50 protein-coding genes (2 of these 50 cut by a window edge) are annotated in these 57,671 nt (G+C 62.0%); 13 read left to right on the plus strand and 37 right to left on the minus strand.

Annotated features, from left to right (window positions below; translation table 11 throughout):
- The 10 genes from sthA to R3F72_RS06525 form a co-directional block, all read right to left on the minus strand.
- A protein-coding gene (sthA, locus tag R3F72_RS06480; RefSeq protein ID WP_087719831.1) for a Si-specific NAD(P)(+) transhydrogenase crosses the window boundary here: on the minus strand, positions 1-673 show its 5' portion. The gene continues 719 nt to the left of window position 1, outside the view; the window shows 673 of its 1,392 coding nt (coding positions 1-673); the start codon lies at positions 671-673; its stop codon lies beyond the left edge, outside the window.
- An 84-nt stretch (positions 674-757) separates the two neighbouring features.
- A complete protein-coding gene (gene nqrM / locus R3F72_RS06485) occupies positions 758-1,015 on the minus strand; it encodes a (Na+)-NQR maturation NqrM (RefSeq protein ID WP_087719832.1) in 258 nt (85 codons plus the stop codon).
- On the minus strand, positions 1,012-2,067 hold the full coding sequence (locus R3F72_RS06490; protein ID WP_303855437.1) for an FAD:protein FMN transferase: 1,056 nt from the start codon (positions 2,065-2,067) through the stop codon (positions 1,012-1,014). The genes nqrM and R3F72_RS06490 overlap by 4 nt, the downstream gene beginning before the upstream one ends.
- A complete protein-coding gene (gene nqrF / locus R3F72_RS06495; RefSeq protein WP_087719834.1) occupies positions 2,064-3,296 on the minus strand; it encodes an NADH:ubiquinone reductase (Na(+)-transporting) subunit F in 1,233 nt (410 codons plus the stop codon). Before nqrF ends, R3F72_RS06490 begins: the two co-directional genes overlap by 4 nt.
- A gap of 63 nt (positions 3,297-3,359) precedes the next feature.
- Positions 3,360-3,980 carry an NADH:ubiquinone reductase (Na(+)-transporting) subunit E gene (nqrE, locus tag R3F72_RS06500; RefSeq protein ID WP_071233099.1) on the minus strand — a complete coding sequence of 207 codons (621 nt, stop codon included), beginning with the start codon at positions 3,978-3,980 and terminating at the stop codon, positions 3,360-3,362.
- Positions 3,973-4,653 (minus strand): NADH:ubiquinone reductase (Na(+)-transporting) subunit D, encoded by a 681-nt coding sequence (locus R3F72_RS06505; RefSeq protein ID WP_332779227.1) that lies wholly within the window; start codon positions 4,651-4,653, stop codon positions 3,973-3,975. Before R3F72_RS06505 ends, nqrE begins: the two co-directional genes overlap by 8 nt.
- A gap of 2 nt (positions 4,654-4,655) precedes the next feature.
- On the minus strand, positions 4,656-5,435 hold the full coding sequence (locus R3F72_RS06510) for a Na(+)-translocating NADH-quinone reductase subunit C (protein ID WP_332779274.1): 780 nt from the start codon (positions 5,433-5,435) through the stop codon (positions 4,656-4,658).
- A complete protein-coding gene (locus R3F72_RS06515) occupies positions 5,432-6,667 on the minus strand; it encodes an NADH:ubiquinone reductase (Na(+)-transporting) subunit B (protein ID WP_332779228.1) in 1,236 nt (411 codons plus the stop codon). The genes R3F72_RS06510 and R3F72_RS06515 overlap by 4 nt, the downstream gene beginning before the upstream one ends.
- Positions 6,667-8,016: a Na(+)-translocating NADH-quinone reductase subunit A gene (locus R3F72_RS06520; RefSeq protein ID WP_332779229.1), complete on the minus strand. Its 1,350-nt coding sequence runs from the start codon at positions 8,014-8,016 to the stop codon at positions 6,667-6,669. Before R3F72_RS06520 ends, R3F72_RS06515 begins: the two co-directional genes overlap by 1 nt.
- Positions 8,017-8,320: 304 nt before the next feature.
- A complete protein-coding gene (locus R3F72_RS06525; protein WP_332779230.1) occupies positions 8,321-9,772 on the minus strand; it encodes a glyceraldehyde-3-phosphate dehydrogenase in 1,452 nt (483 codons plus the stop codon).
- A gap of 323 nt (positions 9,773-10,095) precedes the next feature.
- Between R3F72_RS06525 and mfd the strand changes: the two genes are divergently transcribed.
- Positions 10,096-13,545: a transcription-repair coupling factor gene (gene mfd / locus R3F72_RS06530; RefSeq protein ID WP_332779231.1), complete on the plus strand. Its 3,450-nt coding sequence runs from the start codon at positions 10,096-10,098 to the stop codon at positions 13,543-13,545.
- A gap of 116 nt (positions 13,546-13,661) precedes the next feature.
- Here the strand turns inward: mfd and R3F72_RS06535 are convergent, their stop codons facing one another.
- On the minus strand, positions 13,662-14,786 hold the full coding sequence (locus R3F72_RS06535) for a metallophosphoesterase (protein WP_332779232.1): 1,125 nt from the start codon (positions 14,784-14,786) through the stop codon (positions 13,662-13,664).
- 234 nt (positions 14,787-15,020) lie between these two features.
- Between R3F72_RS06535 and R3F72_RS06540 the strand changes: the two genes are divergently transcribed.
- Complete coding sequence (locus R3F72_RS06540) at positions 15,021-16,676, plus strand: FMN-binding glutamate synthase family protein (RefSeq protein WP_332779233.1); 1,656 nt, start codon at positions 15,021-15,023, stop codon at positions 16,674-16,676.
- A 9-nt stretch (positions 16,677-16,685) separates the two neighbouring features.
- Here R3F72_RS06540 and R3F72_RS06545 read toward each other — a convergent pair whose 3' ends face one another.
- A complete protein-coding gene (locus tag R3F72_RS06545) occupies positions 16,686-17,630 on the minus strand; it encodes a cation diffusion facilitator family transporter (RefSeq protein WP_332779234.1) in 945 nt (314 codons plus the stop codon).
- A gap of 144 nt (positions 17,631-17,774) precedes the next feature.
- On the opposite strand from R3F72_RS06545, the gene R3F72_RS06550 reads away from it, so the two are divergent.
- On the plus strand, positions 17,775-17,936 hold the full coding sequence (locus tag R3F72_RS06550; protein WP_179208918.1) for a hypothetical protein: 162 nt from the start codon (positions 17,775-17,777) through the stop codon (positions 17,934-17,936).
- Between the two features lie 85 nt (positions 17,937-18,021).
- Here the strand turns inward: R3F72_RS06550 and R3F72_RS06555 are convergent, their stop codons facing one another.
- From R3F72_RS06555 to topA, 3 genes are all read right to left on the minus strand, one after another.
- The gene (locus tag R3F72_RS06555; protein ID WP_071233109.1) at positions 18,022-18,264 is read right to left on the minus strand and encodes a hypothetical protein; all 243 of its coding nucleotides are present in this window, start codon (positions 18,262-18,264) and stop codon (positions 18,022-18,024) included.
- Between the two features lie 134 nt (positions 18,265-18,398).
- Positions 18,399-18,857: a DUF6586 family protein gene (locus R3F72_RS06560; RefSeq protein ID WP_303854544.1), complete on the minus strand. Its 459-nt coding sequence runs from the start codon at positions 18,855-18,857 to the stop codon at positions 18,399-18,401.
- Positions 18,854-21,475, minus strand: coding sequence for a type I DNA topoisomerase (gene topA / locus R3F72_RS06565; protein ID WP_087719844.1), 2,622 nt, complete (start codon positions 21,473-21,475; stop codon positions 18,854-18,856). Before topA ends, R3F72_RS06560 begins: the two co-directional genes overlap by 4 nt.
- A 555-nt stretch (positions 21,476-22,030) precedes the next feature.
- Between topA and pyk the strand changes: the two genes are divergently transcribed.
- Positions 22,031-23,494: a pyruvate kinase gene (pyk, locus tag R3F72_RS06570; RefSeq protein WP_087719845.1), complete on the plus strand. Its 1,464-nt coding sequence runs from the start codon at positions 22,031-22,033 to the stop codon at positions 23,492-23,494.
- An 89-nt stretch (positions 23,495-23,583) separates the two neighbouring features.
- Here pyk and oadA read toward each other — a convergent pair whose 3' ends face one another.
- Complete coding sequence (gene oadA / locus R3F72_RS06575; protein WP_303854545.1) at positions 23,584-25,404, minus strand: sodium-extruding oxaloacetate decarboxylase subunit alpha; 1,821 nt, start codon at positions 25,402-25,404, stop codon at positions 23,584-23,586.
- Positions 25,405-25,443: 39 nt separating this feature from the next.
- Positions 25,444-26,859 carry an acetyl-CoA carboxylase biotin carboxylase subunit gene (locus tag R3F72_RS06580; protein ID WP_087719846.1) on the minus strand — a complete coding sequence of 472 codons (1,416 nt, stop codon included), beginning with the start codon at positions 26,857-26,859 and terminating at the stop codon, positions 25,444-25,446.
- Positions 26,860-26,998: 139 nt separating this feature from the next.
- Between R3F72_RS06580 and R3F72_RS06585 the strand changes: the two genes are divergently transcribed.
- Positions 26,999-27,985 (plus strand): LysR family transcriptional regulator, encoded by a 987-nt coding sequence (locus tag R3F72_RS06585; RefSeq protein ID WP_087719847.1) that lies wholly within the window; start codon positions 26,999-27,001, stop codon positions 27,983-27,985.
- A gap of 15 nt (positions 27,986-28,000) precedes the next feature.
- On the opposite strand, the gene R3F72_RS06590 is transcribed toward R3F72_RS06585, so the two are convergent.
- From R3F72_RS06590 to R3F72_RS06650, 13 genes are all read right to left on the minus strand, one after another.
- Positions 28,001-28,522 carry a GAF domain-containing protein gene (locus tag R3F72_RS06590; protein WP_087719848.1) on the minus strand — a complete coding sequence of 174 codons (522 nt, stop codon included), beginning with the start codon at positions 28,520-28,522 and terminating at the stop codon, positions 28,001-28,003.
- A 377-nt stretch (positions 28,523-28,899) separates the two neighbouring features.
- Positions 28,900-29,889 (minus strand): lipoyl synthase, encoded by a 990-nt coding sequence (lipA, locus tag R3F72_RS06595; RefSeq protein WP_218777032.1) that lies wholly within the window; start codon positions 29,887-29,889, stop codon positions 28,900-28,902.
- A gap of 35 nt (positions 29,890-29,924) precedes the next feature.
- A complete protein-coding gene (gene lipB, locus R3F72_RS06600; protein WP_332779235.1) occupies positions 29,925-30,593 on the minus strand; it encodes a lipoyl(octanoyl) transferase LipB in 669 nt (222 codons plus the stop codon).
- 5 nt (positions 30,594-30,598) lie between these two features.
- Complete coding sequence (locus R3F72_RS06605; protein ID WP_087719850.1) at positions 30,599-30,886, minus strand: HP0495 family protein; 288 nt, start codon at positions 30,884-30,886, stop codon at positions 30,599-30,601.
- Between the two features lie 214 nt (positions 30,887-31,100).
- The gene (locus tag R3F72_RS06610; protein ID WP_087719851.1) at positions 31,101-32,321 is read right to left on the minus strand and encodes a D-alanyl-D-alanine carboxypeptidase family protein; all 1,221 of its coding nucleotides are present in this window, start codon (positions 32,319-32,321) and stop codon (positions 31,101-31,103) included.
- 26 nt (positions 32,322-32,347) lie between these two features.
- Entirely contained in the window at positions 32,348-33,409 is a 1,062-nt protein-coding gene (locus R3F72_RS06615) for a septal ring lytic transglycosylase RlpA family protein (RefSeq protein WP_332779236.1), read from the minus strand.
- The gene (gene mltB, locus R3F72_RS06620; protein ID WP_332779237.1) at positions 33,406-34,452 is read right to left on the minus strand and encodes a lytic murein transglycosylase B; all 1,047 of its coding nucleotides are present in this window, start codon (positions 34,450-34,452) and stop codon (positions 33,406-33,408) included. Before mltB ends, R3F72_RS06615 begins: the two co-directional genes overlap by 4 nt.
- Before the next feature lie 35 nt (positions 34,453-34,487).
- A complete protein-coding gene (rodA, locus tag R3F72_RS06625) occupies positions 34,488-35,630 on the minus strand; it encodes a rod shape-determining protein RodA (protein ID WP_087719854.1) in 1,143 nt (380 codons plus the stop codon).
- On the minus strand, positions 35,620-37,515 hold the full coding sequence (gene mrdA / locus R3F72_RS06630) for a penicillin-binding protein 2 (protein ID WP_332779238.1): 1,896 nt from the start codon (positions 37,513-37,515) through the stop codon (positions 35,620-35,622). Before mrdA ends, rodA begins: the two co-directional genes overlap by 11 nt.
- A gap of 105 nt (positions 37,516-37,620) precedes the next feature.
- A complete protein-coding gene (gene rlmH, locus R3F72_RS06635; RefSeq protein WP_087719856.1) occupies positions 37,621-38,088 on the minus strand; it encodes a 23S rRNA (pseudouridine(1915)-N(3))-methyltransferase RlmH in 468 nt (155 codons plus the stop codon).
- Complete coding sequence (gene rsfS, locus R3F72_RS06640; RefSeq protein WP_087719857.1) at positions 38,085-38,453, minus strand: ribosome silencing factor; 369 nt, start codon at positions 38,451-38,453, stop codon at positions 38,085-38,087. Before rsfS ends, rlmH begins: the two co-directional genes overlap by 4 nt.
- Positions 38,454-38,520: 67 nt before the next feature.
- Positions 38,521-39,177, minus strand: coding sequence for a nicotinate-nucleotide adenylyltransferase (gene nadD / locus R3F72_RS06645; RefSeq protein WP_332779275.1), 657 nt, complete (start codon positions 39,175-39,177; stop codon positions 38,521-38,523).
- A gap of 46 nt (positions 39,178-39,223) precedes the next feature.
- Positions 39,224-40,507 carry a glutamate-5-semialdehyde dehydrogenase gene (locus tag R3F72_RS06650; protein ID WP_332779239.1) on the minus strand — a complete coding sequence of 428 codons (1,284 nt, stop codon included), beginning with the start codon at positions 40,505-40,507 and terminating at the stop codon, positions 39,224-39,226.
- A gap of 261 nt (positions 40,508-40,768) precedes the next feature.
- Between R3F72_RS06650 and R3F72_RS06655 the strand changes: the two genes are divergently transcribed.
- The 3 genes from R3F72_RS06655 to R3F72_RS06665 all read left to right on the plus strand — a co-directional run bounded on the left by R3F72_RS06655 (position 40,769) and on the right by R3F72_RS06665 (position 43,853).
- On the plus strand, positions 40,769-41,536 hold the full coding sequence (locus R3F72_RS06655) for a hypothetical protein (RefSeq protein ID WP_332779240.1): 768 nt from the start codon (positions 40,769-40,771) through the stop codon (positions 41,534-41,536).
- A 71-nt stretch (positions 41,537-41,607) separates the two neighbouring features.
- A complete protein-coding gene (locus R3F72_RS06660) occupies positions 41,608-42,450 on the plus strand; it encodes a diguanylate cyclase domain-containing protein (protein ID WP_332779241.1) in 843 nt (280 codons plus the stop codon).
- Positions 42,447-43,853 carry a bifunctional DedA family/phosphatase PAP2 family protein gene (locus R3F72_RS06665; protein WP_332779242.1) on the plus strand — a complete coding sequence of 469 codons (1,407 nt, stop codon included), beginning with the start codon at positions 42,447-42,449 and terminating at the stop codon, positions 43,851-43,853. The genes R3F72_RS06660 and R3F72_RS06665 overlap by 4 nt, the downstream gene beginning before the upstream one ends.
- Before the next feature lie 97 nt (positions 43,854-43,950).
- On the opposite strand, the gene R3F72_RS06670 is transcribed toward R3F72_RS06665, so the two are convergent.
- Both R3F72_RS06670 and mpl read right to left on the minus strand, forming a co-directional pair.
- Positions 43,951-44,589 (minus strand): flavin prenyltransferase UbiX, encoded by a 639-nt coding sequence (locus tag R3F72_RS06670; RefSeq protein ID WP_332779243.1) that lies wholly within the window; start codon positions 44,587-44,589, stop codon positions 43,951-43,953.
- Positions 44,573-45,946, minus strand: a complete 1,374-nt coding sequence (gene mpl, locus R3F72_RS06675; protein WP_332779244.1) for a UDP-N-acetylmuramate:L-alanyl-gamma-D-glutamyl-meso-diaminopimelate ligase — start codon at positions 45,944-45,946, stop codon at positions 44,573-44,575. The genes R3F72_RS06670 and mpl overlap by 17 nt, the downstream gene beginning before the upstream one ends.
- A gap of 502 nt (positions 45,947-46,448) precedes the next feature.
- On the opposite strand from mpl, the gene R3F72_RS06680 reads away from it, so the two are divergent.
- The 3 genes from R3F72_RS06680 to R3F72_RS06690 all read left to right on the plus strand — a co-directional run bounded on the left by R3F72_RS06680 (position 46,449) and on the right by R3F72_RS06690 (position 50,713).
- Positions 46,449-47,708 carry a 6-phosphofructokinase gene (locus R3F72_RS06680; RefSeq protein WP_332779245.1) on the plus strand — a complete coding sequence of 420 codons (1,260 nt, stop codon included), beginning with the start codon at positions 46,449-46,451 and terminating at the stop codon, positions 47,706-47,708.
- Positions 47,709-48,104: 396 nt separating this feature from the next.
- On the plus strand, positions 48,105-48,653 hold the full coding sequence (locus tag R3F72_RS06685) for a glycine zipper 2TM domain-containing protein (RefSeq protein ID WP_332779246.1): 549 nt from the start codon (positions 48,105-48,107) through the stop codon (positions 48,651-48,653).
- A 1,298-nt stretch (positions 48,654-49,951) separates the two neighbouring features.
- Entirely contained in the window at positions 49,952-50,713 is a 762-nt protein-coding gene (locus R3F72_RS06690; protein WP_332779247.1) for a lipopolysaccharide kinase InaA family protein, read from the plus strand.
- 80 nt (positions 50,714-50,793) lie between these two features.
- On the opposite strand, the gene R3F72_RS06695 is transcribed toward R3F72_RS06690, so the two are convergent.
- The 5 genes from R3F72_RS06695 to hemA form a co-directional block, all read right to left on the minus strand.
- A complete protein-coding gene (locus R3F72_RS06695; protein WP_332779248.1) occupies positions 50,794-51,540 on the minus strand; it encodes a HesA/MoeB/ThiF family protein in 747 nt (248 codons plus the stop codon).
- A gap of 72 nt (positions 51,541-51,612) precedes the next feature.
- Positions 51,613-52,110, minus strand: coding sequence for an Lrp/AsnC ligand binding domain-containing protein (locus R3F72_RS06700; protein WP_332779249.1), 498 nt, complete (start codon positions 52,108-52,110; stop codon positions 51,613-51,615).
- Between the two features lie 235 nt (positions 52,111-52,345).
- Positions 52,346-53,176: a peptide chain release factor N(5)-glutamine methyltransferase gene (gene prmC, locus R3F72_RS06705; protein ID WP_332779250.1), complete on the minus strand. Its 831-nt coding sequence runs from the start codon at positions 53,174-53,176 to the stop codon at positions 52,346-52,348.
- Positions 53,176-54,261, minus strand: a complete 1,086-nt coding sequence (gene prfA, locus R3F72_RS06710; RefSeq protein WP_332779251.1) for a peptide chain release factor 1 — start codon at positions 54,259-54,261, stop codon at positions 53,176-53,178. The genes prmC and prfA overlap by 1 nt, the downstream gene beginning before the upstream one ends.
- 16 nt (positions 54,262-54,277) lie before the next feature.
- The gene (gene hemA / locus R3F72_RS06715) at positions 54,278-55,552 is read right to left on the minus strand and encodes a glutamyl-tRNA reductase (RefSeq protein ID WP_332779252.1); all 1,275 of its coding nucleotides are present in this window, start codon (positions 55,550-55,552) and stop codon (positions 54,278-54,280) included.
- Positions 55,553-55,846: 294 nt separating this feature from the next.
- On the opposite strand from hemA, the gene R3F72_RS06720 reads away from it, so the two are divergent.
- Together R3F72_RS06720 and lolB are read left to right on the plus strand one after the other, a co-directional pair.
- On the plus strand, positions 55,847-57,592 hold the full coding sequence (locus tag R3F72_RS06720) for a tetratricopeptide repeat protein (RefSeq protein ID WP_332779253.1): 1,746 nt from the start codon (positions 55,847-55,849) through the stop codon (positions 57,590-57,592).
- A 47-nt stretch (positions 57,593-57,639) separates the two neighbouring features.
- A protein-coding gene (gene lolB, locus R3F72_RS06725) for a lipoprotein insertase outer membrane protein LolB (RefSeq protein WP_332779254.1) crosses the window boundary here: on the plus strand, positions 57,640-57,671 show its 5' portion. It continues 709 nt past the right edge of the window; the window shows 32 of its 741 coding nt (coding positions 1-32); its start codon is at positions 57,640-57,642; its stop codon lies beyond the right edge, outside the window.

The following is a 57,671-nucleotide window of genomic DNA, read 5'->3' on the forward strand; positions in this document are numbered from 1 at the left end:
CATAGGAGAGCGCATCGCTGATCTCGTCATCGAGGAAGGAGAGCAGGCGCTCGCGGGTGTCGATCAGATCGACCTTGACGCCCAGGCCGGAGAAGATGGAAGCGTACTCCGAGCCGATCACGCCGGCACCATAGATGATCAGTGTCCGCGGGGTATGCGACAGCCCGAGAATGGTGTCCGAGCAGTAAATCCGCGGATGGCGGAAATTGACGTCGGCCGGACGATAAGGCCGTGACCCGGTGGCGATCACGAATTGAGGAGCAGTGAGCTCTTCCGCGCCTTCGTGATTGTCCCGCACGACGACCGTATGTTCGTCGCGAAAGCGTGCCACGCCGAAAAACAGATCGATGCGATTGCGAGAGTAGAACTTGGTACGCAGTTCGACCTGCTGGTCGATCGTCACGCGAGAACGCTCCAGCACCTTGGGAAACGAGAACCAGCGCGGCTCGCCAATATCACGGAACATGCGGTTGGTATTGAACTGCATGATCTGCTTGACCTGATGTCGCAGCGCCTTGGAAGGAATCGTTCCCCAATGCGTGCAGTTGCCACCGACGGACGACTGCCGTTCGACAATGGCGACGCGCTTGCCATGTTTCGCCGCATTGATCGCGGCGCTCTCACCCGCGGGTCCCGAGCCGATGACCACGACGTCATAGTTGTGAACTGCCATTTGCTTCGCCTACTCCTTACATGATGGCTGGTACGACCTGATTGGATCGTGGCGACCGACAAACGAACCCGATACTGCCGCTACTCAACGTTTGACGGCGTTGTAGCCAAGATCCGCACCGCGATTTTCATCGCTGCGCCGGCGCGCACCAGCGACATTCTTGCGACTCTCTTCTTCACAGACCTTGTCGTTGCCACCGCAGATCTCGCAGCCGCTTTTGAGGCCGAGGGTATTGAGACCACCGCAGGAACCGGCAATCGGCTTGCGTCCCAGGATGACACCAATCGCCATGCCGCCTACCAACAGCAGCATGATGGCGAAGGCCAGAATCCAGATCGTCATGACTGATCCTCCTCTTCCGAATCTTTGAGATAGTTTTGAAACGCCGTGGACACCCGCGTTTCGAAGCCTTCCGGCGTTTTGACAACGAGATAGACCGCCAGGTTTTCACGCTCGGCCATGGCAAAGCCGGCGTCCGGCCCCATGACATCGATGGCCGTCGCCAGGGCATCAGCGGTCATGCAGTCAGCCGTGATCACCGTCACGGAAACCAGATGATGCGTGATCGGGCGTCCGGTCCGCGGGTCGATGGTATGCGAATAACGCTTGCCATCGCTTTCGAAATAGTTGCGGTAGTCGCCCGATGTCGCCACTGCCGAGTCATCCAGCTCAATGATACGCTGCACGCTACGTTCGTTCGAGACCGGCTTTTCCACCGCGATCCGCCACGGCTGCTCGCCGGGCTTGCTGCCTCGCGTGCGAATTTCGCCGCCCACCTCGACCAGGTATCGGCTCACCCCCAGGTCGTCCAGCGCCCGGGCGACGGCATCGACACCATACCCCTTGGCAATACCGGAGAGATCCACGTAGACCGGTTTGGTCTTGGTCAGCGTATCACCATCGAGTTGGAGTGCCTTGTAGTCGACCGCCTCCAGCGCGGCGGCGATCTCCTCGTCATCGGGCACGCGATCCGGGTGCTTGTCCGGACCAAAGCCCCAGAGATTGACGGCCGATCCGACCGTGACATCGAAAGCGCCGTTGGACATGTTACCCACGCGAATCGCTTCCCGAATCACCTCAGCCGTCTCCGGGGAGAGCTCGAACGGCTCGCCCACTACTGCCTGGTTGAAGCGCGACAGCTCGGAGTCGGGCTTGTAGGTCGACATCAGGCGGTCGACGCGATGCAGTGCATCCTTGACCGAATGCTCGATCCTGTCGAGCTGTTCGTCGTCGTAGTCACCGTAGAATGTGACGTGAAATCCGGTGCCGAAAATCGGTCCTTCCAGCCGGTAGGATTGAGGTTCGCGCTCGCACCCGGCCAGCAGTGCGAATAGCAGCAGGGCCAATCCCAGAAGGATCGGCCCTGTCACTCGGCGCTGGGGCCGTTCGATCATCCGCCGAAATCATCCAGCATGATGTTTTCGGGCTCTACCCCCAGATCAGTCAGCATCTTGATCACGGAGGCGTTCATCATCGGCGGCCCGCACATGTAGTACTCGCAATCTTCCGGCGCCGGATGATTCTTGAGATAGTTCTCGTAGAGCACATTGTGGATGAACCCGGTCGGCCCTTCCCAATTGTCCTCCGGCTGCGGGTCGGAGAGCGCCAGGTGCCATTCGAAGTTATCGAACTCCTCGGCCAGCTGGTCGTACTCCTCGTTGTAGAACGTCTCCCGCCAGGAGCGAGCGCCATACCAGAACGACATCTTGCGCGTGGACTTCAGGCGCTTGAGCTGATCGAAGATATGGCTACGCATGGGCGCCATGCCCGCACCGCCGCCGATGAACACCATCTCGGCCTCGGTATCCTTGGCGAAGAATTCACCGAACGGCCCCATGACGGTCACCTTGTCGCCCGGCTTCAGGCTGAAGACGTAGGTCGACATCAGCCCCGGCGGATGGCTGGATTTCGGGGGCGGCGTCGCGATACGGATGTTGAACTTGAGAATCCCTTTCTCTTCGGGATAGTTCGCCATCGAGTAGGCGCGAATCACCTCTTCGTCGTTCTTGTGCGTGAGGTTGAACAGCCCGAAGTTCTCCCAGTCGCCGCGATACTGCTCCTCGATATCGAAATCGGAGAACTTCACGTCGTAGGGCGGCGCCACCAGCTGCACGTAGCCACCGGCACGGAATGCCACTTCCTCGCCTTCCGGAAGCTTGAGGTTCAGCTCCTTGATGAAGGTCGCGACGTTGGGATTCTCGATGACCTCGCATTCCCACTTCTTGACGCCGAAGACCTCATCCGGCACGCGAATCTTCATGTCCTGCTTGACCGGCACCTGGCAGGAGAGGCGCCAGCCTTCCTTCTTCTCACGCAGGGTGAAGTGAGACTCCTCGGTCGGCAGGATGGAGCCGCCGCCTTCGCTCACCTGGCATTTGCACTGCGCGCAGGAGCCGCCGCCGCCACACGCTGACGACAGAAAGATGCCATTGGCAGCCAGGGTCTGGAGCAGCTTGCCCCCGGCCTGCGTCGTCACGGTGTTGTCAGGGTCGCCATTGATCTCGATCGCCACGTCACCGCTGCTGACCAGCCGGCTGCGTGCGGCCAGGATGACCGCCACCAGCCCCAGCACGATCACGGTGAACATGACGACGCCGAGCACGATGATGGATGTATCAACCATGTCGGGTTCCTATTTCCTTGTTGCGTTGATGTCGTTGCCTGAACGCCATGGGTCTTGCTGGCGTCAGAGCTGGATGCCGGAGAAGGACATGAAGCCCAACGACATCAGACCGGCCGTGATGAACGTGATCCCCAGCCCCTGCAGGCTGCCGGGCACATCACTGTACTTGAGCTTTTCACGGATACCCGCAAGCGCCATGATCGCCAAGGCCCAGCCAGCGCCTGCGCCAGCACCGTAGATCACCGACTCGCCGAAGGTGTAGTCACGCTGCACCATGAACAGCGAGGCACCCATGATGGCGCAGTTGACGGTGATCAACGGCAGGAACACGCCCAGCGCGTTGTAGAGCGCCGGCACGAACTTGTCGAGGAACATCTCGAGGATCTGAACGATCGCCGCGATGACACCGATATAGCTCAACAGCCCCAGGAAGCTGAGATCGATGTTCTCGGCGCCCTCGAGGCCGGTCCAGCTCAACGCGCCGGCCTTGAGCAGATAGTTGAGGATCAGGTTATTGACCGGCACCGTGATGGTGAGAACCACGACGACCGCAATGCCTAGCCCGATCGCCGAAGAGATCTTCTTGGAGACGGCCAGGAACGTACACATGCCCAGGAAGAACGCCAAGGCCATGTTCTCGACGAAGACCGCCTTCACGAACAGGCTGAGATAGTGCTCAAACATTGGCAGTCTCCTTGATCTTGGCCTTGCTGTTGGCAACGATGCGGTATTCCGTCTTCTCGACCTGCTCGGGATTGAGCGAGCGCAATATCCAGATCAGCAGACCGATGACGAAGAAGGCTGACGGCGGCAACAGCATCAGCCCGTTGGGCACGTACCAGCCACCATTCTGTACGGTCGGCAGGATAGTCAGACCGAAGACGCTGCCCGACCCCAGCAGCTCACGAACGAAGCCGACGATCAGCAGGATGACGGCATATCCGAGCCCGTTGCCGACACCATCGAGGAAACTCATCACCGGGCCGTTCTGCATGGCGTAGGCCTCGGCACGCCCCATGACGATACAGTTGGTGATGATCAGACCGACGAATACCGACAGCTGCTTGGACATCTCGTAGGCGTAGGCCCGCAGGACCTGGTCGACCACGATGACCAGCGACGCGATGATCGTCATCTGCACGATGATGCGGATCGACGACGGAATGTGATTGCGGATCAGCGAGACGAACATGCTGGAGAAGGCCGTCACGGCAATGACCGCGAGACCCATGACCAGCGATACGCTCATGGAGTTGGTCACCGCCAGCGCGGAACAGATCCCCAACACCTGCAGGGCGATCGGGTTGTTCTTGAAGACCGGTGACAGAACGACGTCTTTTACGGAGTCCGTAGCCATCTTCACGCTCCTCCTTGGGAATCGTCGTGGAACCGGGCGAGATACGGGGCGTAACCCTCTTCACTCAGCCAGAACCGCAACATGTTGGTGACGCCTCGGCTGGTGAGCGAGGCTCCCGACAGCGCATCGACTTCGTACTCGCCGCTGGCACCGCCTTTCACGAGTTGAATCTGAGGATCCTGAAAATCTCCATCCTCGTAGATCTTCTTGCCGTCCCACTTGGCCTTCCAGCGCGGGTTGTCTACCTCGCCACCGAGACCCGGGGTTTCGGACTGATCGTAGTAGGACAGCCCTACGATGGTATTGCCATCGCCACGCACGGACAAGAAACCCTCCATCAGCCCCCACAGCCCCTGGCCGCGGATCGGCATGACAATCTGGTCCGGATCGTCGGGATTCCCGACGAGATAGACCGTCGAGAACTTCTCCTGCCGGCCGATACCCGCGATATCGTCATCGCCCGACAGCGTGCGCGACGTTGCCGGGTCTCTAGCGGCGTCGAACTGATCGTAGGTATCCGGATCCAGGCTCTCGGAATATTCACCCGTTTCGAGATTGACCACACGCGGCGTGATCAGCTCAGCGTACTTCTCCTCGATGTCATCGCCCGGTTTGTAGAGCTGCGTGACCTGCAGGATGTTGCTCTTACGGTCGAGCGCCTGGTTCTGCAACTGCTTCGGCTTCAATACCACGGCTGCGGATGAGACGACCACCGAGCAGATGACGCAGAGGGAAAATGCGACGATCAGCGTCTTCTTGATCGAGTTGTTGCTCGCCATCAGACAGCCTCCTTCTCGGTGGGCGTCAGGCTCGCCAGTCGCTTCTGGCGACGTTTGATATTGGCCTGCACGAAGATGTGATCAATCAGCGGCGCGAACAGGTTGGCAAACAGGATTGCCAGCATGATGCCCTCCGGGAAGGCCGGATTGACCACGCGGATCAAAACGGTCATCACACCGATCAGCGCCCCGAAGATCAGCTTGCCGCGATCGGTCATCGACGCCGACACGGGATCGGTCGCCATGAACACCATGCCGAAGGCGAAGCCACCCAGCACCAAGTGCCAATACCACGGCATCGCGAACATCGGGTTGCTGTCGGAGCCGATGACATTGAACAGCGACGCGGTCAGGATCATGCCGAGCATGACACCCGCCATGATGCGCCAGGACGCGATGCGAGTCAGCAGCAGCACGGCCGCGCCGATCAGGATCGCCAGCGTCGAGGTTTCCCCCACGGAACCCTGGATGAAGCCGAAGAAGGCATCCCACCAGCTGTACTGCTGATGCAGACCTTCCATGCCATTGAGCGAAGCGTTGGACAAGGCCGTGGCACCGGTGAAACCATCGGCCGGCACCCAGACGCTGTCACCGGAAATCTGAGCCGGGTACGCGAAATAAAGGAAAGCACGGCCGGTCAGTGCCGGGTTGAGGAAGTTCTTGCCGGTTCCGCCGAAGATCTCCTTGCCGATCACTACGCCGAAGGTGATGCCCAGCGCCACTTGCCACAGCGGGATGGTCGCCGGCAGCGTCAGCGCGAACAGCACCGAGGTGACGAAGAAGCCCTCGTTGACTTCGTGGCCACGCTTGACCGCGAACAGGACTTCCCAGAAGCCGCCCACGACGAACGTCACCAGATAGATCGGCAGGAAGTAGGTCGCACCCAGCACGAAATTGGCCCAGATGCTGCCCGGGTCGTGACTCCCCGCCAGCGCCATGGTCACCGCTTCACGCCAGCCAGCGATCGCACCGAAGCCATCGGCAATCGCCAGGTTGGCCTGAAGGCCTGCGTTGTACATGCCGAAGAACATGGCCGGGAACGTACAGGCCCAGACCGTGATCATGATGCGCTTCAGGTCGATCCCGTCGCGCACGTGAGTCATGCTTTTGGTGACGCTGGGGGGCGAATAGAAGATCGTATCGACCGCCTCGTAGAGCGCGTAGAACTTCTCGTACTTGCCGCCCTTCTCGAAATGAGGCTCCAGCTTGTCGAGCGTATTGCGAATCCCCATCATCAGGCCTCTTTCTCGATCATGGTCAGGTTGTCGCGCAGGATGGGACCGTACTCGTACTTGCCGGGGCACACATAGGTGCACAGCGAGAGGTCTTCTTCATCCAGCTCCAGGCAGCCGAGCTGCATGGCCGATTCGATGTCGCCAACGATCAACGAGCGCAGCAGCTGGGTCGGCATGATATCCAGCGGCATGACCTTCTCGTACGCGCCGATCGGCACCATGGCACGCTCGGACCCGTTGGTCGACGTATTGGGTGCGTAGTTGGGCAGTCCCAGGAACTGGGAAACATAGATACCCATGACCGAATGACGGTTGCGCCCCGGCGAAAGCCAGCCCATGAAGGCGCGCTTGTTGCCCTCTTCCAGCAGCGAGAACTGACGGTGAAAACGCCCCAGGAACTGGCGACTTCCCTCGCACTGCGTACCGCCGAAAATGGATCCGGAGATGACGCGCGTATCCTCCGGCTTTTCGATCTCGCCTTCCAACAGCTCCTCGCTGCTGGCTCCCAGACGGGTACGGACCAGACGCGGATTCTTCGCTCGCGGCCCGCCGACGGCGACCACGCGGGTCGGATCGAAGCGACCTTCGACAAACAGCTTGCCGATGGCGATCACGTCCTGACAGTCAAGATGCCATACCTGGCGCTGCAGACCGACCGGCGAGAGATAGTGAATATGCGTACCCACCAGCCCTGCCGGGTGCAGCCCCTCGAAGCCCTCGGCCTGAACGCCCTCCAGATCGTCTCCCGGCAATTGGGCATTGCCGCGACGATTCACGAAGACCCTGCCGGGCGTCAGGTGGCGGATGACCTGCAGCCCCTGGCGGAAGGCGTCGCTATCGGCGTCGATGATCACCTTGGGGTCGGCCGACAGCGGATGCGTATCGATGGCCGTCACGAAGATATCGGCCGGCACCGCGTCGAGCGCCGGCACTCGGGAAAAAGGCCTCGTTCTCAGCGCCGTCCAAAAGCCGGACTCGACCAGTTGATCGACCACCTGCGACCGTGAGAGCGACGCCAGTCCGTCCGCACCGTAGGCCGTGAAGGTTTCGCTCTGCTCTTCCTCGTCGAGCTTGATGACCACCGACAACAGGCGACGCTTCTCGCCCCGGTTGATCGCGACCACCTCGCCGGCGCCGGGGGCTGTATAGCGAACCCCGGCCACTTTCTTGTCGGTGAACAACACCTGGCCCCGCTTCACGCGATCGCCTTCACGGACCTCCATGGTCGGCTTCATGCCGACATAGTCGGACCCGAGCAGCGCGACATGACGCACGGCGCGCCCTTCGTCGATACGCTGCTCCGGCGCCCCGGCAACGGGAAGGTCCAGGCCTCGTTTGACTTCGATCATAGTCTCGCCCAGTTGTCGAATCTGATGTCGATAAGGAAAAAGGTTCGACGGACGCCAAGCATGTCCGACTCCCGCAGCAAGGCTCAGGAAGAACAGGAAGGTGACGTCACGGAATCCGAATGCTTTTCTTATCAGAAAGGGTGACTTCCATGGCCCATGACTTCGATGGACCACGCCGAAAAACGCGCACCATTATAATGATGCCGGCCCCCGAAGACTACTCGCCGGCACGCAACCCGGCCGCCGGACAACGAAAAAGTCTCGGCCCTGCCGAGACTTTTTAGACTAAAGTCCAATGGACGAATCAGGGCGTGGCCGGCAGGTACCGGTGACAGACGCGGGACATGTACTGCAGGATTCTCACTACCTGGCAGCTATAGCCGAACTCGTTGTCATACCAGACGTAGAGCACCGCCTGCTTGCCGTCGGCAATGGTCGCCTTGGCATCCAGGATCCCTGCGTGGCGGTTGCCGACGAAGTCCGATGACACCACTTCCGGCGAATCGACATAATCGATCTGCTTGTGCATCGGCGAGTGCAGCGCCATCTGGCGCAGGTACTCGTTGAGCGCCGTGCGGTCTGTCTCTTTCTCCAGCGACAGGTTGAGGATCGCCATCGAGACGTTGGGCGTCGGCACGCGGATCGCATTGCCGGTCAACTTGCCGGAAAGCGCCGGCAGCGCCTTGGCCACCGCCTTGGCCGCGCCGGTTTCCGTCAACACCATGTTGAGCGGTGCACTGCGTCCGCGGCGATCGCCCTTGTGATAATTGTCGATCAGGTTCTGATCGTTGGTGTAGGAATGGACGGTCTCGACATGGCCATGGACGATCCCGTATTCGTCGTCGATGGCCTTGAGCACCGGCACGATGGCATTGGTGGTGCATGAAGCCGCAGACACGATGCGGTCTTCTTCCCCGATAGTCTGGTGATTGATGCCGTGAACGATGTTCTTGAGGTCGCCCTTGCCCGGCGCCGTCAACAGAACCTTGGCAACCCCCTTGGATTGCAGGTGCTGCGCCAGCCCCTCCCGGTCGCGCCACTTGCCGGTATTGTCGACGACGATGGCGTTGTCGATGCCGTAGGCGGTGTAGTCGATCTCGGCCGGCGAATCGGCATAGATCATGCGGATGTAGTGACCGTTGGCGATCAGCGCATGGTTGTCGTGATCGATGTCGATCGAACCGGAGAACGGCCCGTGGACGGAATCGCGACGCAGCAGGCTGGCTCGCTTCTCGAGGTCGTCACCGCTGCCGCGAACGACGATGGCACGCAGCCGAAGCAGGTTACCGCCACCGGCCTTCTCGATCAGGATGCGCGCCAGAATGCGGCCGATGCGGCCAAAGCCGTAAAGCACGACGTCCTGAGGCTCTCCGCCCATGCCGCTACCGTCGTGACCACCGACGATGTCGGCCAGCTCCCGTTCGAGGAACGCCACGACATCGCTTTCGCCGGAGTGCTTGAACGCCACGCCCAGTCGACCGATATCGATATGCGCCGGTCCCAGATTCAGTTCGGTCATGGCTCGCACCATCGGCAGCGTGTCGGCGACCGAAAGCTCGGTCCCCTCGACCTTGCGAACATAACGATGGTTCTTGAGAATCCGCGTCACGGAACGATTGATCAACGACCGCCCGAATAGCGAAGGGATCACGTTGTACTGACGATAGAGCTTGCCCAGAAGCGGAATCATCTCCTCCGCGCGAGCCTCGTTGTCCTGCCACTCCTGGAAGACGGTATCGAGCTGTTCCTGACTCACAAGCGGGCCTCTCTCTGATCGAATTTGGGGTCGAATTGGCGCATCGAACGCGTCGGTCAAACGGATCGCTGCCGCTGTCCATAGAGCGGTCACCAACATCGCTTCGGAGCATCCGCCTGACCAAAAACCCGAGTATTATCTGCATCCTACGAAACGCCCCGCAATCGCTGCGTAGTCGCAAATGTTGTAGTTTCACTACACGCGCCGCCGCCGATGCCTGACGTTCGGCAACGGAAATCGGAGCAAGAAATGGGGCGCGACACCCCCGCCATTGCGACAGCCTGCTATCATCCCTGCACGTAAATTCGTTCTCCGAAAGGCTCATGTCGCATTTCACACCGCTCGCCCCGCCTCTGCCGACCGGCACGCGCGAAACCACCTATTGCCAACTGCCTCAGGGAAGCGCTACCGCGCTGACGCTGGCGCGCCTGGCCGATGACGCACCACTGCTGGTGGTGACGCCGGATACGGCAAGCGCGCAGCGCCTCGAGAGCACGCTGCGCTTCTATGCCGACGTGCCGGTAATGCCGTTTCCCGACTGGGAAACGCTGCCCTATGACAGCTTCTCGCCGCACCAGGATATCGTCTCGGCACGGCTCAGAACGCTGCGGGAACTGCAGGAAGGCACCCAGGGGATCGTGCTGGTATCGATCAACACCCTGATGCAGCGGCTGCCGCCACGCGACTACGTGGCCGGGCGCGTGCTGACACTGGCGACCGGTGATCGGCTCGATCGGGAGAATTTCAGGGAACGCCTGTCGCGGGCCGGCTATCGTGCGGTGGAAACCGTCTACGAGCCGGGCGAGTACGCCATGCGCGGCTCGCTGATCGACCTGTTCCCCATGGGGACGGACGCCCCACTGCGCATCGACCTGTTCGACGACGAGATTGACACGCTGCGGCGCTTCGACCCGGACACCCAGCGCACGCAGGACAAGATCGAGCGCATCGACCTGCTGCCAGCGCACGAGTATTCGCTGTCGCGCTCGGCGATCGCCTGCTTCCGGGAAGGGTTCGAGACCCTCTTCGACGTCGATCCGCGGCAGTGCCCGCTCTATGTGGACGCGATCAAGGGCATCCCCTCCCCCGGCCTCGAACAGTACCTGCCGCTGTTCTTCGAGGAGACCGCCACGCTGTTCGAACACCTGGCGGAGCAGACACGCATTGCGCTGCTTCCCGACGTCTTCGAAGCCGCCGAACATCACTGGCTCTCGATCGAAGGGCGTTACGAGAACCTCGGCGTCGACCCGACTCGCCCGCTGCTGCCGCCGGCCAAGGCGTTCGTCCCCGCCGCCGAGGTCTTTGCCGCGATCAAGCAGCACCCCCGTCTCGAATTCGTGACCGATCCCGCCTCACGCCACGTCATCCCCAGCGCGACCCAATCACCGCCGGCGGTCGCGATCAACGCCCGCGCCCAGCACCCTCTGGCGACGCTGGAAGCGTTTCTCGAGGCTCACCGTGATCTGCGCATTCTGTTCGTCGCTGAGTCCCGCGGGCGCCGCGAAGCGCTGGACGAAGCGCTGGCGCCACTGCATCGGGATATCCCCCACATCGACGGCTGGCAGGACTTTCTGGATGGCCGTCAGCCGTTCGCGATCGCCGAGGGGGCGCTGGACGAAGGGCTCTGGCTGGGCGATCCCGCTATCGCGGTCATCACCGAAACCGAGCTCTATGGCGAAGTCGTGCGCCAGACGCGCCGCCGCGCCAAGGCGACCGACGACAACGAGCTGGCCGTGCGCCACCTCTCCGAGCTGCGCCCCGGTGCGCCCGTTGTGCACCAGCATCATGGCGTGGGCCGCTATCTGGGCCTGGAGATGATCACTGCCGGCGGCCAGGCGGCGGAGTTCCTGGCGCTGGAGTATGCCGGTGGCGCCAAGCTCTACGTGCCGGTCGACAACCTTCAGCTCATCTCGCGCTATGCCGGCGCCACCGACGAACTCGCTCCCTTGCACAAGCTGGGCTCGGACACCTGGGACAAGGCCAAGCGCAAGGCGGCCGAGAAAGTCCGCGACACCGCTGCCGAGCTGCTCGACATCTACGCCCGGCGCGAGGCCAGGGAAGGATTCGCCAGCGACATGCCCGGCGAGGAATATCTGCGCTTCGCGGCGAGCTTCCCGTTCGAGGAGACCCCTGACCAGCACGCTGCCATCGAGGCGGTGATCGCCGACATGACCGCACCGCGGCCGATGGATCGCGTCGTCTGTGGCGACGTCGGCTTCGGCAAGACCGAAGTCGCCATGCGCGCCGCGTTCCTGGCCGTCAGTTCCGGCCGTCAGGTAGTGGTACTCGTGCCTACCACGCTGCTGGCCCAGCAGCACTATGACAACTTCCGCGACCGCTTCGCCGATACTGCCGTGCAGATCGAGATGCTGTCGCGCTTCACCGGCGGCAAGGGGGAAGGCGATGCCCTGAAGCGCATCGAAGAAGGCCGTGCCGACATCGTCATCGGCACCCACAAGCTGCTCTCCAAGTCGGTCAAATTCTCCAACCTGGGCCTGATGATCATCGACGAGGAGCATCGGTTCGGCGTCGCTCAGAAAGAGCGCCTCAAGCAAATGCGCGCCGAGGTGGATATTCTCACGCTGACCGCGACACCCATTCCGCGCACGCTCAACATGGCCATGAACGGCATTCGCGATCTGTCGATCATCGCCACGCCCCCGGCACGACGCCTCTCGGTCAAGACGTTCGTGCAGCAGCGCAACGAGCCGGTGGTCAAGGAGGCGATCCTGCGCGAGGTGCTTCGCGGCGGCCAGGTCTACTTCCTTCACAACGAGGTCAAGACGATCGAAGCCAGTGCCGAAAAGATCCGCGAGCTGGTGCCGGAAGCCCGCGTCGGCGTGGCTCACGGCCAGTTGCCGGAGCGCGCCCTCGAACGGGTCATGTCGGACTTCTACCATAAGCGCTTCAACGTGCTGGTCTGCTCGACCATCATCGAGACCGGCATCGACGTGCCCAGCGCCAACACCATCATCATCGAGCGCGCCGACAAGTTCGGCCTGGCCCAGCTGCATCAGCTGCGCGGCCGGGTCGGACGCAGCCACCATCAGGCCTATGCCTACCTGCTGACGCCGCCGCCCAAGGCGATGACCAAGGATGCGATCAAGCGGCTCGAGGCAATCAGCCAAAGCGACGATCTCGGCGCCGGCTTCACGCTCGCCAGCCACGACATGGAAATCCGCGGCGCGGGCGAACTGCTCGGCGACGAGCAGAGCGGCCAGATGGAAACCATCGGCTACAGCCTCTACATGCAGATGCTCGATCGTGCGGTCAAGGCGATCCGGGCCGGCAAGACGCCCAATATCGAAGCCCCGCTCGATGAGGGCACGGAAATCAGCCTCAACCTGCCGGCGCTGATTCCCAACGACTACCTGCCCGACGTTCAGCAGCGCCTGATCATGTACAAGCGCATCAGCAGCGCAGCCGACGAGGGAGCGCTGAAGGAACTGCAGGTGGAGATGATCGACCGCTTCGGCCTGCTACCGGCGCCGCTCAAGACACTGTTCCGTCAGACGAGACTGCGCCAGCGCGCCGAGCGCCTCGGCATCGCCAAGTTGGAAGCCGGAGCCGAACGCGGCCGGGTGATTTTCGGCCCGGACCCGCAGGTCGATCCGATGACGCTGGTCGAGCTGATCCAGCGTCATCCGGCAGAGTACAAGCTCGACGGTGCCGACACACTGCGCTTCCACGGTGATATGGAAAAGGAGGAAGATCGTTTCCAGCGCATCGACGCGCTGCTGGAAACCCTCAACCGCAAGGCCAAGGCGGCCTGAGCTGCGAAAAATTAGACCGCGGCTATTCCACGAAAACGTCAGCGACATCATCGCTGGCGTTCTTTTTTACAGCGGCCCGACGCCGCCGTGGCTCGTGGCTCGTGGCTCGTGGCTCTTCAGTCTGCCCGGCGCAGCCAAATCCGCGTGATCTCGGCGGGCGCGCCAAAACGCATCGGCGGCCCCCAGTAGCCGGTACCCCGGCTGGTATAGACCCACATCCGCCCCTCCTTGCCCAGCCCGGCCAGAAAGCGGTTGGCACGACGCGCCAGCAGGCTCCAGGGCCATATCTGCCCGCCGTGAGTATGGCCGGAAAGCTGCAGGTCGAACCCGGCCTCTGCCGCCACGGGCGCGGAATTGGGCTGATGCGCGAGCAGCAGGCGCGTCGCTCCCGGCGGTATGTCACGGGCAGCCAGCACCGGGTCGCTGCGATGCGCCGGGACGTAGTACCCCGCCGACAGATCGGTAATGCCGGCAACGGCCAGTACCGCCCCGTCATGCTCGACAGGGTCGCACTCGTTGATCAGCACGCGCATGCCCAAACGTTCAAAGGCGGCGACCCACGCCTCGGCCTCGCTGTAGTACTCGTGATTGCCGGTCACGCAGAATGCGCCATGGCGAGCTCTCAAGTTCGCCAACGGCGCCAGGTCTTCTTCCAGTTCCGCGACGCGGCCATCGGTCAGATCACCGGTTATCGCGACCAGATCCGGGGTCAGCGAATTGACCCGTTCGACGATGCGCTGCAAGTGCTGGCGCTTGATCGTCGGGCCGATATGCAAGTCGCTCAACTGAACGATCGCCAGCCCCTCCAGCGCGGCAGGCAACCCGGCCAGCGGCACCGACACGTCGACGACGCGGGGCACCCTTCTCGCCTGCCACACCGAATAGACCGACAACACTGACGTTGCGATCAGCACGCCCCAGGCGCTACCGGCGACCAGCAAGGCCGTCGGCGCAGTCGCCACGTGCCAGGTCGCGAGCAGAATGTCCCGGGCCAGCGTGAGCAGCAGCAGGAAGGAGAATACCCCCGTCATCACTGCGACCGGCCAGGCGAACCAGCGACCGTTGAGCCAGGTCACCCGGACCACCCAGGGCATCAGCAGCGCACTGGTGAGCAGGTAACCGGCGCCGACGATATTGCTCCAGACGCCCAGCGAGAGCCCGGACAGCAGGCGCCAGCCGACATAGCCATGCAGCACGAGCAGGACCAGCCGCAGACGCAAAAGCGATCGATGGTGTCGCAAGTTCAAGCATTCCTTGCATTGAATGAGCGAAAAACCGGCATGCCGGCACGCGGCGACTCGACATCCATTCCCGCTCTCCCGGCGCGAGACATGGACGCAACTGCCTCAACGTAGTGACGATGCCTCAACGTAGTCCCGCGTGACATTGGCCGCAACGCAAGGCGTTGCGCTATCCTTGGCGGTCGCGGCAGCCCCAGCCCGCCGCGATTTCACCTTTCTGGAGCCGATGTTTGCATGAGCTACGCTACTGGCCTTTCTCGTCTACCGTCACGTAATGCCGTCTTCATCGCCAGCCTTTGCCTGCTGGCCGTTTCCCTCGTCGGGCTTGCCTCATCCTCATACTGGTGGTGGGGCGTGGTCATCTTCGGCGGCCTGTCCTGGCTCGGGATTCACGATATCCGTCAAAAGCACCGCACCGTCAGCCGCAACTATCCCATTCTGGCGCACTGTCGCTATATCCTCGAGTCGATCGGGCCGGAGATTCGTCAATACTTCATCCAGTCCGACCTCGACGAGCGTCCGTTCTCCCGGGAACAGCGCGCCGTCGTCTACCAGCGGGCCAAGAACGAGAGCGACAAGAAGCCCTTCGGTTCCTTGATCGACATGTATGCGCCCGGCCACGAGTGGATCAACCATTCACTGCGACCGACCCATATCGACGACAGCGACTTCCGGGTCCGGATCGGCGGCAGCCTCTGCAGCCAGCCCTATTCCGCCAGTGTGTTCAATATTTCGGCCATGAGCTTCGGCTCGTTGTCCGGCAACGCCATCGAATCGCTCAACGCCGGCGCTCGCAAAGGCAAGTTCTATCACGACACCGGCGAAGGCTCGATTTCTCGCTATCACCGGATTCACGGTGGAGATCTGGTCTGGGAGATCGGCTCCGGCTACTTCGGTTGTCGCCACGACGACGGCAGCTTCAATGAAGAGCGTTTCGCCGCCAACGCGCGCGACGAACAGGTCAAGATGATAGAGATCAAGCTGTCGCAGGGCGCCAAGCCGGGCCACGGCGGCATCCTTCCCGCCGCCAAGGTCACCGCCGAGATCGCCGAGGCGCGCGAGGTGCCCATGGGCGAGGACGTGGTCTCCCCTGCCGGCCACAGCGCTTTCTCCACGCCGCTGGAGCTGATGACCTTCATCGGCCGCCTGCGCGAGCTGTCCGGCGGCAAGCCCATCGGCTTCAAGCTGGCCATCGGCCATCCCTGGGAGTGGTTCGCCATGGTCAAGGCCATGCGCGAGACCGGCCAGCGCCCCGACTTCATCGTCGTCGACGGTGGAGAAGGCGGAACGGGAGCCGCACCGCTGGAGTTCATCAACCGTCTGGGCGTGCCGCTGACCGAAGCGCTGATGCTGGTGCACAACACCCTGGTCGGCGCTGGGTTGCGCGAAGAGATCAAGATCGGCGCCGCCGGCAAGATCACTTCCGGATTCAACATTGCCCGGACCCTGGCGCTGGGTGCCGATTGGTGCAATGCTGCACGCGGCTTCATGTTCTCGCTGGGCTGCATCCAGGCACTCAACTGCCACTCCGACAAGTGCCCCAGCGGCGTGGCGACCCAGGATCCCAAGCGCAGCCGCCACCTGGATGTCGCCGACAAGTCCGAGCGGGTCTACAACTTTCACCGCAATACGCTCAAGGGCCTGGCCGAGATGCTCGCCGCCGCGGGTCTGCAACACCCCTCGGAACTCGGCCCGGAACATATCATTCGGCGCGTATCCGCCGACGAGATCCAGTCTTACGACAAGCTGTTCACCTTCCTGAAGCCGGACGAACTGCTCGAAGGCAACAGCGAACACACCGTCTTCCGGAACTACTGGGAAGAGGCGCGCTCGGACTCCTTCCTGCCGCCCGCTCAACTGGCCGAATTGCGGCTGACCAAGCTGCGCTGATCGCCAACGTCAGCTCTCGGCTTCGCCAAGGCCGGCGCTGGGTGCCGCCCAGCGACGGTCGCCGGTGAACAGGGTTTCGACCAGCACCGGCGTCGAGATCCGGCGAACGCTGGCATCGAGGGTCGCTCGCCACCGGTCCGCCTCCTCGATGGAGAGCGGGTGACCCTTGACGAGTACGACATGAACGGTGACATAGAGCATCCGGCCCGGCCGGACCATACGGATATAGATGGCATCGGTGGGCAACGCCGCCAGCGCTGCCGTGATCGCCGCGCGTACCGGGTCGACCACATCGGGCCGCGGCGAGCGGTTGAGCAGCTCCAGAATCGCATTCTTGGCAACGCGGACGGGAACCCCCAGACAAAGCAGCACGACCGCGATCACCAGCCACGAGTCCACGTAGGGAACGACGGCATGCCAGCCTAGCGCTTGCACTAGGGGGATCAGACAGAAAGCCAGTAGCACCGCGGCGGAGATCAGCGCGTTGACGCGCCAGTTGTCGATATCGGCTTCGAGCAACGGACTGCTGACATGACGACTGACACGCCGCAGCACGAGGACCGCCAGCGTGCAGGCTGCCGTTGCCAGACAGGCGTAGCCGATCGAGATGCCCGCCGCGATCGTGTTGCCGCCCGTCAGCAGTGCCGTGATCGAATTGAATAGCGCCAGCGCCGACACGCCCAGCATCAGCAAGCCCTTGCAGGCGTTGACCATCGACTCGAAGTAGCCGTACCCGAACGGATAGGTATCGTCATCGGGGGCCACGACCAGCCGCCCTACGCGCAGTGTGAAGACGCCGACCACGGCATAGATGGCGTTGAAAAGCCCGTCGAGGAGGATCGCCTGGGAACCGGAAAGCACCGCAACCGTGAGCGCAAGCCCTCCAATGAGCGCGGCCATGACCGTCGAAAAGCGAAGCGCACCGCTCTCGGTAGTGGGCCATCCCGTTTTCATCGCGCCTCTACCCCTCGTCGTCCGAACGCTCTCGCCGTACCCCCATGCATCACCGCGGATTCGCAAACGCCGCAGTGGCTCTCGCGATCTGTATAATGCGCCGTCAACGAATCCCATACTTTCGATGCAGGAGCTGCACGCTCTATGGCTAATTACGCCTGGACCATCTCAATGCTCGCGATGACCATCGCTTTCATCACCTTCTTCACTTTCAGCGCCACCCGGCGTCGCGCGCTACTGGTGACCGCACTGGCATCGGCCGCCATCGCCGTGGTCATGGCGCTGGTAGCGGGTCTGATGCAGTAAGGGACACAGCGGTCCGCGTCAGTCAGCGCCACGGATCGCGGCAGGATTGTGCCGCCCCCTCACGGGCCAGAGGACGCAGAGCCGGCTAGTGGACCGTCGCCGGCGCTTCTTCGGCGGCATCTTCTTCATCGCCTTCCCACAGGTGGGTCCGCGTGATTGCATGATCGAGCATTTCGCGGGCCACGTCGAAGCGGCTGCGTCGCAGCAGCTCGACGGCCTCTTCGGAGAAGCGGATCGAGACGAGCGGTTCACCCGTTGCCTCTGCCGGTCGCAGCACCACTTCTCCGTTGGCAAGTTCGACGATTTCCAGAATCGCGATATCGGACACGGCTCACCTCTCTTGTCACTCTCTTTCATGGAGTGACGACTCGAATAAAAGAACGGGACCAATAAAAAACGACCAGAGCCTGGGCCCCGGTCGTTGATGTCTGGATTCAGGCTAACACGTTTACCCCGAGCCAGTCACCACTCGCTACTGCCTTCGCGCAGCGCCGGCAGCAGCGCCTTGAATTCACGATGGCACCAGCGCAGCGTATCGCCCAGCGATGGGGCGCCAGCGCTGGCAATCAGCCCGGCCCGTGCATCGCGGCGGGCCACGCCGTCGGCGCCGTGCAGCGCCTGCAACCGCGCAAGCAAAATACCCAGCCAGCTTTCGGGATCACGGGACAAGGCCCGTAGCCGTTCTAGCTCGGCCACATTGCCCCCCGTCGCCCGCAGCCACGCCTGCCAACCGTCGTGGGGCAGATCGGTATGCTCGGTGACTTCTCTTAGCACGGAATCCAGTGCCAGCCCCAGTTGGCCCAGCGCGGCCTCCTCCAGCGCCATGCGGCGCGCTGTCGCGTGCTCGTCGTCGCCCGGCTCGATCGTCAGCAACAGTTCAGCCTGATAAAGCAGCTGATTGGTACGGGCCACCGAGGTCATTTGCGCTTGTCCTCCACCTGCCAGCGGCCATCTTCGTAGACGGCACGCCAGCCGGTTGCCTTGCCCTCTTCGTCGGTCATGACGAACTGGCTCTTGGTCTTGCGCGAGAAGCGGATCTGCGCCGGTCGACCGTCAGGATCCTCGCTCGGCGCTTCGAGCAGGAAATGGTACTTCTCGGGCAGAGCGTCGGCGTGCGCCTTCAGCTCCTTGACCAGCGGCGGGCGGGTTTCCCGGTTCTTGGGAAACTGACTGGCCGCCAGGAACAGGCCGCTGGCGCCGTCGCGCAGCACGTAGTGATCGTCGACCTTCTGGCAGGCCAGCTCCGGCATCGGAATCGGATCCATCTTGGGCGGCGCGACTTCGCCACTCTTCAACAACTTGCGAGTGTTGCCGCAACCCTCGTTGGTGCAGGCGAAATACTTGCCGAAGCGACCGCTCTTGAGCTGCATTTCGGAGCCGCACTTGTCGCATTCGATCACGGGACCATCGTAGCCCTTGATCCGGAAACGCCCCTGCTCGATCTCGTAGTAGCCGTCGTCATCGTTGCTGATATAGAGCTTGCGGCCCTCGTCGATCAGGTAACTGTCCATCGCCGTGCCGGTGTTCGGGTTACGACGCTTGGCGCGCAGCGCTTCCGTCTCGGCGGCCTCGTCGGCATCCGCGGGGACGGCTTCCTCTCCCGGGATCAGATCGATGGTCGTCTTGCAGCGCTCCTTCGGCGGCAGGTTGTAGCCGGAACAGCCCAGGAACACGCCGGTCGACGCGATGCGAATCTGCATCGGGCGGCCACAGGTCGGGCACGCGATGTCGGTCTCGATGGGCTCGTTGGGCCGCATGCCATCCTCGCCCTCGGCACGCTCCAGCTTCTGCTTGAAGTCGGCATAGAAAGCATCGAGCAGCTTCTGCCACTGCTCGTGCCCCTCGGCGACCTCATCGAGTCGGTCTTCCATGCGGGCGGTGAAGCCGTAGTCCAGCAGGTCGTTGAACGATTCCACCAGGCGATCGGTCACGATCTCGCCGAGCTTCTCGGCATAGAAACGCCGGTTGTCGAGCTTGGCGTAGCCTCGGTCCTGAATGGTGGAGATGATCGCCGCATAGGTCGACGGGCGGCCGATGCCGCGCTTCTCGAGCTCCTTGACCAGGCTTGCTTCGGTGTAGCGCGCCGGCGGCTTGGTGAAGTGCTGCTGCGGATCGATCTGCTCGACCTCGAGTGTCGCGCCCTCGCCGATATCCGGCAATTGCGCCTGCTCGTCCTTCTTGGCCACCGGCTTCATCACGCGGGTGTAGCCGTCGAACTTGAGCACCCGGCCACGAGCCTTGAGCTCGAATCCGGCCGTTTCGATGGTCAGCGTGGTGGCGAGATATTCCGCCGGCACCATCTGGCAGGCGACGAACTGACGCCAGATCAGCTCGTACAGCCGCTGGGCGTCGCGCTCGACGGGCAGGTCATCGGCCCGCTGCTTGACGTTGGAAGGACGAATGGCCTCGTGCGCTTCCTGGGCGTTCTGCTTGCTCGAGTAGCGATTCGGCGCTTCCGGCAGGTAGCGGTCACCAAACTCCGACTGGATGTAATCGCGCACGCCTGCGACTGCATCCTGGGAGAGGTTGGTGGAGTCGGTACGCATGTAGGTGATGTAGCCGCCCTCGTAGAGCCGCTGGGCCAGCGTCATCGTCTTCTTGACGGAGTAACCCAGTCGTCCGCTGGCAGCCTGCTGCAGCGTCGAAGTAATGAACGGCGCATTGGGCTTGGAGCTGGTCGGCTTGGTTTCGCGGCTGGTGATGTCGAGCATGTCCTGACGCAGCGGCGCGATGCGGTCGTGGGTCTCTTTCTCGGAGGTAGGACGGAAAGTCTCGCCGTTCTCGCGGACCACCTCGAAGCGGATCGGTTCACCATCGGCGGTGACGAGGTCGGCGTGAACGTCCCAGAACTCTTCCGGGTTGAATGCCCGAATAGCGCGCTCACGATCGACGATCAGACGTACGGCTACCGATTGCACACGGCCAGCGGAGAGGCCACGAGCCACCTTGCTCCAGAGCAGTGGCGAGACCATGAAGCCCACGACGCGATCCAGGAACCGGCGACTCTGCTGCGCCTCGACACGGGCAATGTTGAGTGTGCCGGGCTGCTTGAAGGCTTCCTGGATGGCATTCTTGGTGATCTCGTTGAACACCACGCGTTTGTAGCGCGAGTCGTCGCCGCCAATGGTCTCCTTCAGGTGCCAGGCGATCGCCTCTCCCTCACGGTCCAAATCGGTCGCGAGATAGATCGTATCGCTCTTGTCGGCCAGTCTCTTGAGCTCATCGACCACCTTCTCCTTGCCCGGCAGGATCTCGTAATTGGCCCGCCAGCCATGTTCGGGGTCGATACCCATGCGCCGAACCAGTTGATCCCACTGCTTCTGCTTCTTGTACTCCGCCTTCTCTTCCGGCGACATCTTGCGGGTGATTGCCGCCTGCTTCGCGCGCTCCTTAGGATCGCTGGCCTGCTTGGAAGAACCACTGGTCGGCAGATCACGAATATGCCCGACGCTCGATTTCACCACGAAATCGTTGCCGAGATACTTGTTAATGGTCTTGGCCTTGGCCGGCGACTCAACGATAACCAGTGACTTGCCCATAGCGCTCCTGCTTCTTTATATAGCGGTGGTCCCAGCCGGTGGCGTGCTCGACGGCAGGGAGTGGGGCCGACCGGAAAATCCGCCTACCCTACCCTAGCCTTTCTCATGGCGCCAGCCGTAGCTTGACTTTGCCCAACGTTGGCGGTGCCATGTCAATGGCCCTTCATCATGGGGCTAACGAGAAGAATTCCAAGTTACGCCGTCGTGTCGTCTTGGGCTTTTCGGGCCTTTCATCCATGTCGCGTCTGGCGCTTGCACGCTACACTCGAATCCGTAACGTCGTCGTCGCGAAAGGCTTTTATACTGCCAACGCCAACAGTCTCCGGGGCCTGTGGCGGTCTATTCGCCATCCGATGCCGAGAAGCGGCCCCCCGTTGAAACGTCGGCCATACCTGCGAAGCGTTGTCTGTGGCACATTTATCCGGGATGGGGCAGTAACAGCGCTTCGGACAAGACGGGCTCCTTGTTGTAAAATAACCACATGTCACCGTTGCGACTCGATCCATGGCTTTTCAGCGCGGCGGGACGACTCATTCAGTTGCCAGGAGAATTTCCATGCAGCACGCGTTTCACGGTCCGATTCGCCGCACCAAGATCGTCGCCACCCTGGGTCCTGCTACGGACCGCGAGGGAGTATTGGATGCCATTATCGAAGCCGGGGTCGACGTCGTTCGCTTGAACTTCTCCCACGGGAATCCGGAAGATCACCGCCGCCGACTCAAGGCCGTTCGCGAAGCGGCGGATCGTCACGGCCGTGCGGTGGCAGCACTGGGCGATCTCCAGGGTCCCAAGATCCGCATCGCCCGCTTTGCTGCCGAAGGCGGCGTCAAACTCGAAAAAGGCCAGCCTTTCGTGCTGGACGTGTCGCTGGATCGCGATGCCGGCGACAGCGAACGCGTCGGTTGCGACTACAAGGAATTGGCCGACGACCTCGAGACTGGCGACACCCTGTTGCTGGATGACGGTCGCCTGGTGCTCGAAGTCGACCGTATCGAAGGTGCGCAGATTTTCACCACGGTCAAGGTCGGCGGCAAGCTGACCAACAACAAGGGCATCAACAAGCAGGGCGGCGGCCTTTCCGCTGCGGCGCTGACCGAGAAGGACAAGGAAGACCTCAAGACCGCGATCGATATCGGCGTCGACTATCTGGCCGTATCGTTCCCGCGCAGTGGCGCCGACATGCAGTATGCGCGCGAGCTGCTGGGCGAAGCGGGTCAGGAGATCGGCCTGGTCGCCAAGATCGAGCGCGCCGAAGCCGTTGCCGACCCGGAAACGCTGGACGATATCATCCGTGCCTCGGAAGCGGTGATGGTCGCCCGCGGCGATCTCGGCGTCGAGATCGGCGATGCCCAGCTGATCGGCGTGCAGAAACGGATCATCGCCCGCGCCCGTACACTCAACAAGGTCGTCATCACCGCCACTCAGATGATGGAATCGATGATCGAGTCGCCGCTGCCGACCCGCGCGGAAGTCTTCGACGTCGCCAACGCGGTTCTGGATGGTACCGATGCGGTGATGCTCTCGGCAGAAACCGCCGCCGGCGACTTCCCGGTCGAGACCATTCGCGCCATGAACCGGCTGTGCCTGGGCGCCGAGCGCGAGCGGGCGGCCCAGCAGTCCCAGCACCGCATCCATGAAGGTTTCAGCCGGATTGACGAAACGTTGGCGCTGTCTGCCATGTATGCGGCCAACCACCTTTCCGGCGTGGTCGCCATCGCCTGTTTGACCGCGTCGGGCTACACGCCGCTGATCGCCTCGCGCATCCGCTCCGGCCTGCCGATCGTCGCGCTGGCCGAGACACCGCTGGTCCAGCGTCGCATGGCGCTCTATCGTGGCGTCGTCTCGCTGGTCTTCGATAGCTCCCGCTTCCCGCTGACCGAGATCAACAGCGGTGCGATCAAGGAGCTGGTCAGCCTCGGGCTCGCCAGCAAGGGCGATCTCGTCATCCTGACCCGCGGCGATCACATGAACGCTCATGGCGGCACCAATACCATGAAGATCATTCAGGTCGAGGAGTGATCGAGAGCCTCCGTTCGCACGGGATGAAAAAAAGCGGAGCCACGGCTCCGCTTTTTTTATTGCCTTCATCGAGGGAGTGCATCATGCGCTCACTCGATTTCGATCAGAACCTCGCCCGGTGTCACGCGGTCGCCCTTGGCCACATGAACCGCCTTGACCGTGCCGCTGGCCCGCGCCTGCACTTCCGTCTCCATCTTCATGGCTTCGGTGATCAGTACGGCCTGCCCTTCCTCGACGCTGTCACCTTCGGCGACCAGCACATCGACGATGTTGCCCGGCATCGACGTGGTAACGTGCCCCGGCGAGCTGGCCTTGGCGCGCCCTCCGCTCTTGCCTTCCTGCACGAACTCGTCCTTGGCCTCGAACACGACCTCTTCGGGCATGCCATCGAGCGTCAGGTAGACGCGGCGCTTGCTGCCACTGCTGCTGCCGACCCCGGTGATCTGCACTTCGTAGGATTCACCATGAACGTCGATGACGAACTCGGTAGGCACCCCTTCGGAAACCGGCCGTCCGGCACCGCCAGCGGCCTCCGTTGACGGAATCGCTTCCGGCGTCAGTGTACCGTCGCGTCGCCCTTGCAGATATTCGCGTCCCAGATCAGGGAACATGGCAAACGTCAGCACGTCCTCCTCGCTGTCGGCCAGCTCACCGATATCCTGCTTCAGCTTCACCATCTCCGGCTTGAGCTGGTCGGCCGGCCGGCCTTCGTCGACCGGTTCGTTGCCGATCGCCTTGCGCCGCACCTCGGCATTCACCTCCGCTGGCGGCTGGCCGTAGCCACCCAGCAGGTAGCGCTTCACCTCGTTGGTGATCGACTTGTAGCGCTCGCCGGTCAACACGTTCATGGCGGCCTGAGTCCCGACGATCTGCGATGTCGGCGTCACCAGCGGCGGGTACCCCAGATCGGCACGGACCTTCGGAATTTCGTCGAAGACGTCCTGGATCCGACCCAGCGCATTCTGCTCCTTCATCTGGTTGGCCAGGTTGGACATCATGCCCCCCGGCACCTGCCAGATCTGTACGCTCACATCCTCGCGGGTGTACTCGCTTTCGAATGCCACATATTTCTTGCGCACTTCCCGGAAGTAGTCGCCGATCTCCTTCAGCGCGACCAGATCCAGACCGGTGTCATAAGGCGTCTGCTGGAACGCCGCCACCATTGCCTCGGTAGAGGGGTGACTGGTGCCACCGGCGAAGGCGGAAATGCAGGTATCGATATGGCGACAGCCTGCCTCGACGGCCTTCATCTGACTCAGGGAAGCCAGCCCGGACGTCGCGTGGGCATGGAGGTGGATCGGCACGTCGACCGCCTCGGCCAGCGCCGCCACCAGTTCGCCGGTGGCGTAAGGCGTCAGCAGCCCGGCCATGTCCTTGATGGCGATCGAATCGGCGCCCATGTCGACCAGCCGCTTGGCCTGCTCGACATACATGTCCCGGGTGTGGACGGGGCTGACGGTATAACAGATAGTGCCCTGCGCATGCTTGCCGCTGGCCTTGACTGCCTTCATCGCGGTCTCCAGATTGCGCAGGTCGTTCAGCGCATCGAAGACCCGAAAGATGTCGATGCCGTTATCGGCCGAGCGCGCCACGAAGCGCTCCACCACATCATCCGCATAGTGGCGATACCCAAGCAGGTTCTGCCCCCGCAGCAGCATCTGCAGCGGCGTATTGGGAAGCGCTTCGCGCAGCGACTGCAGGCGTTCCCAGGGATCCTCCTTGAGGAAACGCACGCAGGCATCGAACGTGGCGCCGCCCCAGACTTCGAGCGAATGGAACCCGATCGCGTCGAGCTTGGCGCAGATCGGCAGCATGTCTTCGGTTTTCATGCGCGTGGCGATCAATGACTGATGCCCGTCACGCAGGACGACGTCGCTGATCTTGACGGATGACGAGTCGGCGTTGTTCATCTTTTTCTCCTGATCCTGATTCTGATCCATTCGGCGCGTTCAAAGTCCAGCGTGAGCCGCGATGGCCGCCGCGATCGCCAACGCCACCTCTTCGGGGTTGCGCTTGACGGAGTAGTTGAGCAGTTCGGGATGGGCGGGAACGAACCCGGTGTCGAAATGCCCGGCCCGGAAATCGGGATGGCGCAGAATTTCCTGGTAGTAGGGGGCGGTGGTCTTCACCCCTTGCAGACGCATGTCGTTCAGCGCCCGAATGCCACGATTGAGGGTCTCTTCCCAGGTCATGCCCCAGACGATCAGCTTGAGGCACATCGAATCGAAGTACGGCGGAATGGTATAGCCGGTATAGATCGCAGTGTCCGTGCGGACGCCGGGGCCGCCGGGCGCGTAGTAACGGGTGATGCGACCGAAGCTGGGCAGGAAGTCGTTCTTGGGATCCTCGGCGTTGATTCGGAACTGGATGGCATAGCCCTGGTGGCGGATATCCTCCTGGCGATAGGCCAGCCGGTCGCCTGCGGCAATGCGCAACTGTTCACGGACGATATCGACGCCGGTGATCGCCTCGGTGATGGTGTGCTCGACCTGGACCCGGGTGTTCATCTCCATGAAGAAGACTTCGTTGTCCTTGACCAGGAACTCCACGGTACCGGCATTCTGGTAGCCGACCGCATGGGCGGCACGCACCGCCATCTTGCCCACGTAGCTGCGCTGTTCCGGGGTCAGCTGAGGACTGGGCGCAATTTCGATCAGCTTCTGGTTGCGGCGCTGGATCGAGCAGTCGCGCTCGAACAGATGGATGACCCCACCGTGGCTGTCCGCCAGCACCTGAACTTCGATGTGCAGCGGATCGACGATGCATTTCTCCATGAACACTTCCGCGCTACCGAAAGCTTTGGTCGCCTCGGAAATCACGCGATCCCAGGCCTGCCGGAGCTGGTCGGCCGTGTCGCAGCGGCGAATCCCTCTCCCGCCGCCGCCGGATGTCGCCTTGAGCATGATCGGATAACCAATCTCTTCGGCAACCGTCAGCGCTTCGTCGAGATTGGCGAGATTGCCGTCGGAACCCGGGGTCACCGGCACGCCCGCCTCACGCATCGCCGTTCGCGCGGCGGTCTTGTCGCCCATCCTGGCGATCACTTCGGCACTCGGGCCGACGAACGCGATACCCGCCTGACTGCAGATCCTGGCAAACTCGGCACTTTCGGATAAAAAGCCGTAGCCGGGATGAATGGCATCACAGCCGGTTTCCCGTGCCAGGTTGACGATCCGCCGCGGATCCAGATAGCCCGCCAGCGGTTCGTCACCGACGAAATAGGCCTCGTCCGCTCCTTTGACATGCAGGGAGAAACGGTCGGGTTCGGTATAGATCGCAACCGAACGGATGCCCATCTCGGCGCAGGCTCGTACAATACGCACGGCAATCTCGCCGCGGTTGGCGATAAGCAGCTTTTTAAACACCGTTTGCCCTCCCGGTTTGTGCGTGGCGACGCTTTGTTATCGTCTCCCTACGCTAGCGATCCGGGTACCAATAGAAAAATTGATATTTTTTTGCCAACCTATAAGCTAAACGTTATACCTGACCGTGAGAGCATCCTGAATGTCGCGTCCCAACCTGCTCAATCGTCTGACATTCCGTCAGCTCCAGGTCTTCCAGGCCGTTCATCGTCAGCAATCCTATTCACGCGCTGCCGAACAGCTGGGCCTGACGCAACCTGCCGTCAGCGCTCAGATCCGACAGCTCGAGCAGGCGCTGAGCCAGCCACTGTTCAAGTACGCCGGCAAGACACTCCATATACTGCCCGCCGCCGATGCGCTGGCCGCGTCCGTGCAGTCGATCTTCGGTCAGGTTTCGAGCCTGCAGATGGAGCTGTCGGAGCTGGCGGGCACGATCCGGGGCGAACTCAACCTCGCAGCCGTCTCGACCGCGCAGTACGTCGTGCCGCACATTCTGGCGCGCTTCCGCGCCCGCTATCCGGAAGTCCAGATTCGGCTACGCGTCTGCAACCGGGCACAGGCCCTCGAACGGCTGGCGGAGAGACGAGATGATCTGGTCATCATGGGCATGGTGCCGGACGACCCCAATCTGGTGTTCATGCCCATTCTGGACAATGAATTGATACCGGTGGTCTGGCCGGGCCACCCGCTGGTCACGGCCGAGCGGGCGACGCTCGAGGATTTCGCGCGGCACTATCTGCTGATGAGGGAGCCGGGCTCCGGCGCACGGACGGCATTCGAGGATTTTGCAGCAAGGGAGCGCATCTCCCTGCACCACACCATCGAGCTCGGTACCAATGAAGCCATCAAGCAGGGCGTCATGGCGCACCTGGGTGTGGCCGTGCTTCCACGCCTGGCTGTGCAGCTGGAGCTGGCTTCCGGACTGCTCGCCAGCCCGCGCATTCCCGGCTTCCCTCTGAAACGCTCGTGGTGCACGGTCTACCCCAAGGATCGCTACCCGACGCCAGTCACGGAGCTTTTTCTACGCTTCGTGCGGGAACTGCTGCCGGAATTGAACGCACACTTCCGGGCCCCGATGACACCGATAGAGACGCCGACGCTGCTGTGTCTTCCTGCTGATGAGGGTTAAAGAGGACTTCAGCGCTCAGGCCCGATCACGCTGATTCGCCTGGACGCGAAGGACATGCAGCTGGATCAGCTCCTCGGCCTGAGCAGCAAGAAGCTTCAATCGCTGCATATCGGTTTCCTCGAAAGCCCGGGCAAGCATGCCAATCAGACATAGCGTGCCCACACAGGCTTCCGGCTCCACGAACAGCGGATAGCCAGCATAGAAGCGAATGAATGGGTCTCCTGTCACTATCGGGTTGTCCGAAAAACGTGCATCCCGCAAGGCATTGTTGACCACCATCGGCTGGCCGTCGGCCACGACGTGGCCACAGAAAGAAATCCGCCTTGGCGTCTCGCAGACCTTCAAGCCCTGGTGTGACTTGAACCACTGACGCTCTTCGTCGATCAGCGTGATCATCGACAAAGGCACGTCGAAAATCTGCGTCGCCAATTCCGTCAAACGGTCGAACCCCTTGTCGGATTCCGAATCGAGCAGCTGTAGATCCCGCAAGACAGTTAGACGCTCGACTTCGTTATGGGGCATATCCGGTGCAATCATAGAGCGGACTCTTACTCCTCAGGTTCGAGAAATTATCAACGCCGCACAGCCAACGTGGTTCCGGACAGAAAAATCGCGAAATAATTCTTCAAAGATAGTTCTTAGAAGATAATTCTCCGAAGCGTGACGACCGCCTGGCGCGGCGCACGTGAAATCCTGTTCGGATGATCCGTGGTACGTACGTGACGAACGGTCATTGAATACGCCTGAAAGACCTCTTTGGATGCATACCTGCTGCCAATGACCCAAACGGATCGTCATATCGCATTCCGGCATGAAAAAAATACCAGGCAGGGACAGAACGGGACCAGGCAGAGACAGAACGGGCCTGCCGATCTTATCGGCAGGCCCGTTAACGTCTTCCTGACGAGGCACGCTTACTTCACCTCTACCCCGTGTGCCTGCTTGTCGGCATGATAGGACGAACGCACCAGCGGCCCCGATGCCACATGTTTGAACCCCATGGCCTTGCCCTGCTCGGCAAACCAATCGAATGTCTCGGGATGCACCCAACGATCGATAGGCAGGTGATTGCGAGAGGGCTGCATGTACTGGCCCAGGGTCAGCATATCGACATCGTGAGCACGCAGGTCGCGCATGACTTCGATGACCTGCTCGTCGGTTTCCCCGACCCCGAGCATCAACCCTGACTTGGTCATCACTTCCGGGCGGCGCGCCTTGTACCCTTTCAGCAAGTCCAGCGACCACTGATAGTCCGCGCCTGGGCGGACCTTGCGATAGAGCGACGGCACCGTTTCCAGGTTGTGGTTGAAGACGTCCGGCGCTTCGCCTTCCAGAATGTCCAGCGCCACCTGCATGCGTCCGCGGAAATCCGGAACCAGCACTTCGATCTCGATGTCCGGGCTATCGCGACGAATCTCGCGAATGCAGTTGGCGAAATGCTGCGCTCCGCCATCACGCAGGTCATCGCGATCCACGGACGTCACCACGACGTAATTGAGCCGCATCTCGGCAATGGCTTCCGCCAGTTCGCGAGGCTCGTTCTCGTTGAGCGCATTGGGTCGCCCATGCGCGACATCGCAGAAGGGGCAACGGCGGGTACAGATATCGCCCATGATCATGAAGGTCGCCGTCCCGCCACTGAAGCACTCGCCTAGGTTAGGACAGGAGGCTTCTTCACAGACGGTGTGCAGCCCGTGCTTGCGCAGGGTCTGCTTGATATGGGTGACCTGGGGAGAAACCGGCATTCTGACTCGCAGCCAGTCCGGCTTCTTCGGCAACGTTTCGGTCGGAATGACCTTGACGGGAATCCGAGAGACCTTCTCGGCACCGCGCAGTTTGACACCGCGCTCGGCGCGTGCCGGCTTCTTGGTCTCGGGCGTTGGCATGACGGTCGTCTCGGTCATAGATCCCTTCCTGATAGGTCGTGGAACGTCGGCAGCTAGGCATTCGCTGCCGGTTCAAAAGCTTGTGGCCACCCGGGTCGAGCGTCGAGCGGCACGGACAATCGGCGTGCAAAGCAGTCTGCCAATCTTTCGGCTTCGCTGATCGATGACACCGGCTCGGTCACGTGGTCACGCAATTGGGTCATCTTCAGCCCCGCATAGCCGCACGGGTTGATTCGGGCGAACGGTGACAGGTCCATGTCGACGTTGAGCGCGACGCCATGGAAACTGCAGCCTCGCCGAATTCTCAGACCCAGCGATGCGATCTTGTCGTCAGCGACATAGACCCCAGGGGCGTCCGGCCGCGCACGTGCTGCGACGCCATGGTGCGCCAGCAGGTCGATGACGGCATTCTCGAGCAGCGTCACCAGCTCCCGTACACCAAGCCCTCGCCGACGCACATCGAGCAAAGGATAGAGCACGACCTGCCCCGGCCCATGGTAGGTCACCTGACCGCCGCGATCGCTCGCGACGACCGGTATGTCTCCCGGCATCAACAGATGCTCCGGCTTGCCGGCCCGCCCCTGGGTGAAGACGGGATCATGCTCGACCAGCCATAGCTGGTCCGGCGCCGAGGCATCGCGCATGTCGGTAAAACGTGACATCGCCTGCCATATCGGTAGATAAGGCTGACGCCCGAGTCGGTAGAGTTGCAATGTGGACATTGACGTCACAGCACCATGTGAACGCGTCCGGTCGCCTTCAGATCCTGAAACAGCGCATCCAGCTGCGTCTCTCCGGTGGCATGAATGACCACCCGAACTGACTGAAAACGGCCTTTGCGGCTGTCGGAAAGCTTGACGGATGCCGGGTCAAAACCGGGAGCATGCCGTTCGATCACCTCACTGATAGCCGCGACAAAATCTTCGGCGGCGTCACCGACCACCCGGATCGGGTAGTCGCAAGGAAATTCGACCTTGGGCCGAGGCAGGTCAACATCATTGGGTGTCTGAGTCATGGCGCTACGGTTATCTGAGTCATGGTATTAGGCGCTGAAAGTCATTTCCGACCATTCTACTCAACAACAGCCCAGGCACCAACCGATGCTGGCGAAGCGCGGAGACCGCTGACGGGATCCGCTACTTCGTTTCGAACCTTCGCCACCTTCCGGCACTGTGTCTGGCCGGGCACCGTGTCTCGACGGCGCCCGACCGACAGATGAAGGAGCCGTCTTAATCGAATAGCCCGGTCACGAACAGAACGATGGAGTCCCATACACGCTTGAAGATGCTGCCCTCTTCGACCCCTTCCAACGCCACCAGCGGCTGCTGACCGAGCACCTCGTCACCCGATTTGATTTCCAGCGTGCCGACCTGCTGTCCGGCCTGAATCGGCGCACGCAGCGTCTCGGGCAGATTGAGACGTGCGGTCAGATTATCGGCGCTACCCCGCGGTACGGTCATGCTGACTTCGTTCTGCACGCCAAGACGAACGGTATCACTGGCGCCGCCCCAGATACGCGCCTCGTTGAGTACGGAGCCTGCGTCATAGAGCTTGCGAGTCTGGAAGAAGCGGAAGCCGTAGTTGAGCAGGCGCTGGGTTTCTGCCGCCCGGGCTTCATCGGAATTGGTGCCCATCACCACAGCGATTAGACGAGTATCCTGTTTTTTGGCAGAGGCGACCAGACAGTAGCCGGCAGCTTCGGTATGGCCCGTTTTCAAGCCGTCGACATCCGGATCGCGCCACAACAGGCGATTGCGGTTCGGCTGGCGAATATCGTTGTAGGTGAAATATTTCTCCGAATAAACCTGATAGTGGTCAGGAAAATCCGTGATGATGTGGCGCGCGAGAATGGCCAGGTCGTGAGCGGACGAATAATGGTCGTCGTGAGGCAGTCCTGTCGGATTCATGAAATGGCTGTTCTGCATCCCCAGGCGCTGAGCCTGCTGATTCATCAGGTCCGCAAACGCCGATTCGCTGCCGGCTACGTATTCCGACAGCGCCACGCTGGCATCGTTGCCGGACTGGACCACCACGCCGCGAAGCAGGTTCTCGACACTGACCTGCGTGCCCTCCTGGATGAACATGCGTGAACCGCCCGTGCGCCACGCATTTTCACTGACGCTGACCATGTCGGTGTCGGAGATGCTGCCGCCGTCGATTTCCTGCTCGACGATGTACGCCGTCATCATCTTGGTCAGACTGGCGGGCGGCAGCCGCTGATCGCCATTGTGATTCACCAGCAGTTGCCCGGTGGAGGCGTCCATCAGTACCCAGGAAGACGCGGCCAGATCAGGCGGCGAGGGTATCAACTGCTCCGGCTCCGGGTTGGATGTCGACATCTGGCTATCGGGAGCGGGTTGCTGGGCGCCGGCCGGAGACGACAGCAGCCCCAGACACAATGACGCTGAGATGACCAGGCGTGATACAGACGAAGTGAACAACGCTTTCATGACAATCGGGTTCTCACTGGACGAGGTTACTGAGTGGGCGCTACCAGGAACGTCTGGCCATAGCCGGCGTCCTGCAGAGTAGCCCTGATGGATTCGAGCGATGCCAGGTCATGAATGGGGCCGACCTGGACACGATAGAGAGGAGACGCATTGTCGATGCGAACCGGCTGCGACAGCAAGCCCTGCAGCCGGCTCCTCAACGCTTCCGCCCCGGATCGAGAACCGAGCGCGGCAACCTGCACGAAGCGCTGCCCTGCCGCCGATGATGCCGCAGCGGCGGACGTGGGCGCAGCGCTTTCAGAAGACAAGGTAGTCGAAGATGGAGATTCCTCGGCATTCGCCGCCGCGAGAACGGGGTCGATGCTGGCCTGGTAACTCGCAGCCGAGCTCGTACCGTCGGCTTGCGAAGCGGCAGGCCGAAGGGACGACCCCGGCGCCTTCGATGGCTGATCCGGTACCGAACGGGATGCGAACTCGCTCTGGCCGGCCTGCGTGCGGTCATCGCCCGACTGACCATGCGTACGCGCCCAGGCCACGGGATCTATCGCCTCGACCCTCACCCGTCCGGTGCCGCCCTTCAGAATGCCCAGACGCGCGGCCGCCGCGTAGGAAAGGTCGATCAGCCGCTCGCTGTGAAACGGGCCACGATCGTTCACCCGCACGATGACCTTGCGACCGTTATCGAGATTGGTGACTCGGGCATACGTCGGCAGCGGCAGCGAGCGATGGGCCGCCGACATCTGATACATGTCGTAGGTCTCGCCGTTGGCCGTGTCGTACCCCTGGAACTTGACACCGTACCAGGAAGCGAGCCCCTCGGCCTCGTAACCGGCAGGGTCGTCGAGCACATGGTAGGTCTTGCCCCAGACCGTATAGGTCGAGCGGTTACCGCTCCTGGAGCGGGGTTCCACGCGTGGTACCGCATCCGGCACGTTGGCGACGTCTTCCGGCGTATCCGGGTAGGCATCCTGATCCATGGCGTAACGGCCGCCTCCGCCCTGGGTGCCGCCGCCACCGCCACATCCCGCCAGCACTGCCAGCAGCAGCGATGCCAGAGAGAGGCGCCATCTCACGGCACACCGACTCATGCCCCGCCACCTTGCCCTTTCCCGGCCATGGCAGTCTGAATGCGTTGCGCCAGCGTCGCGACCGCCATGGCATAGAGATGGCTGTGGTTGTAGCGGGTGATGACATGAAAATTGTCGAGGCCCAGCACATAGCGAATATGCCCGTCGGCAAAATCCAGGGCCAACGGCACGACTTCGTCATTCGGCTGCAAGCGCCCCGCCGTCGGCTCGATGCCGACCTGCTGCAACGCCGAAATCGACGTATCCGGCGGCTCGGTACGATTGAAGGTGATGGAAGCCGGCAACACATCGGGGCCATCGGCCTCGACCAGCACCGCTTGATTCCGCTGCCAACCATGCTCGCTGAAGTAATTGGCGATACTGCCGATGGCGTCCACCGGGTTGTTCCACAGATCCTTCAGTCCATCGAAATCGAAATCTACCGCGTACGCCTGATAGCTGGTAGGAATAAACTGCGGATAGCCCATGGCTCCGGCGTAGGACCCACGAAGCGTGGCGGGATCGACATCCTGACCTAGCGTAATGCCGAGAAACGCTTCGAGCTCACCGCGAAAGAACGTGCCCCGGGAAGGGTGGTGAAACGCCAGCGTGGAAAGAGAATCCAGCACGCGATGCGTGCCCTTGTGCTGGCCATATTGGGTCTCGACACCCAGGATCGCCACCACGATCTCCGGCGGCACGCCGTAGACTTTCTCGGCCCGCGCCAACGTTTCATGATACTTCTCGAGAAAGGCAACGCCCTGTCGAATACGTTCAGGCTGGATGAAGATGTCGCGGTACTCGTCCCAGCGCAGGCGTCTTTCCGCCGCGTGATTCATCGCCTCCAGTACCTGCGGACGATACTGCGCCGCCTGCATCGCGGCTTCCAGCTCGTGGCTCAGCAAGCCCTTCCGCGACAGGGATTCCACCATCTCCTGCACTTCGGGATGGGTGGCCGGGTCGAAATTCTCCTTGGCCTGCGTCGCCGCGCTTGCCAAGCCCCAGAGTCCCACCAGCAACAGACTGATGCTGAACCGACGATCTCGTCTCCAACGCAGCGGCATGCGCGACTAGCTCCCTGCTTGCGGCTTGTCCGGCGTCAGTGTGTCAACAGGCGCCGGTGCGTGTGAATCGACATGAGAATACCGAACCCGGCCATCAAGGTCACGCTGGAGGTCCCGCCATAGCTGACCAGCGGCAATGGCACGCCGACCACCGGCAGAATGCCCGTGACCATGCCGATATTCACGAAAACGTAGATGAAAAAGGTCAATACGATACTACCGGCCAGCAAGCGGCCGTAGGTGTCCTGCGCATGATTGGCCATGACCAGCCCGCGCGAGACCAGCAACAGATACAGCACCAGAATGGTACACATGCCGATCAGGCCGAACTCCTCTCCCAGCACGGCGACGATGAAGTCGGTATGGCGCTCCGGCAGGAACTCTAGCTGGGACTGCGTACCCAGCCCCCAGCCCTTGCCTTCCAGCCCGCCGCTGCCGATCGCGGTCTTGGACTGGATGATGTTCCACCCGGCACCGAGAGGGTCGCTTTCCGGATTGAGAAAGGTCAACACTCGCTGACGCTGGTAATCGTGCATGTTGATCCACAGCAGCGGCGCCGCCGCCCCCGCCATGGCCCCCAGCGTCAGAATGAATTTCCACGACAGCCCCGTCAGCAGAATCACGAACACTGCCGCGCAGGTCACCAGCAATGACGTGCCCAGGTCAGGCTGACGGGCGATCAGCAGCACCGGCACCCCGATGATCACCGCGCAGACGATCAGATCGCGCCAGGTGGGCGGCAGGGGGCGGCGATGAAAATAGGCCGCCAGCATCATCGGCATGGCGATCTTCATCACCTCCGAAGGCTGGAATCGCAACGGGCCGATCTCCAGCCAGCGCTGGGCGCCCATGCCGATATCCCCCATGATCTCGACGGCGATCAGCATCAAGAGGCCGCCACCGTAGGCCAGCGGTGTCCACCGGAACAGCGTGCCGGGCGAGAACTGCGCGATGATCACCGCGCCCAGCAAGGCCACGCCCATGCGCGACGCCTGCGCCATCGTCGTCGAGGCCGACATGCCGCTCGCGCTGTAGAGCACCACCAGTCCGAACGAGATCAGCAGCAGCAGGATCGACAGCAGCCACGGATCGAGATGCATGCGCAACCACAGCGAGCGCTTGCGCCCGACTCGGGCTTGATGGGCTCTCGGTGCCACGCGTTGGAAATCAATCGCCATCGATACTCTCGATTTCTTCGTTGACGGTGGTACCCGGCGGATCCTCGAGCTTCCCGTCGGGCAACAGCCACGCATCGGTAAGCTCGCGACCGAGGCCGGATACGCCGCCGCCTGCGTTCTCGACGATGACGGCAACCGCGATCTGAGGGTCGTCTACGGGCGCAAAACCGATGAACAGCGCGTGATCACGGAGGCGTTCGGCCAGTTCGTCGGCGTCGTACTTCTGGTTCTGCCCCAGCGAAAAGACCTGAGCGGTGCCGGTCTTCGCTGCCATCTCGTACTGCAGGCCAGCGCCAGCCTTGCGGGCGGTCCCTTCGGAGCCGTTCATCACCGCTTCCATGCCTTTGAAGACATCCTGCCACCAGCGCGCCTGATCGATCTGTACATCCGGCTTGGTATCCGCGAACGGCGGCTCGACGATCTCCTCGCCGATGCGCTTGGCCAGATGCGGCCGCACCCACTGTCCCCGATTGGCCAGTGTCGCGGTGGCAGCCGCCAACTGGAGTGGCGTCGCCATGAAATATCCTTGACCGATGCCGGCAGAAAGCGTTTCTCCCGGATACCACACCTGGTTGTACTTCTCGCGCTTCCATTCACGTGACGGCATCAGGCCCGGCGACGCTCCCTGGACATCCAGCGACGTGACCTCGCCAAAGCCGAACTGGTGCATGAACGCCGAGAGACGGTCGATGCCCAGCCGGTACGCCATGGTATAGAAATAGGTGTTGTTGGAGACTTCCAGCGCTCGCTCGAGATCGACACGACCATGCCCCCACCGCAGCCAGTTGTGGTAGCGCCGGGTATCGTTGGGCAACTGGAAATAGCCAGGGTCGTAGATGACGTCGTTGGGCTTGACCACCCCATCCTGCAAGGCGCCCAGCGCCTCGAACGGCTTGACGGTCGAACCCGGCGGATACTGCCCGCGTACCGCACGGTTATACAGCGGCAGGTCCAGATTTTCCTGCAAGGCGCGATAATCCTTGTAGGAGATCCCGGTCACGAACTTGTTGATGTCGAAGCCCGGTGCCGAAACCATCGCCAGGATGTCGCCCGTCTTGGGCTGAATGGCCACGATGGCACCGCGTCGTCCGCCCAGCAGATCATAGGCCATGTGCTGCAGGCGACTGTCGATGGTCAGCGTGATGTCCTTGCCCGGCTCTGCCGGATTTCGGTCCAGTTCACGCAGGACCCGGCCACGGGCGTTGGTCTCGACCTTGCGCAGGCCGGCCTTGCCATGAAGCTGATCCTCGTAGGTGTACTCGACCCCCGTCTTGCCGATGAAATGAGTACCGGCATAATTGCCGGGATCCAGATCGGCCAGCTCATCGGCGTTGATCCGCCCGACGTAACCGAGCACGTGAGACATCACGATCGGATCAGGGTAATAGCGCATCAACTGGGCCTCGACCTCGACACCGCTAAGCAGATAGCGGTTCACGGCCAGGCGGGCAATCTGATCCTCGGTGAGATCGCTGATCAACAGCGCAGGCTGATAGGGTCGCTGGCGCTGACGGGAACGCTCCCGAAAGGTCTCGACCTCGCCCTCGGGCAGCCCCAGGATATCCACCAGACGCTGTAACGTGGTATCGAGATCATCGACACGTTCGCGCACGATGGTGAGATTGTAGGTCGGGCGGTTTTCCGCCAGCAGCTTGCCGTTTCGGTCGTAAATCAGACCACGGCGCGGCGGTAACGGCTCCACTCGCATGCGATTGTTGTCGGAGCGCGTGATGAAGACGTCGTGCTCGATGATCTGCAGGTAGACCAGACGCGAAACGAGCGCGCCCGCCATCAGCAGAATGATCAGGGCAGCGACCAACGAGCGATTGCGGAAGACACGAACTTCCTGTTCGTGATTCTTGACGTTTTCCCGACGTTTACGCATGACAGGAACAGCGATTCAGGACAAGGATCGGCTCCAAGCCGTCACGGCGTCCGGCGGCGTCGCTTTCGGTGGCGTCAAATGGAAACAAGCGACTGACTCTCTGACTCAACGGTGATACGGATGTCCTGCGAGCAATGTCCAGGCGCGATAGAGCTGCTCTGCCAGCACTACCCGCACCAAGGGGTGCGGCAGCGTCAGTGCCGACAGCGACCAGGATTGCCGAGCGCGGGCGACGACGCGGGGATCGAGACCGTCGGGGCCCCCGACCACCAGCGCGATGTCCTGCCCCTCCAGCCGCCAGGAATCCAGCTTTTCGGCCAGTTGCTCGGTCGTCCAGGCCGCTCCTTTGACCTCGAGCGCCACGATACGTTCCTGATCACGCAGCTTCTCCAGCATCCGATCACCTTCGGCCTGGATAGCACGCGCCACGTCGGCGTTCTTGCCGCGGGCGCCGGGCGGAATCTCGACGATCTCGAAGGGCATCTCGCGCGGCAGCCGCTTGCGATACTCATCGACCCCGGCCTCGACCCACGCCGGCATGCGCGAGCCGACGGCCAGCAATCGGATCTTCACCCGCGAAGCTCTTGGCGATCCGCGGCACGCTTCGAATCCGTGGGCAGGTCGGCCCAGAGACGCTCGAGATCATAGAGTTGGCGGGTCTCTGGCATCATCACGTGGGCAACGACGTCACCCAGATCCACCAGCACCCATTCACCGCTCTGCTGCCCTTCCACGCCAAGCGGTCGAAGACCGGCTTCCTTCGCCTTCTCGATCACGTTGTTCGCCAATGCGGAGACGTGACGCGACGACGTACCGCTCGCGACCACCATGACATCGGTGACACTGGTCAGCTCGGCCACATCTAGCTCGACGACGTCGCGCGCTTTCAATTCTTCGAGCGCATCCACCACCAATGATTTAAGCGTATCTGTCTGCATAGCTCCTCGTCATATAGCCCCTGGAAAAGGGCAATCGCGTCTCCCGGAAATCCGGAAGACGCGCATTTTACTCGGATAACCCGTCAACACCAGCCCCGGACTCGCGATAGAGCTCATGGGTTTCGATATAGCGCTCGACGGATTCGGGGGTCAGATATCGCACGCTAAGCCCTTCCTGCAAGCGCCGGCGCACTTCGGTTGCCGCGATCGCCATGCGGCTGGGCAAGCGCAGCCGCAACAGGTGGCCGGCAGGCGCCGCCATCAGCGATTCGACCGTGGCGACCTCCCGGCCTTCGATCAGTGAAGCCAGCGACGGCTCCAGCGGCGCCTCGTGATCGGGACGATCGATCACCACGATATGGGCCAGCGACAGCAAGCGCTCGCACTGGTGCCAATGAGGCAGGCCCAGAAAGGCATCGTGACCGACGGCCATGACCAGGCGCGCCTGCTCTCCCCACGCTTCGCGCAACGACGCCAGGGTGTCGATGGAGTAGGAATGCCCCGAACGCCGCACCTCACGGTCATCCGCCACCAGGCCGGGCGTATCACCGATACCGGCCTTCAGCATGGCCAGCCGGTGCTCGGCGGAGATGCCGGGCGCCGTGCGATGAGGCGGAACGTGGACCGGAATCATGTGCACCGCATCCAGCGCCAGCGCCTCTCCCAGCTCCACGGCGCTCCGCAGATGTCCCATATGAACCGGATCGAAGGTACCGCCGAGCATGGCGATACGCACCGTGGACGAATGCCGCACGTCAGTTTGTCGCACGTCAGCTCCGAACATGACCGTCGCCAAAGACTACGTATTTTCGGGTCGTCAGGCCTTCGAGGCCAACCGGACCACGGGCATGCAGCTTGTTGGTCGAAATGCCGATCTCGGCGCCCAGTCCATATTCGAAGCCATCGGCAAAACGCGTCGAGGCATTGACGATGACCGAGCTGGAATCCACCTCGGCCAGAAACCGCCTGGCGAGAGTCAGGTTTTCCGTCACGATCGCATCGGTATGCTGCGACCCATAGGTGTTGACATGTTCGACCGCCTGGTCGAAACCGTCGACGACCCGAATCGCCAGAATCGGTGCCAGATACTCCGTCGACCAGTCCGCCTCCGAGGCAGCGACGGCATCGCCGATCCATTCCCGGGTGCGCGGACAGCCCCGCATCTCGACGTGCTTGTCGCGATAGATCGCTGCCAGCTCGGGCAGTACCCGCGCCGCGATATCGGCATGCACAAGCAGAGTTTCCATGGTGTTGCAGGGAGAGTAGCGCTGGGTCTTGGCGTTGTCGGCGATCGCCACCGCCTTGCCGATGTCCGCTGCGGCATCGATATAGACGTGGCAGATGCCATCGAGATGCTTGATGACGGGCACCGTGGCCTCATCGGCAACGCGAGCGATCAACGACTTGCCGCCCCGAGGAATGATGACGTCCACGAACTGCGGCATGGTGATCAACTCCCCCACCGCGGCACGATCGGTGGTCGCGACGACCTGCACGGCGGCCGCCGGCAGCCCGGCGTCCTCGAGCCCCAGGCGGATGCACTCCGCGATCGCCGCATTACTGGACGCCGCTTCCGAACCACCCCGAAGGATGCAGGCATTTCCGGATTTCAGACAGAGACTCGCCGCCTCGACGGTCACGTTAGGCCGTGATTCGTAAATAATGCCGACCACGCCCAGGGGCACACGCATCTGGCCGACTTGAATGCCGCTGGGCCGATAGCTCAGGCCGTCGATCTGGCCGACGGGATCGGCAAGCGCCGCCACCTGACGAACACCAGCAATCATGGCATCGACTCGCTCCGGGGTCAGCGCCAGGCGATCCAGCAGGGCGTCACTCAGCCCGTTTTGGCACCCGCGCTGCAAATCTTCCTGGTTGGCCGCCGCCAGCGCCGGCCGCGCCGCCTCAAGCCTTGCCACGATGGCCTCCAGCGCGCGATTCTTGGAACCGCTGTCGACCCGGCGCAGCGCGGCACTGGCGCTACGCGCCTGCTGCCCCAGATCCTGCATGTACTGAATGATATCCTCGACCCGAGAGGCCGCAGTCTGCTGCATGGTGTACTATTCCATCTCGTTGGTAGCCCGCAACGAGCGCCGTTCGTCGTCGAAATCCGCAACGGCCCGGTAGGCTAGAAAACTTGGCGTCAATGATACGATAGCGCTTTGCCCGTTATCGTCGATCACGCTATACGCTCAGTCCCGGCACATGCGATAGTGAGACACGAATCGAGCACGCCATTCGCAATCGGTCCAATATAAGCCACCATGCAAAGCAAGTACAAAAGCCTCGGCTTCAAAACGCTTCTGGCGCTTATCTTGGTGCTTGCTCTGTTGACGGGCTGGCTGGCCGAAGGCGCGATGAGAGCAACTGCCTGGACCAGCGCCGTCGTCTTCGCTTTCCTGCTGGCTCGTCCTGCACGTCTCACGACGTGGTTTCCCATCGCGATTCTCCTGCTCGCCGTCGGCCTGCTCCTGGGCGGTCGCGCCCATACGGATATCTGGCTCTGGGTTCTGCCCTTGTGCCTGCTGGGGCTGGCGGGTCGAGCCGGAATCGTGGTGAATGTGGCGGCCTACCTGTCGTGCGTGACCTACATCGGCTGGACGCAGACCCTCCCAACCGCCGTCGTTGCCGCGACTTCCCTGGCTATCGTCTGGCTGCTGTCCCTGGAGCGACAGCAGCGGACGCCGCCGCCAGTGAAGCCCGATTGGCTGCTCCCGCCGGCTCAGCTGGATACCGACATTCAACGCGAACTCAAGCGAGCCGAGCGAGAAGCCTTGCATGGCGAGGTGGTAGTTTTCGGCTGCGCCCGCTCGACGAGTGCCGACATGAAACAGCTCTGCCGATACCTTCAGGAGCAACTGGCACTCCATGAACGTGCCTATCGGCTCAATGACTATGGGGTTGCCGTGATTCTCGTGGCGCCCAGCGCCGAAGCCGCCCACCAGCGCCGACGATATCTGGGCTGTGCTGTCATGCCTCATCGGGAGGTCTCCTCGACCCCACTGACGGAAATTGGCGATCGTTTCGCTCGTCATACCGGCAAGCCGGCGAAGCATGCTTCGGAGATGCAACCTTGGCATTGAGTCGATACAAGCTGATCGCTCAGCTACTTACGCTGTTGCTGCTGGTGGGGCTCGCGCTGTGGGAACACCTGATGCGCCACTACGACTTGATATTGCCGCCTACGCTGTTGGCGATCGCGTTGCTGGTCTCTCTGCCGCTGCAATGGCTGGGGCGCTTGCGACCGACGGTGGTCGATCATCTACTTCTGACTGGCGGGCTGATTCTGTGTGCGGTGGAAGCCCCGAGTAGCGACACCCCCATGCTGTGGCTGGGACTGTCGATAATCCTCGGCTTTCTGTTGTTGACGCTCCTCCCGGCACTCCTGCTGGCGCTCTGTCTCGTCCCGGCGATGCTCACTCTGCTCGGCGACGAACACATCACGGCGCTCAACCTGATACTGGGCTGGTGGCTGGCGCTCGTCGCGACCACCTTGCTCGTTCTGCTGGGTCACCCATCCCATGCCCAGCGCTTCACATTGCGGCCCTGGCGACGTGACAAGCGACTCTCTATCGCCTGTATTCGAGCAAATCTGAAAATAGAAATCGCCAGGGCGTCTGCGCTCGACCAGCCATTGAGCGTGCTGGTCGTGTATATTCCCCAGCTCGATCAAGCCGGAGATCAGTTCGGCGGCCACTTGCGCGAAGTGCTTTCGTCCAATTTCAGCCACGCGGTTTCCGATAATAGCCGCCAAAGCGATCTGCTCGGCGAATACAACGCCAACGTTTTCTGGCTCATTCTGCCCAACACGGCTGAACCAGGAGCCATCGCCGCTGCCAAAAGGCTCTCGGACGTGGTGACGATGGTCGCCCACCCAGAAATCGGCTCGCTGGAAAGCTACAGCCGGGTATGCACCCTGCAGGCACAGGAAAGCGTGGAGCACTTCTCGAAACGCCTCGAAGCCGCCGCCAACAAACTGCTGGAACCTCACGCGTGAACTTCACACATTGGCTCTATACTCTCGCGCCTCAGCCGGAACTGCTGTTGGCTATCATTTTCACGGTGGCCTTGATCGAGTCCCTGGCCATTGTCGGCATCGTGGTTCCTGGCGTCGTGCTGTTGAGTGCAGCGGCCTCGATCGCCGGCCATAACGACACCTCTCTCCCGCTGATGCTGGCAGCCGGTACCCTGGGCGCTTTTGCCGGTGACAATCTCAGCTTCTGGCTGGGCCGCAAGCAACGCAGCCGGATCCCTCACTGGTGGCCGCTGAAGCAACACCCCGAGTGGCTAAACCGAGGCAATGAATTCTTCCAGCGGTATGGCATTCTATCGGTCATCATCGGTCGCTTCGTCGGACCCGTACGCCCGTTCATTCCCATGATCGCGGGCATGCTGTCGATGCCCTCGAAGCGCTTCGCTGTCGTCAATTTCATTTCTGCCCTGGCGTGGGCGCCCGTCTATCTCTTGCCTGGCTATCTACTGGGCCGCTCCTGGGAAGAGCTGATGGAACTCCCGGCAGGAGCCGAACGGTGGCTGTTGACATTATCCCTGTCGCTATTGGCACTGGCGCTGCTGTTTTCCTGGATCCGCTATCAGCTGAGCGGTGACGGCCGCGTACATCGTTGGCTGGAAAATCGCATGACTCGCAGCCCCGCACTGGCCAAGGGGTGGAACCTGCTTTGCTCACCCGCGCCGGCGAACGAATTCCCCCTGGCGTCATTGTCGCTGCTGCTGACCAGCCTGATTGCCCTGACTGGCTGGACCACATGGGTGCTGATGCATAACGGCCCGTTGCCGATGGACGAGCAGATCCACTCCCTCGCCAACCTGCTTCAGCGGAGCTGGCTGGTGGGAACCAGCGAAACACTTGCCGAAATCGGCGATGCGATGGGCATCAGCGTACTGATGGCGCCGTGGCTGCTATGGCTTCTCTATGCAAAGCGCTTCGCGGCGCTACTGCACATCGCCGGCGCCCTGATACTGGTCGCGGTCAGCAACACGGTCTTCAAGGATCTGGCGGGGCGGGCGCGGCCGGACACCCCCGATTATCTGACCGGCTCGATGTCCTACCCCAGCGCCCATACGTCGACGATCGTCGTCGTGGTGGGTTTGACGGCAGCGTTTGCCGCCCAGGTGATGCCCCAGCGCTACCGCGGATACGCCTACTGGATAGGCATCATCGTCTGCATGCCCATGGCGCTGTCCCGGCTGGTGATCGGCGTTCACTGGGCCAGCGACCTGATCGGCGGCGCCCTGCTCGGGCTGGTGGTCTGCGCCGTGACCCGCATCAGCTACCAGCATTTTCAGCGCCCCGACCGAGACATGCCGCCCTGGGTGTGGCTCTGCCTCGCCTCCCTGATACTGGAGACGGCGCGCGTCGTCTTCTTCTCGCCCGTGTGATGCTGCCTGTAGAAGAACGATACTCGGAACCCTTCACCGTCTGCTGAGCTCCGGCTCAAAACGTTTGGCCGACGCGCAGCAGATTGTGAACAGGTTCTCAGTCGCCCCAGCGCGGCATCAATGTCTGAGCAATGCCTAGCTGGTTGAGTATCCGCGCCACGATGAAATCGATCATCGCTTCGACGCTGTCCGGACGGTGATAGAACCCCGGCGCCGCCGGCAGCATGACCGCGCCCATATGGGTCAGCTTGAGCATGTTGTCGAGATGCACCGCCGAGAGCGGCGTCTCCCGAGGCACGAGAATCAGCTGCCGACGCTCCTTGAGCGCGACATCGGCGGCCCGCTCGATGAGATTGTTGCTCGCCCCGCAGGCTACCGCCGAGAGCGTTCCCGTCGAGCACGGGCAGATCACCAGCGCCTGCCAGTTGCCGGAACCGGAAGCGACCGGCGCCATCCAGTCCTCCCGCCCGAAACAGCGAATTTGCCCCTCGCCGGCGCCGAATCGCTCGGTCAACGACCGGGCCAGCCGATCCGGCTGCGCCGGCAGATCGATATCGGTCTCGACCGCAACGACGCGATGCGCCGCCTTCGAGACCATCACGTAAACCTCGTGCCCGGCTCCAACCAGACACTCGATCAGACGCAGCCCATATTGCACACCGGAAGCGCCGGTCAGCGCCACGGCGACCGGCGCCGCATACGTCGCGCGGGGAGGAGCTTCATTGCGTGCTGCCATGGCGAGCCTCCAGTGCCTGCAGCAACTTGCCGTGAATCCCGCCGAACCCGCCATTGGACATGGCTACGATTCGGTCGCCCGAGGCTGCCGCCTCCACGACCTCGCCGACGAGCGCGTCGAGGTCGCTGGATACCCGGCTGGCCGCGTGTCCGGCGACAACTTCGTCCAGCGACCAGTCCAATCCCGGAGGCTGATACCACCAGACCCGGTCGGCTATCGACGTGCTGTCGGCCAGACGTGATTTCATCGTGCCCTGGCGCATGGTGTTGGAGCGAGGTTCGATGATCGCCAGCAGCCGGCCGCCGTGGCGGTCCTGATGTAGCCCTTCGAGGGTCAGCGCGATCGCGGTGGGATGATGCGCGAAGTCGTCGAGCACCTGAATGCCGGCCACCTCCCCGCGGACCTCCTGGCGTCGCTTGGGCGCCGCGAAAGTGGATAGCGCTCGGCAACCATCGGCCAGCGAAACGCCGAGCCGATGAGCTGCCGCCAGCGCGGCCACGCCATTGGCGGCATTGTGGCGGCCGCTCATCGTCCAATGAACCGCTTGCTGCTCGTCGCCGGCCATCACCGTAAAGACACGGCTATCCTCCGGATCGAGCGCAAAGCGCCAGTCGCTACCGGCACGTTGACCGAAGCGCTCTACCGGCGACCAGCAGCCCTGCGCCAGCACCCGTTCCAGCGCCGGCTCGTCGTCGGCGACCACCAGGTCGCCGTTACCCGGCACGGTTCGAACGAAATGGTGAAACTGGCGCTCGATAGCCGCGAGATCAGTGAAGATATCCGCGTGATCGAATTCCAGATTGTTGAGAATCGCGACATCCGGACGGTAGTGAACGAACTTCGAACGCTTGTCGAAGAACGCGGTATCGTACTCGTCCGCTTCCACGACGAACGGCGCACCGGCCTTGCCAAGACGAGACGAGCATCCGAAATTGCGCAGTACGCCGCCTATCAGAAATCCGGGTTCGAGACCCGCGGCTTCCAGTATCCAGGCCAGCATGCTCGCCGTGGTGGTCTTGCCGTGCGTCCCCGCTACCGCCAAAACCTGGCGTCCCGGCAATACGTGTTCCGCCAGCCACTGCGGCCCGGAAGTATAGGGGAGCTTGGCGTTCAGCAAGGCTTCGATTTCCGGATTCCCCCGGGAGAGCGCGTTACCGACGATGACCAGATCCGGAGCCGGCTGGAGATTCTCGGGACGATAGCCCTCCATCAACTCGATGCCGATCTCCTCGAGCTGAAGGCTCATCGGGGGATAGACATTGGCATCCGAGCCGGTCACGCGATATCCCAGCATCTTTGCCAGACGCGCGAGACTGCCCATGAACGTGCCACATACCCCCACTACATGAACGTGCATACCACTCTCCCTTGCATGAGCCGGCGAGCCTAGCATGGCCTCGCGAACCGGGCCACCAGCCCGCTCGCCGCGTGATTCGCCTCCTGCCGTTCAGCGAGAAATAGCCTCGAGAGCCGCTTGAAGGCGCTCCATGAGCCTTGATGTCTTCCGGAAACGTATCGAAACACCGTTGCAAGATACCCGGCTCATCGCGGCGCCAATGACAGGCGTTAGCGGCTAACTCATTCGGCAGTCGCAGAAAAATGACCGAGGCTGCTACGGGCTTCTCGTGTTAACAGGCATTCGCCTTTCGGCTATGCTGGGCCGGCATCCGTGACTCGTAACATCCTCGACAAGAGGCATCACGCCGTTGACCGCCGGGTTTCATCATTTCGTGATGGGCTGAAGGCAGGTCATTTCTACCGCGAGAGCGTCAAGGAAGTCAGCACCGATAGAAGGTCCGCGCACGCCGGACCAACGGTCGTGAGCCAGCATAACCGAATACCAGGAGATGAGAGCCGATATGGCCAAGCATAATGCCTTTTACGCCCAGTCCGGTGGCGTTACCGCCGTCATCAACGCCAGCGCCTGTGGCGTGATCGAGGCCTGCCGCCGCCACCCGGACCGCATCGGTCATCTCTATGCCGGGCACAACGGCATCATCGGCGCGCTCATGGAAGACTTGATCGATACCAATCAGGAAAGCGACGAATCCGTCTCGGCACTCCGCCACACCCCCGGGGGCGCCTTTGGTTCCTGTCGCTACAAGCTCAAGTCGATCGAGACGCACCGCGCCGAATACGAACGCCTGATCGAAGTGTTCAAGGCTCACGACATCCGCTACTTCTTCTACAACGGCGGCGGCGATAGCGCCGACACCTGCCTCAAGGTCTCTCAACTCTCGGAGACGATGGGCTACCCCCTGACGGCCATTCATGTTCCCAAGACCGTCGACAACGATCTGCCCATTACCGATAACTCACCCGGCTTTGGCAGTGTCGCCAAGTACGTCGCCACCTCGACGCGAGAAGCGGCGCTCGACATCGAATCGATGTGCTCCACCTCGACCAAGGTGTTCATTCTCGAAGTCATGGGTCGTCATGCAGGCTGGATTGCTGCCGCTGGCGCCCTCTCCGGCGAATCGCCGGAACAAGCCCCGCACCTGATCATCTTTCCCGAGATCGCCTTCGATCGGGTCACGGTCATGGCGCGTATCGACGAGGCCGTCAAACATCACGGCTTCTGCGTGATCGTGGTCTCCGAAGGCGCGCAATATGCCGACGGCACCTTCCTTGCCGATGCCGGCAGCACCGATGCCTTCGGCCATAAGCAGCTGGGCGGAGTCGCGCCGATGCTGGCCTCCATGGTCAAGGAAGATCTCGGCCATAAATACCACTGGGCAGTGGCCGACTACCTGCAGCGCGCCGCACGCCACATCGCCTCCAAGACCGATGTCGATCAGGCCTATGCCGTGGGCGAAGCCGCCGTCGAACTCGCCCTGGCGGGGCAGAATTCGATGATGCCGGCAATCAAGCGCGTTTCGGACACGCCATACGAATGGAAGATCGAGGCGGCGCCGCTGTCGGAGATCGCCAACCACGAGAAGTTCATGCCGCGCGACTACATCAGCGAAGACGGTCTCTATATCAGCGAAGCCGGGCGACGCTATCTCGCCCCGCTGATTCTGGGCGAGGACTTCCCCCCGTTCGAGAACGGCCTGCCCAAGGTGGCCAAATTGAAGAAGGCCAAGGTCGAGCGCAAGCTGGCGACGTTCGAGCTGTAATACGCCACGACCGATATCGTCGGCACCACGATCACGGTGCCGACGAATGTACCGCTCCTTCCCTCGTACCAACCCTTCTCGGCCGCTCCCCCGAATATTCGGCTGCCTTTCCTCGGCTTTTCGCCAGACGGCTGTCTGCCGTATCGAGGCCTGTCGCCATTCGACAACACCTCGTTACCAAAATGAAAACAGTGTTCAACAACGCCTGACACAGGCGTTTGGCGAGTGCTTCGAGACTATACTGAGCCCATCTGGAGAACTCGTCCGGACGCGTCGATTCTCAAGGCGGATGCCGACCGGCAATCGACAGGGACACCAAAAGAGAAGTGGCAGCCACCGTCGGATACTCACGCCTCGTCGCGATATCCACGGTGAGTACGAAGAAGGAGCAAGGTCATGAAGAAGCCGATCATCATTGGCAGCATCATAGCGGCACTGGGCATCGCTGGTGGTGTCGCTGTCGGGGCCTATCAATCCTCCGAAAGCGGCCCGAGATATGCCGACATCGTCAGTGTGGACCCGATCGTGCAGACTTCCAGCACACCCCGTGAGGTCTGCGAGAACGTCACGGTCACGCACCAGCGCCCGGTGAAAGACGAAAATCGCATCGCCGGCACGGCCATTGGCGCCATCGTCGGCGGGGTCGTGGGCAATCAGTTCGGCGGCGGTAGCGGCAAGAAGATCATGACGGCAGCAGGTGCCGTCGGCGGCGGACTGGCGGGCAATCAGGTCCAGCAGCAGATGCAGCAGGGCGACACCTACCAGACGACCGAACAGCGCTGCAGCACCGTCAACGACAGCAAACAGGAGACCGTCGGTTACGATGTCCGGTACCGCTATGACGGCGAAGTTCATGAAGCCAAGCTGGACGACAAGCCCGAGGGCGAGCGTGTCCTGATGCGCGACGGAAGGCCGCAATGGGATGGGACCTCTCAGTCTTCCTGAGTTTCATGACGTCTCGTTTTCTCCAGGCTTTTTTCTCCGGTTTTTTACGAGACAGATAGCCCCGGCATCGATCCGGGGCTCGCATTCAAAGCCATTCAATGGCTTTGTCTTCTTCAGCACGGGTCGACAAAAGTCATGGCTCTGCCTGCAGATGACTGCCTTCGCCCCTCACCCCTCACCCCTCACCCCTCACCCCTCACCCCTAGCGATGGCCCCTCAACCCTAGCGATGTGTCAGCTTTCTGGGGCGCCCTTGAGGTCCGACCGGCTTGCTTAGTGCGATTTCAATGGCGCGCTCCCGCTCGATGCCTCTGTCAACCAGCTTTTTGATTCGCGTCTTCAAAGTCCCCAAGGGCATACCGACGGCTCGGGCTCGATGGGCCAAGGTCCCCGTCTTGGGTACGTTCTTCGTTTGGTGCTGAGCAGTCTGAAAATCTCGCGCAGTCAATTTCATTGCTATTCCAAAGAGCGCTTTAGATATCAAGAGATACCTAAAATAAATTCAGCAGTGCTTCAATTAAAATAAAGTCATGGTTAACTAAAATTCAGTCTGCGCGCTTCCCGGTTCATTTAAATTAACCTGGAGCAAAAGCGATCACCAACGTAGCCCATTCTTGAGCGACGGTGCCGAACTGAACCTGATGGCCGCCATTGGATCAATCGCGAGATAATGAAGCCTGAGCGACACAACGAGGAGAAACAAGGAGAGACGAGAGACTGCGAAAAGATTCGGGAAGAAGCGATTATACCAGCCTGCAATCAGAAGGCAGCCTTCATGTTGCTGATAAAAAAACGCCCGGCATACTCCATCGCTTTGCGCTGAAGTATCCGGGCTAAAGATCGCGGCATCGCGACCATGAACCTCGAGGCTAAAAACGCGCACGCTGAGCACGTTTCCAAACGATTCTTCACTTCGCAAATTAAAATTTTTGCACGCGAAAAATCAATATATAGTAGTAAAGAACCTCAAAGAACTACAATACCTACTAGATTATCAGGATATCGCGATAAAGAGAAAGAGGAATTTTCATCTACTTTAGTGTTGTCGGATATAGCGCCCACCACCGTGAAATCCGCTCATATCCCTTTCGATCAAGCTCTCCACGTTTATAATCTCTCCCACCGCTGCGAACCTGGCACCTGGCCGATGAGACGCCAAGCGCTCGAGCTTCAAGCCGTTTGCAATTGAAGCCGGTGACGTGAAGTGGCGAATCGGCCATTCTGAACAAACTGCACGACAGGCTTGCAGGCTAGCCTCCAGCGACAATCTACGAAGAAATGCAGTCGATAGGACCCACTGTGCAACGTTTTCTCGCTCCCCGATATCAGCTCTACTTCCAGCAGAACCAACTCGATGATTTCGACGCGCTCTGGTCGCTCGATCTCGACCCCGTCGATGCCCCCAACCTGGAAAGGGGCGGCCATTCGGAAGTGAGCCGAGTGACACTAGACGCCCAAGGCCTGCCATCACGAACCTTTTTCGTCAAACGTCAGACCAACCATCTGGGCCGCAGCCTCCAGCGCCCTCTCGGTGAACCCACCTTCGCGCGTGAGGCGCGCAACGTCGCGACGTTTCACCGGCTGAACATCCCCGCTCTGGAAACCGCCTATTTCGAAGAACGCAAGAACGCCGGACGCTGGCAAGCCATCCTGATCACGCCCGAGCTCGAAGGTTATGCCGACATGGTCGATATCCACTCAGGATGGCCCGATAGGCCCGAACCGACCCGAGCGCGCATCATCGACAGTTGCGGCGAGCTCCTTCGTACACTGCACAAACGCCGCTGGCGCCATGGCAGCCTTTATGCCAAGCACGTCTTTCTACGCGCCGATGACGCGGCCCTTCATGGCTTCGATGCCAGGTTCATCGATCTGGAGAAATCCCGGCCGCTGCTGTTGGCCGGAAAAGAGAAACGCCGTGACCTGCAGATTTTCGCTCGCCGACTGACGCAATGGCAGGCTGAAGAGTGGCGCAGGCTACTGAGCGTCTATCTTGAACAACCGATGGAGAGCCGCCAGGTGGGCCGATGGATGCGGGCCTTGAAACTATCCGAGGCCTGACTATCGCAACCTGACTGTCCCAACCTGCCTATCCGACACCCGACATGAGCTCCCGGATTTATATCCTGAATCGGCGTCGCTCACCGCCCTGTGCACACCGCACAGGCCGGGTCTCTCGGCAAAGTGAAACGGCGCCACTCGCCACGCGAGGCATCGAAGGTCGACAGCCCGCGAAGGGTCTGTCCGGCGCCGCTAATCAACTTCATGGCCTCCAGAGCCTGAAAGCTACCGATGATCCCGACCAGCGGAGATATCACACCGCTTTCCGCGCAGGTCAGTGCCTCGTCGTCACCCAGCTCCCCATAGAGACAGGCATAGCACGGCGACGATGGCTCGCGCGTATCGAAGACCGCCAGTTGTCCCGAAAAGCGAATGGCCGCGCCGCTTACAAGCGGGGTTCGGGTTTCGACACAGGCGCGATTGATTGCGAAGCGGCTGGAAAAGCGATCGGTACAGTCGAGCACCACGTCAGCGGCTTCGACTTCGGCAATCAGCTCCTCGCCGACCAGCCGCGTATTCAAGGCTCGTATATCACAGGTCGCGTTAATTTTTCTTGCCGCCTCGGCCGCCGAGCAAGCCTTGGATCGCCCCAGAGAAGCCTCGGTATGAGCGATCTGGCGCTGCAGATTCGATAGTTCCACGACATCGTCGTCGGCGACACTCAGGCGCCCGACACCCGCGCCCGCCAGATATAGCGCAGCGGGAGAGCCGAGGCCGCCGGCGCCGATGATCAACACGCGGGAACTCAGCAACCGCTCCTGCCCTGCGATATCGATCTCGTCCAGCATGATATGGCGGCTATAGCGCAACAGTGCTTCGTCGTTCATGATCTTTTCATGACCTTTTTCGATGATCCCAAAGCGAAGTGGCTGCCGTGGCAATGAATCGCCTCCAGCGCGTTACTTGCCGTCCGGGTCGAGATCGGGAATCGGCAACGCCAACTCCTCTTTCACCTCTTCCATCACGACGTAGCTCTTGGACTCCTTGACCCCGGGAAGCGTCAGCACGACATCGCCCAGCAGTTGCCGATAGGCCGACATCTCGGGAATCCGGCATTTGAGGATATAGTCGAACTGCCCGGAGACCAGATGACACTCCTGAATCTGCGGCAGCTTCGCCACCGCCTTGCGGAACTCGTCGAAGACGGCCGGCGACTGGGTGTTCAGACTGATTTCGACGAACACCAGCAGATTGGCGCGCAATGCCTGCGGATCGAGTATGGCCTTGTAGCCACGAATGATCCCTGCACGCTCGAGGCGCTTGACTCGCTCGAGACAGGGCGTCGTCGACAAACCGACCTGCGATGCCAGATCGACGTAGGAAATTCGAGCATTCTCCTGCAGACAACGCAGGATATTGAGATCAATTCGATCGAGTGATCGAGATTTGGCTTTCATTGCTGTAGTTGTTCCAAGCCGATGAATAGAAATGGTTCACGCACGAGGTAACGCCGGGTGGCGGTGATTCGTCCCGATGAGCGATGCTGATACCGGATGGACGACATGCCCCGGCCTACACCCCGTAACCGCGGGGCGACATTACTATCACAGAGCCAGCGCGAATCACCAGCGAGTCCGGTAACCCTCGTTCAACGCTCTGGCCGTTGAAAAGTGGCTCCGCGCCTCAGACCACTCACCCCCAGCGTCCGCCGGTGACGCGCTCGTGGCCTGCGAGATCGCGCCGCGAGTTGACATCGTGAAAACCCCGACGCAACAGCACCTCGCGCACCACACCCGCTTGCGTATGACCGTGCTCCATCCATAACCAGCCGCCCGGCTGCAGATGATCCGGCGCACGCCCGGCCAGCCATTCGAGATCCGACATCCCGGAAGCCTCGGCCACCAATGCCGATCGTGGCTCGAAACGCACGTCGTCACGCAGCAGGTGCGGATCGTCGTCGGCAATATAAGGCGGATTGGACACGATGAGGTCGAAGCGATGCCCGGCCAACGTCGAGAACCAGTCGCTTTCGAGGAAGCGAGCGTTGGCGATGGCCAGTTGTCGGGCATTGGCTTGCGCGAGGGTCACGGCGTCAGGGGCGAGATCGACACCGGTGACCCGCCAGCCCGGGCGTTCGCTGGCAAAGGCCAGCGCGATGGCGCCGGTACCGGTGCCCAGATCGAGCAGCTCGCCAGCGGGCGGCGTGGCAAACTCGAGCGCGACTTCGACCAAGCGCTCGGTATCCGGCCGCGGGATCAAGGTCGCTGGCGAGGTCTCGAGGCGGAGCCCCCAGAACTCCCGCGAGCCGACCAGATACGCCACCGGCAGCCCCTCGATCCGCTGGGCAACCAATTGCTGAAAGGCCTTGTGCTGGGTTGCCGTCAACTCTCGGTCGCCCCAGGTGTATAGCCAGGTCCGGTTCGTCTCGCAGACATGAGCCAGCAGCACTTCCGCATCGAGCCGCGCCGTCGGCGACATGACGAGGCGCCCTGCCGCCTCGCGCAGGGCGTCATCGATCGTCATCACTCCCCCTGCAATGCCGCCAGCTGATCGGCCTGGTACTCGTTGATCAACGGCCCTATGACCTCGTCGAGATCACCCGCGACGACCTCGCCCAGCTTGTAGATCGTCAGGTTGATGCGGTGGTCGGTGAGGCGGCCCTGCGGAAAGTTGTAGGTGCGGATTCGCTCGCTGCGATCGCCCGACCCCACCAGGGAACGGCGCGTATCGGCCTGGTGCTGGCGCTGGGAGTCCACCGCCGCCTGCTTCAGCCGCGCTGCCAGCAACGACATCGCCTTGGCGCGGTTCTTGTGCTGGCTGCGCTCTTCCTGGCATTCGACCACCAGCCCGGTCGGCAGGTGCGTGATGCGAATCGCCGAATCGGTGGTATTGACGTGCTGGCCACCGGCGCCGCTGGAACGGAACGTATCGACGCGAAGATCGTTGCTGTTGATGTCGACGTCGCCGACCTCATCCGCTTCGGGCATCACCGCGACGGTACAGGCCGAGGTATGAATGCGTCCCTGGGACTCCGTCGCCGGGACCCGTTGCACGCGGTGCGCGCCGGATTCGAACTTCAGCGACGCATAGGCGTTATCGCCCTTGACCCGGGCGATGATCTCCTTGTAACCGCCCTGCTCACCGTGACTGGCGCTGACCACCTCGACCTTCCAGCCGCGCCGCTCGGCGTAGCGGGAATACATGCGAAACAGGTCGCCAGCGAACAGCGCCGCCTCGTCGCCGCCGGTACCGGCACGGATCTCCAGGAAGACGTTGCTGTCGTCGTCCGGATCCTTGGGTACCAGCAGGCGCTTGACCTCCTCCTCGAGCTCCTCGAGCTGAGCTCTGGAAGAACGCCACTCCTCCTCTGCCAGCTCGCGCATTTCCGGATCACTGTCTTGGCGCATCTGATCGGCGGCCTCGATATCGGCCTCGGTACGGCGATAGACGAGCCAAGACTCGACCAGCGGTTCGAGTTCGGCATATTCGCGGGAATAATCGCGGAAACGCGGTTGATCGGCGATCACTTCGGGCTCGGAGAGCAGCGCTGAGAGCTCCTCGAAGCGATCCTGGAAGGCGTCGAGTCGTTCGCGCAAAGACGCTTTCATGCCCAGTCCTGTATTTTCATACCGAGTCCTGTGTCGTGGCGGGCCCTTCGATGAGCAGGTTATCGGCCGCCTGAATGATATCGTGACGTGATTGACCCGACGCCTCGCGCAAGCGCAGCGTCGGGCCATGCATCAATTTGTTGGCCAACTGATGCGACAGACGCTTGATCACCGTCTCCGGGTCTTCGCCACGTGCCAGCTGCGCCAGCGCCTCCGCCTCGGAATCGCGCCGCAGCGACTCGCCATGCTGACGATAGCGGCGAATCAGATCCCCTGCCCCGCGCACCCGGCGTTCATGCAGCCAGCGATCGACCCCGCTTTCGATCAGCGCTTCGGCCTGGCGTGCCGCGACCTCGCGATGACGCCGATTCTCGGCGATCACCTGCTGCAGATCGTCGACGCTATAGAGGAAGACATCGTCGAGATCGCCCACTTCAGGCTCGATGTCCCGCGGCACCGCAATATCGACCATGAAGATGGGCCGGTGCCGGCGTACCTTGAGCGCACGTTCGACCATGCCCTTGCCGAGGATCGGCAACTCGCTGGCCGTGGAGGCGATGACGATGTCCGCCTGCTCCAGCGCCTGCGGAATGGCATTGAGCTCGATCGCGCGCGCATCGCAGGTTTCGGCCAGCGCCTGGGCCCGTGCCAGCGTGCGGTTGGCGACGGTCAGCCCCATGATGCCGGCTTCACGCAGGTGGCGCGCCACCAGCTCGACCGTCTCGCCGGCGCCGATCAGCAATGCCCGGGCACGACTGAAGTCGTCGAAGATGCGGCTGGCCAGGCTGACCGCCGCATAAGCGACCGAGACCGGATTTTCCCCGATCGCGGTTTCGCTGCGGACCTGCTTGGCGACCGAGAAGGTCTGCTGGAAGAGACGCTCCAGCTCGCTGCCCAGCCCCGCGTGCTGCCGCGCGATCTGGTAGGCATCCTTGAGCTGACCGAGAATCTGCGGCTCCCCCAGCACCATGGAATCCAGACCAGCCGCCACACGCATCAGATGCCTGGCGGCCTCTCCCTCATGGTAGTGGTAGGCGCAGCTCAACAGCTCCTGCGCGGGCATGCCGTGAAACGCCCCCAGCCACTCGAGCAACTGGTGCTCGCCGTCGGCTACGGTGATGCAGTAGAGCTCGGTCCGGTTACAGGTGGAGAGCACCGCCGCCTCTCGCACGTCGGGCAAGGCCCGCAGCTGTGTCAGCGCGGACTCGAGTTGTGCCGGCGAGAAGGCGACACGCTCGCGCATGTCGACCGCAGCCGTTCTATGGTTGATACCCAGAGCTAGCAGCGTCATGAAATCACGGTCATTTGTCTTGCGTGGATCCGGCGTCTGCGCTCGCGGATGTCCTCGAAGCAAAGCGCGGCATACCGGAATGAAGCGCGGGGCATGTCAGGTTGCCGGCCGCTTCACCCATTCTCGCGGTCGACCGGAAGCGGGGACGGCGAGACGAACCCGGCCGGGCGATCCACTCCATTGTGGTCCGCCCGACCGGGCGGCGCCATTTTAGCACAGCCAAAAGACGCTTAGCAGGCAATGAAACACGCCGACCGACATGCCTCGGCGATTGACCCCCGGCGGCCAGCCGTTATGCTGGAGCCATTGATCGATCTCGAGGACGGCATGCCCAAAAGTCTGTTCTACGCCGCCAGTTGCGCGGTTCTGCTGGCTGGCTGCCAAAGCATGTCGGCCGACACGGCATCGGCGCCTGTCGATGACCCTCTGACATCGGCGCCGCCGATCACCCGCGGATTCGACGCCCGAGGCCTGTCCCAGGTGCTGTTGTCCGAGATGGCGGGGCAGCGAGGTGACTTTCACCGCGCCGCCGACGGCTATCTGGAGGCCGCCGAACGCTACCGTTCCGCCGAACTCGCCGAGCGCGCCACGCTGGCCGCGCGATACACCGATGACAAGAGCCTGCTGACCTCCGCGGCGGCTCGCTGGCAACAGCTGGCGCCGCAGGATTCGGCACCGCAGAAGCTGCTTTCCGGCATTGCCGTGGATCGCGGCGACTGGCCTGCAGCACTACGTCACAGGCTGGCGCTCGCTCGCACGGGGGAAGAGGCACAGCTTCTCGAGCTCGCCGACCTGATGGTGGAATCCCAGGCAGACCTGCCACCACTGATCGCCCAACTACGCGACTTCACCGCCACCCAGCCCGACCATGCCGATGCCCAGATGGCAACGGCACGGCTCGAGGCGGCCAACGGCCAGTTCGATGAAGCCCGACAGCGGCTGACGAACCTGGCTCGCCGCCACGCCGATCTGCCGATGCTCTGGCTCACCCGATCGCAGATCGCGCTCGAGGCCGGCGACTACGATCAGGCCGTCTTCTCGGCGCAGCGCGGGCGAGAACTGGCCCCCGACGACAGCCGATTCCTGCTGGCGCTGGCACAGGCGGAAATCGCCAATGGCGACATCGCCGCTGCCGAGCCCCGAATTGACCAGTTGCTGGCGCGCCATGACGATACCCCGACGCTGCGCATCGGTTTCGCCCAGCTCTATCTCGATGCCGGTGCGCTGGAACCCGCCCGAAGGCTGCTGCTGCCACTGCTCGATCGCGACGATACGCCACCGGCGACCTACCTGGTGCTGGGCAGCATTGCCGAGTCGCAGGGCGAAATCGACAACGCGCTGCTCTATTACCGACAGGTGCCGACCGGCCCCGGCTTCCTCGACTCCCGCGCGCTCGCCACTCAGATGCTGACGGCCGACGACCGCGCCGAGGATGCCCGGACATTCCTGCGCGTCGAGATTCTGCGTCATCCCGCCCAGCGCGCGGCGCTGACCCAGATCGGCGTGCAGGCGCTGGACAACGCCGGCCAGAGCGCTGCCGCGGATACGCTGCTCGCCGAATCCCTCGAGCAATCACCGGATGATACCGATCTGCTTTATACCCGGGCCATGCGCGAATTCGAGCGCGGCAACGTCGAAACGATGATGGTGCAGATGCGCGACATCATTGCCAGAGAACCCGACAATGCCGCCGCTCTCAACGCGCTGGGCTACACCCTGGCGACGACGACGGACCATTACGACGAAGCGCTGGAGCTCATCGAGCGGGCCCATGCGCTCGAGCCGGAGAGCCCCGCCATTCTCGATAGCCTGGGCTGGGTGCATTTCAAACGCGGGGAGGCGCAAAAGGCGCTCGGGTATCTGCGGCGCGCCTACGCCGGCCAGCCGGATCAGGAAGTCGCCGCGCATCTGGCCGAAGTGCTGGTCGTTCTCGATCAGACGACCGAGGCGCGAGCGCTGGTGGAATCGGCACTCGCCGGCAGCGAAATCCACCCGGATATCGACGACCTGCTACTGCGCTACCCGCAGCTGGCGCCCTAACCTGCAGCCGGACACCTCAATTCATTCGATTCGACAGGAAACACTCGATGCCACACTCCCTTTCGGCCAGCGAACGGCG

It is taken from the genome of Salinicola sp. 4072, from assembly GCF_036663415.1.
GTDB classification, from domain to species: Bacteria; Pseudomonadota; Gammaproteobacteria; order Pseudomonadales; family Halomonadaceae; genus Salinicola; species Salinicola salarius_A.

Bases quoted from the DNA above. Each gene is read 5' to 3' on its own strand.
- R3F72_RS06685 (WP_332779246.1), top strand. From the start codon at position 48,105: ATGAAGAAGCCGATCATCATTGGCAGCATCATAGCGGCACTGGGCATC.
- R3F72_RS06615 (WP_332779236.1), bottom strand. From the start codon at position 33,409: ATGAGTCGGTGTGCCGTGAGATGGCGCCTCTCTCTGGCATCGCTGCTG.
- R3F72_RS06490 (WP_303855437.1), bottom strand. From the start codon at position 2,067: ATGATCGAACGGCCCCAGCGCCGAGTGACAGGGCCGATCCTTCTGGGA.
- R3F72_RS06680 (WP_332779245.1), top strand. From the start codon at position 46,449: ATGGCCAAGCATAATGCCTTTTACGCCCAGTCCGGTGGCGTTACCGCC.
- R3F72_RS06550 (WP_179208918.1), top strand. From the start codon at position 17,775: ATGGCTAATTACGCCTGGACCATCTCAATGCTCGCGATGACCATCGCT.
- R3F72_RS06520 (WP_332779229.1), bottom strand. From the start codon at position 8,016: ATGATCGAAGTCAAACGAGGCCTGGACCTTCCCGTTGCCGGGGCGCCG.
- R3F72_RS06585 (WP_087719847.1), top strand. From the start codon at position 26,999: ATGTCGCGTCCCAACCTGCTCAATCGTCTGACATTCCGTCAGCTCCAG.
- nqrF (WP_087719834.1), bottom strand. From the start codon at position 3,296: ATGGTTGATACATCCATCATCGTGCTCGGCGTCGTCATGTTCACCGTG.
- R3F72_RS06590 (WP_087719848.1), bottom strand. From the start codon at position 28,522: ATGATTGCACCGGATATGCCCCATAACGAAGTCGAGCGTCTAACTGTC.
- R3F72_RS06545 (WP_332779234.1), bottom strand. From the start codon at position 17,630: ATGAAAACGGGATGGCCCACTACCGAGAGCGGTGCGCTTCGCTTTTCG.
- R3F72_RS06610 (WP_087719851.1), bottom strand. From the start codon at position 32,321: ATGAAAGCGTTGTTCACTTCGTCTGTATCACGCCTGGTCATCTCAGCG.
- R3F72_RS06505 (WP_332779227.1), bottom strand. From the start codon at position 4,653: ATGGCTACGGACTCCGTAAAAGACGTCGTTCTGTCACCGGTCTTCAAG.
- rsfS (WP_087719857.1), bottom strand. From the start codon at position 38,453: ATGCAGACAGATACGCTTAAATCATTGGTGGTGGATGCGCTCGAAGAA.
- prmC (WP_332779250.1), bottom strand. From the start codon at position 53,176: ATGACGATCGATGACGCCCTGCGCGAGGCGGCAGGGCGCCTCGTCATG.
- nqrM (WP_087719832.1), bottom strand. From the start codon at position 1,015: ATGACGATCTGGATTCTGGCCTTCGCCATCATGCTGCTGTTGGTAGGC.
- R3F72_RS06650 (WP_332779239.1), bottom strand. From the start codon at position 40,507: ATGCAGCAGACTGCGGCCTCTCGGGTCGAGGATATCATTCAGTACATG.
- R3F72_RS06540 (WP_332779233.1), top strand. From the start codon at position 15,021: ATGAGCTACGCTACTGGCCTTTCTCGTCTACCGTCACGTAATGCCGTC.
- R3F72_RS06695 (WP_332779248.1), bottom strand. From the start codon at position 51,540: ATGAACGACGAAGCACTGTTGCGCTATAGCCGCCATATCATGCTGGAC.
- R3F72_RS06700 (WP_332779249.1), bottom strand. From the start codon at position 52,110: ATGAAAGCCAAATCTCGATCACTCGATCGAATTGATCTCAATATCCTG.
- topA (WP_087719844.1), bottom strand. From the start codon at position 21,475: ATGGGCAAGTCACTGGTTATCGTTGAGTCGCCGGCCAAGGCCAAGACC.
- rodA (WP_087719854.1), bottom strand. From the start codon at position 35,630: ATGGCGATTGATTTCCAACGCGTGGCACCGAGAGCCCATCAAGCCCGA.
- R3F72_RS06560 (WP_303854544.1), bottom strand. From the start codon at position 18,857: ATGACCTCGGTGGCCCGTACCAATCAGCTGCTTTATCAGGCTGAACTG.
- pyk (WP_087719845.1), top strand. From the start codon at position 22,031: ATGCAGCACGCGTTTCACGGTCCGATTCGCCGCACCAAGATCGTCGCC.
- mpl (WP_332779244.1), bottom strand. From the start codon at position 45,946: ATGCACGTTCATGTAGTGGGGGTATGTGGCACGTTCATGGGCAGTCTC.
- mltB (WP_332779237.1), bottom strand. From the start codon at position 34,452: ATGCCGCTGCGTTGGAGACGAGATCGTCGGTTCAGCATCAGTCTGTTG.
- mrdA (WP_332779238.1), bottom strand. From the start codon at position 37,515: ATGCGTAAACGTCGGGAAAACGTCAAGAATCACGAACAGGAAGTTCGT.
- oadA (WP_303854545.1), bottom strand. From the start codon at position 25,404: ATGAACAACGCCGACTCGTCATCCGTCAAGATCAGCGACGTCGTCCTG.
- hemA (WP_332779252.1), bottom strand. From the start codon at position 55,552: ATGACGCTGCTAGCTCTGGGTATCAACCATAGAACGGCTGCGGTCGAC.
- R3F72_RS06515 (WP_332779228.1), bottom strand. From the start codon at position 6,667: ATGATGGGGATTCGCAATACGCTCGACAAGCTGGAGCCTCATTTCGAG.
- prfA (WP_332779251.1), bottom strand. From the start codon at position 54,261: ATGAAAGCGTCTTTGCGCGAACGACTCGACGCCTTCCAGGATCGCTTC.
- R3F72_RS06670 (WP_332779243.1), bottom strand. From the start codon at position 44,589: ATGGCAGCACGCAATGAAGCTCCTCCCCGCGCGACGTATGCGGCGCCG.
- lipA (WP_218777032.1), bottom strand. From the start codon at position 29,889: ATGACCGAGACGACCGTCATGCCAACGCCCGAGACCAAGAAGCCGGCA.
- R3F72_RS06605 (WP_087719850.1), bottom strand. From the start codon at position 30,886: ATGACTCAGACACCCAATGATGTTGACCTGCCTCGGCCCAAGGTCGAA.
- nqrE (WP_071233099.1), bottom strand. From the start codon at position 3,980: ATGTTTGAGCACTATCTCAGCCTGTTCGTGAAGGCGGTCTTCGTCGAG.
- R3F72_RS06660 (WP_332779241.1), top strand. From the start codon at position 41,608: ATGCGCCACTACGACTTGATATTGCCGCCTACGCTGTTGGCGATCGCG.
- lipB (WP_332779235.1), bottom strand. From the start codon at position 30,593: ATGTCCACATTGCAACTCTACCGACTCGGGCGTCAGCCTTATCTACCG.
- mfd (WP_332779231.1), top strand. From the start codon at position 10,096: ATGTCGCATTTCACACCGCTCGCCCCGCCTCTGCCGACCGGCACGCGC.
- nadD (WP_332779275.1), bottom strand. From the start codon at position 39,177: ATGCTCGGCGGTACCTTCGATCCGGTTCATATGGGACATCTGCGGAGC.
- R3F72_RS06720 (WP_332779253.1), top strand. From the start codon at position 55,847: ATGCTGGAGCCATTGATCGATCTCGAGGACGGCATGCCCAAAAGTCTG.